Here is a 57,671-nt window from a genome sequence, read left to right as displayed (position 1 = left end):
CGTTTCAGCAAATTGATGGCCGCCACTACTGGCGCTGCCAACACTGTCAGGCGACATGGCTCGATAGCCAGCATCATCTCTGTGCGCAGGCAGAGTTAGCCGAATATCAGCTGCATGAAAATAATCTGCACGACAGTGGGTATCGCGACTTTCTCACCCGCATCAGCGAGCCGTTACAAAATCGCCTGCAACCGGGCGCTGAAGGATTGGATTTTGGCTGTGGGCCGGGGCCGTTATTGGCGCAAATGCTGGAAGAAGCCGGTTTTCGCATGCATAAGTATGACCCTTATTTTCACCCCGAACGGGCAACGCTGGCCCGTGAGTATGATTTTGTCACCTGCACCGAAGTGGCAGAGCATTTTTATGCCCCCGCGCAAGAATTCGCGCTTTTGCGCTCACTGGTTCGCCCCGGTGGTTGGCTCGCACTAATGACCTGTTTTCAGACCGATGACAGCCGTTTTGCGAATTGGAGTTATCGCCGTGACCCCACCCATGTGGTGTTCTACAAAGCAGAAACCTTCATGACGCTGGCACAGATGTGGGGATGGCAGTGTGAGATTCCTCGTAAGGATGTGGTGTTGCTACAAAAACCGCGGACGGAATAGCCCTCCTGAACCGTCGTATACCCGTATACCATCGGTAAAAAATGCGAGGTAAAAAACACGAAAAAAATGCCGCGCAATGCGGCATTTTGATAACGGATATTGCTCACTGATAGCAACGGGTAAACTCGATTCTTAATCAGTCTTATTCCGTCCAGTACACATCCACTGGCGTTTGGGTCTGGCCCAACACGGCGCGCACTGGCATCTCGTTAACATCATCGCCTTGTAACGCACGCTCGTAAACCACCCGCTTCGACGCGCCCACCAGATGCAGGTAAATCTGCCGACTGGCCAGCAGCGCTGGCAAGGTCAAGGTGATGCGATCCAGTGGCGCGGTCAGCGGCGTCATGCCCATGCATAGCTGACCGGAATACATGTTCAGCGCCGCGGGCAGATTTTCCGCTCCAGGGAACAGTGACGCGGTGTGACCGTCTTCGCCCATCCCCAAAATCACCACATCAAACGGACGCGGCAGATGTGCCAGACGCTCCGCAGTCAGCGCCGCACCGGCAAACGGGGTCAAATAAGCATTCTTCAGACCGCAAAAATGTGCGGACGCCGCAAAACCTTGCAGCAGATGGGCACGCACCAATTTTTCATTGCTGGACTCATCCTGCACATCCACCCAACGCTCATCAGCCAGCGTGATATACACGCGGCTCCAATCAATGCGTTGCTGGCTCAGCTCGCTAAACAGCGCAATCGGGGTACGTCCGCCGGACACCACCAAACTGGCAGCACCACGCTCATCCACACCCTGTTGCAGCGCTTGAGCGATACGCTCAGCCAACTGGCTATTAAGCGCCTGCGCATCCGCGAACTCTTTAAATACCGGTACCGATATAGCCATCATGTTCTCCTTGCTAGGGGTCAGCGTTGGCTGACCGATAGGCACAGTGTCGTACATCACTGTGCCCACGCTCATTCAAATCAGGCGAATTCGCTCCACGAGCGGTTGTCACGGGTGATCATGGCGATGGATGCCACTGGGCCCCATGTGCCAGCCTGATACGGTTTTGGCGGCTCATTATCGGCAGCCCAAGCTTCGATAATGGAGTCAGCCCACTTCCACGCCTCTTCCACCTCATCACGGCGTACAAACAGTGCTTGAATGCCGCGCATTGCTTCGAGCAGCAGACGCTCGTAAGCATCGGCAATGTGCTCGCCACTGAAGGTATCGGAGAAACTCAGATCCAGTTTAGTCGTCTGCAAACGGTGCTTGTGATCCAGACCCGGCACTTTATTGAGGATCTGAACTTCAATGCCCTCGTCCGGCTGCAAACGGATGGTCAGCTTGTTCGGTGGAAGATCTTTGTAAGAGTCACTGAACAGGTTCAGTGGTGGGTTTTTGAAGTACACCACAATCTCAGAGCACTTCGCTGGCATCCGCTTACCGGTACGCAAGTAGAACGGTACGCCTGCCCAACGCCAGTTATCGATGTCCACGCGGATAGAGACGAAGGTTTCCGTGTTGCTGCTCTTGTTCGCGCCCTCTTCTTCCAGATAGCCAGGCACCTTTTGTCCTTGCACAAAACCGGCCGTGTACTGGCCACGTACGGTTTTCTCATTGACGTTGGTGTGGTCAATTCGGCGCAGTGCACGCAAGACTTTCACCTTCTCATCGCGGATACGATCAGAGGTCAGGTCAACCGGTGGCGACATGGCAATCATTGTCAGGATTTGCAACAGGTGGTTTTGCACCATGTCACGCATCTGACCGGCTTTGTCAAAGTAACCCCAACGGCCTTCAATCCCCACTTCTTCGGCGATGGTAATTTGCACCTGATCAATGGTGCGGTTATCCCATTTTGAGGCAAAAATGGAGTTAGCAAAGCGCAGAGCCAACAGGTTCAATACCGTTTCTTTGCCCAAATAGTGGTCAATACGGTAGACCTGCGACTCATCAAAATATTCCGCTACGCCATCATTGATCTGGCGCGAGGTCTCTAAACTGGTACCAATCGGCTTTTCCATCACCACGCGGTGAGGTTGCTTGTTCAGACCAACGGCGGCCAAACCACGGCAAATCGCCGGATAGGTCATTGGCGGCATGGCGAAATAGTTCACCATCACTTGCTCTTTGCTCTCCGCCAGCGCAGCCAGCTGGGCAAAATCGGCCTCGTTATTCACATCCAGATTGCAAAAATGCAGACGCTGACAGAGCACTTCCCAAACGGCAGGTGCAATTTCTTCTTTTACAAAGGTTTCCAGCGCATTGCGAACAAAGTCGTGATACTCGTCCTGACTCCACTCCGCACGACCGACCCCGATAATGCGGGTATCCTGATGCAGTAAGCCTGCTTTTTCCAATTGATATAAGGAAGGCAGCAGCTTGCGGCGCGCCAGATCACCTTTGGTGCCGAACAGAACCAAATCACAGGCCTGTGCTTTTGATACCATCTGTCTAGTCCTTAAGCCGTGTTTACCGGCTATGTAATTTTTTTACCACAGCCATGCTAGCCAACTTATTTCGCGCAGTAAACCGCTAGCCGGCAAATCGGATCTGCTGCATCGCGCCGAACTTGCCGCTCAATAAATCGCTGTCAGCCATAAAAACAACCACTCTCACTGTGCTTTCCATACACGCTATTTTTAGACATCAGTCATATTCTGACGAAAAAATACGATCATTCGGATTTTGCAACGCTGTGCACCCACTACCTCTGGTAGTATATTTTCAGCATATTCCCACGAATCTCGGGGATTACGGATTTCAGTTACATTCCAAACAGCGCGTGGTATCCGCATGAACACACTGGAAAAAATCCAGAAAAGCTTGGAGCATTTTAGCAAATCGGAACGCAAGGTTGCCGAAGTCATCATTGCCTCTCCCCAAACTGCCATTCATTCCAGTATTGCCACATTGGCCAAAATGGCGGATGTCAGTGAGCCGACCGTAAACCGCTTTTGCCGTCGTCTGGATACCAAAGGTTTTCCTGATTTTAAACTGCATCTGGCTCAGAGTCTTGCCAACGGTACCCCGTACGTAAACCGTAACGTGGAAGAAGATGATGCCGCCGAGGCCTACACCGCCAAGATTTTCGAATCCACCATGGCGAGTCTGGAAGTGGCCAAAAACAGTTTAGACACCAGCGCCGTCAATCGCGCCGTGGATCTGCTGACTCAAGCCAAGAAAATTTCCTTTTTCGGCTTAGGCTCTTCTGCTGCGGTGGCGCACGACGCCATGAATAAATTCTTCCGCTTCAATGTGCCGGTGTTGTGGTTCGATGATGTGGTGATGCAGCGCATGAGCTGCATGAATGTCAGCGAAAATGATGTCATCGTACTGATCTCACACACCGGCCGAACCAAAAGTCTGGTGGAAGTGGCGCAACTGGCGCGCGAAAATGATGCCACCGTCATCGCCATTACCTCGGAAGGCTCTCCGCTGGCGCGTGAAGCATCATTGGCTCTGACGTTGGATGTCCCTGAAGATACCGACGTTTATATGCCAATGGCCTCGCGTATCGCACAGTTGACACTGATTGATGTTCTGGCCACCGGCTTTACACTGCGCCGAGGCGCCAAATTCCGCGATAATCTCAAGCGAGTTAAAGATGCACTGCGCGATTCCCGCTTTGAAAAAGGTCCTACCGCCTGATATAAGGGTGCGTGCATGAATGCTTATGCATAATCACTGCACATTTTGCGGTACTTCGCCTTGATGTACCGCAACGGAATCCGCATGAAAGCACTAACGCAAGTTTCATGCAAAGTGCGATAATAAACGGAGTCATCATGCCATCAGGCTATCGTGGATAACCTCCGATTGGCATGCCGGATTATCGCATTCCGCTGACTACGACGAATCTGCTGTCCTTGCCTGGCAGCATCGTATAGCGACTATATAACGGAGTTATCCATGTCAAGAAGGCTCAGAAGAACCAAAATCGTTACCACACTCGGCCCAGCAACTGACCGCGACAATAATCTTGAAAAAATCATTGCCGCCGGTGCTAACGTTGTTCGTCTAAACTTCTCCCACGGCAGCGCTGAAGACCATCTGATGCGTGCCAACAAAGTGCGTGAAATCGCCGCTAAACTGGGTAAACACGTTGCAATTCTGGGCGACCTGCAAGGTCCTAAGATTCGAGTCTCTACCTTCAAAGAAGGTAAAATCTTCCTGAATGTGGGCGACAAATTCCTGCTGGATGCTGATCTGCCAAAAGGCGAAGGCGATAAAGAACAAGTCGGTATTGACTACAAAGGTCTGCCAAACGATGTAGTACCTGGCGATATCCTGCTGCTGGACGACGGCCGCGTTCAACTGAAAGTGCTGGAAGTGCAAGGCGTTAAAGTCTTCACTGAAGTCACCGTAGGTGGCCCACTGTCGAACAACAAAGGCATCAACAAGCTGGGTGGCGGTCTGTCCGCAGAAGCGCTGACCGAGAAAGACAAAGCTGACATCATCACCGCAGCGAAAATCAATGTTGATTTCCTGGCGGTGTCTTTCCCACGTACCGGTGAAGACCTGAACTATGCTCGCCGTTTGGCGCGTGATGCAGGCTGCAACGCCAAGATCGTTGCTAAAGTTGAACGTGCAGAAGCCGTTGCCACCGATGAAGCGATGGATGACGTGATCCTGGCTTCTGATGTCGTGATGGTTGCCCGTGGTGACCTAGGCGTTGAAATCGGCGATCCAGAGCTGGTAGGCGTGCAGAAGAAACTGATCCGCCGTGCCCGTAGCCTGAACCGCGCGGTGATCACTGCGACTCAAATGATGGAGTCCATGATCACTAACCCAATGCCAACCCGTGCTGAAGTTATGGACGTGGCTAACGCTGTGCTGGATGGTACCGATGCCGTGATGCTGTCCGCAGAGACCGCAGCAGGCCAGTACCCAGCAGAAACCGTAGCAGCAATGGCGCGCGTATGTCTGGGTGCGGAGAAGATGCCAAGCATCAACGTCTCCAACCACCGTATGGATCGCACCTTCGACAACGTCGAAGAGACCATTGCGATGTCCACCATGTACGCCGCTAACCACCTGCAAGGGGTTACCGCTATCATCGCTATGACCGAGTCAGGTCGTACTGCGCTGATGATGTCCCGTATCAGCTCCGGCAAGCCAATTTTCGCCATGTCTCGTCACGAGTCTACGCTGAATCTGGCGGCGCTGTACCGCGGTGTGACTCCGGTCTTCTTTGATACCCATACTTCTGGCCACGAAGCGGCGCAAGAAGCGGTTTCCGTGCTGAAGGACAAAGGTTTCCTGATGGCTGGCGATCTGGTGATGGTAACGCAAGGTGACGAAATGGGCGCTATCGGTAGCACCAACACCTGCCGGATCCTGCGCGTAGAATAAGACGGTCTCCGTCCATCCACAGCGCTAACTGAGAAGCGCTGTAAAAAAGCCCGCTATTGCGGGCTTTTTATTGCGTGATATTTGCCAATCCGTGTAGTGAGTCGCCTTTAACCGCGGTTTCGTCTCCACACTCCACCGATATCCACTATCCACAAAATCAGTTACGAATTTTCTCGGCAAAGACTTGTACCGGATCGGTTCGCAGCACATACACCCGCTTTAAGGTGTACGGATTATCGTGTACCTGCACTTTCCCCTGCTCGGTGGTCACCGCCAGACGGTAACCGGCCTCTTTCGCCGCTTTAATCGCGCGGCTGTTATAGCCACCAAACGGATACGACAGGTAATCGGCGTTATGGTTAAACTTGGCCAACGCCTTTTTCGAGCGCACAAAATCGCGATAGATATTGTGATAAGACTTAGACAGCAAAATCGGATGGCGAGTCGCCGCGCGTTTATGCAAGAAGTGGGTATGGGATTCAATCTCAAACACATCCGACATCGCATCAATCTCCTGAATACTCAAAAATTGCAGCGTATTCGGGTCCCACTTTTGGGGAAAATACTTGATACGAGACGAAATGATAAACGCCACCGCGTTCAAGTCATACTTTTTCAGAATCGGATAAGCATACTTGTACACAGATTTCAGACCATCATCAAAGGTCAGCACCACCGCCCGCGCCGGCAGATTATTGGTGGCATGCACATAGCCATCTAACTGCTCCATGGTCAGGGTTTGGTAACCGGCTTGCTTGAGATAAGCCATCTGGTTGTTAAAGGCTGCATCCGACGTTGTGGTGGAGGTATGGCGGAAATACTTATTCTCCGCATTCGTCAGCAGATGGTGATAGGTCAAGACGGGGATCCCGTGATCCAATTCGACATCCGAGCTTTTCAGGTACTTGAGCTGATCGGCTAAATTAACCAGATACCAGCTGACATTATTGCTGTCCTGAATCTTACCCAGCACCGGATAACGCAAGTTGCTGTTCAGATAGGCAAACACCTTTGGCTGATACGAGATACTGTCATACACCGGCACCCGCGTTTTAGTCAGGATATTTTTCTGGTGTACTTCCATCTCATCACTGGCCTGATCAATGAGGCCATCGAGCAAATGGTCAATCTTGTCTTTTTGCAAAATCCGCACATCAGCAGGTGTAATATCCCCTTGTGCGTTACCAAAGCGTACTTGATATAACCCTGGCTGCTGCACATCCACATCTATGGATTGTCCTTTGTTCAAGGTGGCCACCGGCATGCGTACACCCGCGATATCCGTTTGGATCACCGTATCACGCAGGGTAACCGCTTTAACAAACTGATGGCCCTCCGGCTCTGCCAGTGACCTAATTTTCGGCTCATTGCTTTCTGCCGCACGGCAGGTAAAAGCCAACATCAATAACACCAGAGCGCCGCTCCGGCTCACCACATTCAACAGCGTTTTCATCGCATCAACAGCCAATTTTGCGCTAAATTATCCCCAGAAAGCATTATCTTGGTTTTGCTATAAAGACTCACTTTCATAAGGGCTGATCTCGCCTTCTTTCCGTGTTTTTAGTAACTTTAAGAACCAAATATACTGCTCAGGATTCGGCCTCACTAAAATTTCAATCTCTTCATTCATTCGACGAGCCGCTGTTACCGGATCGGCATCTTGCAAATCATCCATCGGTGGACGGATATGCATTTCAAACACGCCTTCTTGGCTGTTGTACACCGGGAACAACGGGATCACCGCGGCATTACACACCTTCATCATTTTACCCAAGCCTGGCAACGTCGCTTTGTAGGTGGCAAAAAAGTCCACAAACTCACTTTTTTCCGCACCGTGGTCTTGATCCGGTAAATAGTAACCACAATAGCCTTGGCGCACCGAACTCAAAAATGCCTTGATACCGTCTTGGCGCGTATGCAAACGACCACCAAAACGCAGCCGAACACGGTTCCAAATCCAATCGACCAATAAGTTATCATGGGGATTAAACATCGCTGCGATCGGCATACCTTTCGATGCCATAATGATACCGGGAAAATCAATGGCCCAAGCATGTGGCACCATAAAAATGATGTTTCGGCCAGAAGCTTTGACCTGTTCAACATGCTCAAAGCCGATAAAACGGGTGCGACTATCCAAAAATGATTTGCTGCGTAGAGCCAACTCGGTCATTGCCAGCATCACTTGTGCTGCGGTCGCGAAAGTCTTATCGACTAACTTTGCGCGTTCTGATGCTGTCATCTCCGGGAAACAGCAGTCCAGATTAATTTCTGCTCGACGCCTTTGCCGCTTGGCCTTACGCCCAGCAAAATGGCCTAACTTCGCAGCCAATGCATCACGCATGCGGTGGGGTAAAAAAGCTACTAATGCCACCAGCAACAAGCCCAGCCAGACTGGCCAGTAGCGCGGATGCAACATTGCAAGCGTAAACTTCGGTATATGCCCTTCGGCTTTTCGTGTCTGTGTCATGCGGATTCCGGCATTAATAAAAACCGACTTATGATAGGTTGGATCTGTAATTTTGCAATTCTTGTCCGTACTTTTCGGCCTTTTTCTGGGCGCACATTTCGTTCACCCTCGCTGTGCCGTTGACGTTATGATCCCTTTACCTTTTATACAAAACAGAGTGACGTCAATTTAGCCTCTCTCGGTAACTGTCTCACTTTTCTGCATTATTACAGTAAAACTTCAACCAATTCGTTACCGCTTTAGAGTAACTATCTTGTGAATTGGACTTTTTCAGCATAAGTCGCCTAGTATGGCGCAGTAAATTTCAGTAACGTTTGGATAAAATTTTTAGGGAGTGGCCTGATGCATTTACGTTCTCTTTCGCTGATCACCGCAGTAGCCCTGCTGGCCGGATGTAATACCATGCAAAATCACATCGAGAATATTGACGGACGTTGGCAACAGACCAACAACTCCGCCGACAGCAAACCTGCCACTCTGGATATCCAGCAAGGTCATCTGGCAGCATTTGCCGGCTGTAACCGCATGATGGGCGCCGCCAGTGTCGAAAATAATCAACTGGTGGTAAAACAACTGGCCGCCAGCATGATGATGTGTGAGCCACAAGCCATGGAGCGTGAGCAAGCGTTCTCAACCTTCTTGGCCAGCCGCCCGACGATTTCCCTAAAGGACAATCAGCTGACCTTGACCCAAGGTGATACCCGTTACCAATTTAGCGCTCAACCCGCATTCGCTGAGGGCGTAACCAAATTTATCTATGTTGCCGCCGAACGCAAACCGTGCATGGGCGTAGCGCCACAATCTTGCCTGCAGATTCGTGAAGACAGCAACGCACCGTGGCAAAACTATTACGGCACCATCGAAGGCTTTGAGCCAGAGCCTGGGATCAGCTACCGCCTGCGTATCAAAGAGTTCGAGGTAGCAAACCCTCCAGCCGACGGCTCCTCTAAGCGTTGGGTGCTGGATATGATTGTCGAATCTGCGGTAGTCGACGCCCAGTAATCCTAGTCATCCTCTACGGGCGGCATAGCTTAAGCTCTATATCAGCGGCTTCAACACCAGCCGCCTTAGCAAATCACGCCATACCGGACTCTTCTGTCGGTATGGCCGTTTTACCAGCAATATGAGCAATCATGCAGCCTTGCCAGCCTAATTCTGCTCGCCATCTAGCCACACCGTTTTAACGTACACCGCCTCACTCGCTATCAACGGCACCAAGCATACCAAACAGAAATAGCAAAACTCTAAATTCCGAAAATAGCCGCAAAAAAATAAATGGTTTACGTGCTATAATAGTTTACTGCAATATAATCTCATCAATGCGACTTCGTACTGAATACATGTATTAATTATGTCCTTGTCTGCAAAGCTGTCCGGCCGCTTATCATTAAAACTTGTTGTCACCATTTTATTTCTGACAGCGATCAGTGCGATTTTTGGTGTATCGATGATCATCCAATATCGTAATGAAACCGCGATGATCGAAGATTTAAGCGAGCGTATTGCGTCAACGTGGGCACAATTAGTACGAAATGATCTGAATAATTACCTGAGCGCACCGCCACAAGCCAATGCGGTTATTGCCATCAGCTTAAAATCAGCACCGCATATCAATACACAAAACCTGACCGAAATAACGCCACACCTTTACGACACAATTAGTCGCGTATTTACCAATGTTCCACAGTTAAGTTTTGTCGCCATCGGCACCACTGACGGTAACTATGCCGGGGTCAGCCGTGAAATCGTTAAAAATAAATATACCCTGACCTTAAAAGACAGCACCACCGGCGGGGCATTAATGTTCTACACCGATATGGAGCCAACCTCTGCGATCTTGAACAAATTTGATGTTTACGATCCACGCGTTCGCCCTTGGTATCGCGATTCGGATACCCGCAAAATCTCGCTGTGGACGAAAGCCTATCAAGATTATGATGCCAATCGCGGAGTGACTATCTCCTATTCCACACCCGCCTACGATAAAGATAATCGTTATATCGGTATTATCACGTCTGATATTAAATTGAATGGATTTAACCGTTTCTTGCGCAACGTGGCCGGACTTGGTAATTCAGTGATCCTGATTTTAAATGAAGAAAATCAGATTATTTCCCATTCCACCGATGAGCTCACCGAGCATAAAAGCAACATTATTGATTTTAGTTCGATGGAAGATCCGAAACTATTACGCCCTGAACAAAGTCAAAATCCCTTAGTGCGTGTCGCTGCACCACTCATGTCCGTGTCCGACAATCAATCCCACTCATTCACACTTAACGGTGAAACGTATTTCATCCGCATGATGAGTGTCGGTAATGAACTGAATCTGAAAAATTGGAAAGTTGCCGTTATCGTCGCGGAAAAAGATTTGATTGGTAGCCTGCATGAAGATCGCCGTACTACGATTATTTGGATCCTGTGCATCTTTGCTAGCGGCGTGATTTTAACTTGGTTTGCATTATCAAAAGTCACCACTCCAATCTTGAGTGTGGCCCACGCTGCGCGTCTGTTAACGCGCCAACAGTGGTTACCGGTCAAACAAGATCAGTTTGAGCTGAAAGAAATTCGCCTGCTCAATACAGCCTTTAATGACATGTCGCGCTCGCTGTCCGATGCATTCCATGAGTTGGAATACAGCATCGAGTATGACGCCAATACCGCGTTGATGAATCGTACCGGCTTTAAAAAATGGCTGAATAACCAATACACCGACGATAGCCACACTGCGCCATCACTATCCGGACTGGTGCTGGTCAACATCAACAACACCGATGTGATCAAAAACAGTCTTGGCGATGACAGCCTCAATGAGCTGTATCGTCTGATCAGCGCGCGCTTACAGCAATACATCATAGAACTGGATCTGAGTGTAATTGCCGTTAAAAGTGCTGATCATGAATTTATGCTGGCGTATCTCACGCCGCATGAATATGACTACCACAAACTGATCCACGTGTTTTACGAATCGTTCAAACTGCACAACGATGATGTCTTAATCACGGTGAATCTGGGTTATCTCAATCGCCCCTTTGCTGCAGCGAAATTGCAAGAGGCCTACACCCAGGCCAGCATTGCCCTGTCAGCGGCGCGCAAGCAAGGGGAAAACACCGGCGTTGCCTACGACAAAACGCTGGATGCCAATGTCGGGCTCTCAACCCAAATTCTGACCCACCTCAATTATGCACTCGAGCAAGATGAGCTCTACCTGCATTATCAGCCGATTATTGCCCTTGATAGTGAGCACATTATTGGCGCTGAAGTGCTGATCCGCTGGCAATCGCCGATCTTGGGCTTTGTCAGTCCGGCACAGTTTATCCCGATTGCGGAAAAATCCGGCTTGATCCTGCCGCTCGGCTCATGGGTGTTGCAGCAAGCTTGCCACGCCGTGGCGCATAAGATCCGTGAGCAACACTGGCCAGCCAATTTCGAGTTGCACGTTAATCTGTCGGTACGGCAACTCATGCAAGCGGACTTCGTCCAGCTGGTGACTCAATGTCTGCACGATGCCGGCCTACCCGCGACAAACTTGACGCTGGAAATCACCGAGTCCATGTTGATTGAAAACTTGAGCTTTATCGATGAGCGGTTACGTGAACTGCGCCAACACGGGATCCGCATCGCCATCGATGACTTCGGTACCGGCTACTCGAGTCTGTCACACCTGTACAAACTGAGTTTTGATTGCCTGAAAGTTGACCGCATTTTTGTCAGTGGCCTACTTGATAGCCAAAACTGCGCCGCAGTGCTTAATTCGGTGGTGCAGCTGGCGCACGGTTTTAGTGTCCCGATGGTGGCCGAAGGGGTAGAAAAGCGCGAAGAAGCTGAGTTACTGCGTAAAATGGGCGCACAAAAAGCGCAGGGCTACTATTTCAGTCGCCCAGTTCCTCTGGAACAATGGGCTATCGATGATACGACAGGACAACACCGGCTATACATCCTGCCTAATAGCTAACCGCCGGTCTATCAGGGAATAGGAATGACGATGAGTACTGATGCCACTTTCCAACTGCATCCACAACTGGCGGCAGATACCACTTGCCTTGGGCATTATCCACTCAGTGACGTGCTGCTGTGCCGCGAAGGACAACTGCCATGGATCATCTTGGTTCCGCGCCAGATGGGCATTCGCGAAATTTATGAACTCAGCGACGCCGACCAAATCCAGTTACTGCGCGAATCAAGCGCTGTTTCGCGCGTCATCAACGCGCTTTATCAGCCAGATAAGCTCAATATCGCCGCCATCGGGAACATGGTGCCACAGTTGCACCTGCATCATGTCGGGCGCTTTAGTCGCGATCCCGTCTGGCCAGCACCGATATGGGGTCGTCTGACCGCCAGCTGGCGCAGTGAAGAGCAGCAACAAGCCGAAATGCGTAAGTTACAACAAGCGCTGGCGGATACCGCAGACTTTATCGCGGCCTAATATTCTGGGTTAATCCAGTTACGCTGTTACGGTTATTCCGTTAAAGCTATTAGATATAGCGCAGAGCAGTGCATAAAAAAACCGGCCAATCAGCCGGTTTTTTATTCGCGTAATCCACTCAAGTGGCCACAAGCTTCAGTGACGCACCACTAGCGCAATGCCCTGTGCATCGAGCCAACGGTAGTACACCTCTTGCGCCGCGCCGCAGCAAGAACCGCCGCACACTTTTTGCTCGTCCTTACTGACCCGCCCTTTACGCATCCATACCTGCAGCATCGCATCAACACCATCTTCGCTGCTGTTCAATTGACGAGCCAGATCCTTACGGGTCATACGGCCATGTTTTTGTAAAAGATCGCGCAGGTCTTGTAAGATCATGCCAATTTCACCTGTTGAGATTGTTGACGGCTTCCCTTAACCCGCATGACTGCAATGGTGATGAGGAATATGCCACCGGTAATGGCCAACCACATCACACTTTGTGTCGGATGCTGGCTAAAGTGCATGATTTGGTAGAACCACGTGCCCACCACATATGCCAGCAGCATGGTCCAGCCCGCCACAAACAGCGCCCAGTTACGGCCGACTTCGCGCACAAAAGCGCCCATCGCCGCCACGCATGGGGTATACAGCAGCACAAACAGCAAGTAACTAAAGGCTGCCGCAGGGCCAGCAAAGTTCTGTGACAGTTTATCAAACGTCGAAGTATTCACTTCCTGTGCTTCTGCTGCCGCAGTGCGATCCGAGGTATCACCCACACTGATATCGAGTGGATCGGCCAGATTAATGCTAAGCAGATTTTCTGGGATTGTCAGCAGCGCTTCTTTGAACGAGGCAAAGAAGTTGTACTCATCGCCAGCATCCGCCGGTTCACCGCTATACAACGCGTTGAGCGTACCCACGACCGCTTCTTTGGCGAAGATCCCGGTAATAATACCGACCGTGGCCGGCCAGTTATCTTTCTCAATACCGATTGGCGCCAAAACTGGCGTCACATCTTTCGCAACCTGCGCCAACACAGAATTTTCTGTATTTTGGTTACCAAACGAACCATCGGTACCCAGTGAGTTAAAGAAGCCCAAGGCGGCCACGACCAGCACAATGGTCTTACCAGCACCAAACACGAAGTTTTTCAGTTTTTGCCAAGTTTTCAGCCCGATATTACGCAGTGTCGGCCACTCATAATCCGGCATATCCATCACAAAGCTTTCACTGATCCCCGGCAGCAAGGTTTTACGCAGCAGCAAACCGGTAAAGACCGCCACCAAAATACCAATCAGGTATAACGCAAATACCACATTTTGTGCCGATGATGGGAAGAACGCCGTGGCAAACAACGCATATACCGGCAGACGCGCGCCACACGACATAAATGGCGTCATCATCACGGTAAGCAAGCGCTCACGTTCTTGTGTCAGGGTACGGGTTGCCATGATAGCCGGCACGTTACAGCCAAAGCCGATCACTAACGGTACAAACGAGCGCCCCGGTAACCCGATTTTCTGCATCAGCTTATCAAGCACAAACGCCGCGCGCGCCATGTAACCAGAGCCTTCCAGAATGGCCATGAACAGATACAAGCAGCCAATGACCGGAATAAAGGTCGCCACGGTCTGAATACCGGCACCAAAACCATCTGCCAGTAACGTCACCAGCCACACTGGCAATACACCATCCAGCAGATGATGCGTGCCGTCGACCAACAACGCGCCCACTGAGATATCGAAAAAGTCGATAAATGAGCTACCAATCTTGATGGAGAACACAAACATCAAGTACATCACCAATAAGAAAATCGGCAGCCCCAAATAGCGGTTCAGTACTACCTTATCGATGCGCTCACTGGTTTTGTGACTCACCATTCCCACGTGTTTGCGGGTTTTCTGGCACAGATGATGGATAAAGCTGTAACGCACGTCAGCAATTTGCAAATCGGTATCTACCGCTTGCTCCAAATGCCGTAAATGCTGCGCCACCAAGGTCTGGTTTTCCGCACTCAGACGGCCTTCAACCAAACGGTCATGTTCTAACAAGCGCAGCGCAAGTGAGCGACTACTCGCTTGCTCATTCTGCGGGCAATAAGGCACCAGCAGTTGCAGAGTGTTTTCTACCGCCTCACCATAATCGAGTTGCAGTTTGGTTGGTGCCACACCATTCGCCAGCATATCCACCAGCTCACGACGAAACTGCATCACCTGCTGATGGTTATGCGCTGAAATGGCAAACACCGGACAGCCCAACATCTGCGACAGCAATGGCACATTGATCTGCTGGCGATTACGCTCCAGCGCATCCGTTTTGTTGATCACCACAATCACCGGACGTCCGGTTTCCAACAGCTGCAATGTCAAATACAGGCTACGCTCCAGCGCAGAGGCATCAACAATGTTTAAAATCACATCCGCCGGCATCGACTCGACCACAATGGTGGCCAACTGCTCGTCTTTACCGCTATCAACGTTATCACCTGACAGCGAGTACACCCCCGGCAAGTCAGTGATCTGAAGTTGGTGCTCACCGACTTTGCAGTGACCGGTTTTTTTCTCAACCGTCACACCGCTCCAGTTGCCCACTTGCTGGCGCGCACCGGTTAACCCGTTAAAAAGGGAAGTCTTACCGCTGTTCGGATTACCAACGGTTAACAACGAAAAATTCATGCCAAAACCTCAACATCGATGCCTGCGGCAATGGTACGGCGCAGAGCGATATTGACTCCGCAAATCTCAATCTGTAACGGATCGCCCAACGGGGCAAAACGCACGACGTTGATCTCACTGGAAGGCAGCACTCCCAGTACCATCAATTTTTTACGCAATGGGCGATCCAGACGCTGCATATTGACTACGCGCGCCTTGTCTCCCACCTTCAACTCAGCCAACGTCACCATGTTCAAATCGCCAAAAAGATTAAATAAGATATATTATCATTATCATTATTGTACGGGTTTCATAGCAAGCATTTTTTGCCAAAGATCAAACTTTCCCTGCTCAATCGCTATCCATGTCACTCAGCTCTCCACCACGCTCGCTACGATTGTGCAACATGTCTCGCAGAAATTAGCTAAAGGTAGCTGAAACGATAAAACTCATGGTGCGCATGCTAATAAATTCGTTACAAAACTGGTATAAACGGTTAAGTCAGAACATTGAGTTACATAAATCTCTCTGTATTAGATATTTTTATGTCCGTTCATGATATCTACCGATTTATCAGAGAGTGTGGCCCCTAGGCCATGCTCCCGGCAGCAAGCGAAGGTGTCATTGGCACCCGTGGCACGTCATCTGGCCTGCCACGTCAATTTTTTTACCTCCTCTTTTTTACCGACTCACTCTCCGTGATAAGACCATTTTCTCTTTACCCACTTTTAGTTGAGCCTAACTACAGCAATTCACATTCTGATTCTAAGCATTTAAGGCTGGGCAGACTCTCCCCCTGGGATATTCCGACACTTATCCCCACTGAACATCTGTTATCCGCCGCAACTTGCTAATATTGGTCGAGTATTGGTCGCGCTATGCCGGTTTACGGCTCTCGCATAACCCGCTCGCCTAGCAAGCACAGATAAAACATGGGATATAGAACGCGCAGATAAAAAAAGCCCGCAGAGTCTGCGGGCTTTTTTCATGTAGAGAGATATGCGTAACGGATTGATTAATCCAGCGTCAGCTGTGGCAGGTACTCTTTGGTACGCGCCAAGAAGGCACGACGCTCTTGACCAGCCAAACCATCTGACATCGGCAGTTTCACCTTCATCGGATCCACCGGACGGGAGTTCAGCAAGAATTCATAGTGAATGTGTGGCCCGGTTGAACGCCCAGTGTTACCCGACAGCGCGACACGGTCGCCTTTTTTCACTTTCTGCCCTTGCTTGACCAAAATCTTGCTCAGGTGCAGGAAACGCGTCTGATACTGACGACCTAAACGGATCACCACATAGTTACCGGCATACGGGTGATAACCGGCTTTCACCACTTCACCATCACCGATAGACAGCACCGGTGTACCGATAGGTGCCGCAAAGTCAGTACCGTTATGCGGCGCGACACGACGCGTTACTGGATGCAGACGACGTGGGTTAAAATTCGATGAAATGCGATACTGCTTTAAGGTTGGCAGACGCAGGAAACCTTTGGCTAAGCCCGCACCTTCACGGTTATAGAAGCGGCCATCTTCAGCCTGAATCGCGTAATAGTCTTTGCCAGAGGAGTTCAAGCGTACTGCTTTGACTTCACCGGAGCCAGTCACTTTACCGTCCAAAAACTCACGTGACATCAGCACACTGAATTTATCGCCTTTTTTCAGCTTGCGAAAATCCACCTGCCACTGCAACGCTTTGGTAACCTGCTGAATTTCACGAGTCGACAAACCGGCTGCTTTCGCGCTGGATACGAAGCTACCATCGATAGTGCCTGCAACGCGATCGTTTTGCCACGTCCCTTGCATGGTTTCAACAGTGCGCTTATAAGCACCATTGTCTGCACGATCGTAAACGCGGGTTTCACGATTATTGACCGCCCAAGTCAATTGCTTGAGCAGACCATCATCATCCAGTTTCCAGCTCAGCTCTTGGCCAATCCCTAAACGCTGAACTTCGGGGTTACTTTTTGTCAGTGCATGCACATCCGACATATCAATGCCGTACTGTGTCAGAATGCTGCCGAGGGTCTCACCACTTTCTACGGTGTGCTCATGTACCGCCTCTTCGAGCTTTTTATCCAGATCATCTTTCTCTGGCTCCAGCTCGGGCGCATCATTTGGCATCACCTGATCCAATGGCTCACTTGCCTCCGGCTGCAAATCGCGCTGGGTTTCAATATCCAGCGCAATTTCGCGTTTAAGCGGAGTATGGTTCAACACCGGATTCCACGCGGCAACGGCCAACGTTAATGCGGTGAGCATACCCAGCAGCACTTTATGTAATCGTGGCAGGCCGTTAAGAGCTAGCGATACTGACCTGACAAATTCTTGCACTTTGTTACCCCAATTTTTTTATTTACTCAGGCAACTCGCGTATTGTTGGGAGAGTTGCTCTAAAAACTGCACATAGCTGTCCTTGCCGAGAGAAACTTTCTCACCGAGCGGATCAAGCGTACCTATATTGACTGAGGTGCCGCGCGCGACAGCGTCAATCACTGCTGGTCTGAACTGGGGTTCAGCAAACACGCACGAAACCTGATGTTGTTCTATCTTCTGCTTAATCTCGCTCAATGTTCTAGCTCCCGGCGTGATCACCGGATTGACGGTGAAATGCCCAACATTGTTTAAGCCAGCAAAAGATTCAAAATAACCGTACCCGTCATGAAACACAAAATAACCGTGCTGCTTGACTGGGTTCAGTATGCTACCAATTTTTTCAGGTAAATGGTTAATCTGCGTTTGAAAATATTGCAGATTTGCCTTCACTTTGTCTTTTTGTTCTGGGAAAAGTTCCTGCAAACGTTCAGAAATTGCGACTGCTGTATATAAAGCAATCTCAGGTGACATCCAGACATGTAAATCTGTGGAACCATGATCATGCGCATGACCGTGATCATCACCATGCTCTTCCGCATCTTCATCATTATCGTCAGCATGACGCAATAACGGCATGACCGAAGATAAGTTTTTTACTTTTATTTGCTGATTATTCGCCTTTTCTGTGAGTGGCTTCACTAAAAAAGGCTCCATCTCGTCACCCACCCATACCACTAAATCCGCATTATTTATCCGTTTAATATCGGACGGACGCAGCGCATAATCATGGGGAGACGCACCATTAGGCAGCAAAACTTCGGTATCCGTGACACCATCAGCAATCGCCGCGGCGATAAAACCTAACGGCCGCACTGATACCAACACCGAGGCAAAACTTTGTATCGGCAGTAACGCCAAAAAACTGAGTAGAAAAATGCGCTTAATCATACAAAAACCTTTCGAGTACCCAATGTAATTTTGTTATAATATAACATCACATTTTTTGATCATACTTATTTTATCGCCACACACCGTGCCGAATAGCGATCACTCAGGTCATACAGACACCATGTCAACACTCATTGAGCTTCATCACATTGATGTCGTTTTGGGTGAGCGAAAAGTGCTGAACAACATTTCGCTCAACATCAAGAAAAACCACATCGTTACCCTACTCGGCCCGAATGGCGCGGGAAAATCGACCTTGGTTCGGGTCGTCCTTGGCTTATTGGCGCCGAGCGCCGGACAAATCGTGCGCGCAGGTAATCTCAAAATCGGCTACGTACCTCAAAAGCTGCACCTCGATGCTACCCTTCCCCTGACCGTGCGGCGCTTTTTGGCGCTGAAAAAGACGGCAAATCCGGAAGAGATGCTAAGCGCAGTCAGTAAAGTGAATGTGTTGCACCTGCTCGAACAACCGATGCAAAAGCTCTCCGGTGGGGAAACCCAGCGCGTGCTGCTCGCACGAGCCCTGATGAACAAACCGGATCTGCTGGTACTGGACGAACCGATGCAAGGGGTGGATGTGAACGGCCAAGCGGCACTGTACGATTTGATCACTGTTCTGCGCGATGAGCTCGGCTGTGGGGTACTGATGGTGTCGCATGATTTGCATCTGGTGATGGCGAAAACCGATGAGGTGCTGTGTCTCAACCAGCATATTTGCTGCTCGGGCGCACCAGAGGATATCTCGCATCACCCTGAGTTTATCTCGATGTTTGGCCGTCAGTTGCCGGGCAAACTGGCGTTGTATCAACACCATCATGATCATCGCCATGCGTTAAATGGTCAGGTTATCCATACTCATCATCAAGGATGCCGCCATGATTGAGATTTTATTACCCGGCTGGCTGGCCGGTATGTTGCTCACCCTCGCCACCGGCCCGCTGGGCTCGTTCGTGGTATGGCGGCGCATGGCCTATTTTGGCGATACCTTGGCGCACGCCTCTTTGTTAGGGGTGGCACTTGGCTTGCTGCTGGATGTCAATCCATACATCACTATCTTGGGGTTAACCTTAACCTTAGCGGGCGTACTGGTATGGCTGGAGCATAAACCTCAACTGGCAGTCGATACCCTACTGGGAATATTGGCGCACAGCAGTTTGTCGCTCGGTTTGGTGACCGTGAGTTTGATGTCTGATGTGCGGGTTGATTTGATGGCCTACCTGTTTGGCGATCTGCTGGCTATCACATGGCAAGATATTGCGTGGATTGGTCTAGGCGCAGCGTTAGTGCTGGGCGTGTTGTGCTGGCAATGGAACGCACTGCTGTCTGTCACCATTAACCCAGAATTAGCCTTTGTGGATGGCATTAACCTCAACCGCATGCGCCTGCTATTGATGCTGACCACCGCGGTGACTATTGGTTTGGCGATGAAGTTTGTCGGTGCTTTGATCATCACCTCTTTACTGATTATTCCGGCAGCCACCGCACGCCGTTTTGCCAGCACGCCTGAGCAAATGGCCTTCACTGCATCACTGTTCGGGATGCTGTCGGTCACCGGTGGCTTGCTGTTATCGTGGTTTTATGACACGCCAGCCGGCCCTTCGGTGGTCATCTGCTCCGCTGCGCTTTTCATGCTCAGCCTGCTGAAAAAACAGCGTGCGTGAGATTCGGTCTTTGCGGTTTAACCGTTGTACTATCAAGCGACAGACAAACCATTCGTAAAACAACGCGCAAACAGCATATAAAAAAACCGGCATCACGCCGGTTTTTTTATATCACAATACAGCTTCTCGGCTCAGGGCATAACGCTTACCAGCCCGTGACCTGACGCAGTGCCTGACCAATATCAGCCAGTGAACGCACGGTTTTCACGCCCGCATCTTCCAGCGCAGCGAATTTTTCATCCGCCGTGCCTTTGCCGCCAGAGATAATCGCCCCCGCATGGCCCATACGTTTGCCTTTTGGCGCAGTAACACCCGCGATGTAAGACACCACCGGTTTAGTGACATTCGCTTTGATAAAAGCCGCCGCCTCTTCTTCCGCGCTGCCGCCAATCTCACCAATCATCACAATCGCTTCGGTTTGCGGATCGTCTTGGAACAAACGCAAAATATCGATAAAGGTCGAACCTGGGATCGGGTCGCCACCGATACCAACACAGCTAGACTGACCAAAACCTTCATCGGTGGTCTGCTTAACCGCTTCATACGTCAGCGTACCGGAGCGCGAAACAATCCCAACACGGCCCGGCAGGTGAATATGACCCGGCATGATACCAATCTTGCACTGACCCGGAGTGATCACGCCCGGACAGTTTGGCCCAATCATGCGCACGCCAGTTTGCTCCAGACGCACTTTCACCTGCAGCATATCCAGCGTCGGGATCCCTTCCGTGATACAGACGATCAACTGGATCCCAGCATCGATAGCTTCCAAGATGGCATCTTTACAAAACGGTGCCGGAACGTAAATCACCGAGGCGGTCGCCCCCGTCGTTTCGACCGCATCACGCACGGTATTAAATACCGGCAATCCCAGATGATAAGTCCCGCCTTTACCCGGTGATACCCCCCCAACCAGCTGAGTGCCGTATGCCAGCGCTTGCTCAGAGTGGAACGTGCCTTGTCCACCGGTAAAACCTTGGCAAATAACCTTGGTATTTTTATCAATCAGAATAGACATTATTTGCCCTCCGCTGCATGAACGACACGCTGTGCAGCATCGGTCAAACTGGTTGCTGCGATGATATTCAAACCACTGTCAGCCAATTTCTTGGCTCCCAGCTCGGCATTGTTGCCTTCCAAACGTACCACCACCGGAATGCTCACGCCCACTTCTTCTACGGCGCCAATAATACCGTCGGCAATCAAATCGCAACGGACAATACCGCCAAAGATATTCACCAGTACCGCTTTGACATTAGCGTCGGACAGAATAATTTTAAACGCTTCGGTAACACGCTCTTTGGTTGCGCCACCGCCCACATCAAGGAAGTTTGCTGGTGCGCCGCCGTGCAATTTCACGATATCCATGGTGCCCATGGCCAGACCGGCGCCATTGACCATGCAACCGATATTGCCTTCCAGCGCCACATAGTTGATTTCCCACTGTGCGGCATGCGCTTCCCGTGCATCTTCCTGAGATGGGTCTTGCATCTCACGCAGTTGCGGTTGGCGATAGAGCGCATTGGAGTCCACCACCACTTTGGCATCCAGACAGTGCAGATTGCCCTGCGCGGTGATCACCAATGGGTTGACTTCAATCAGAGCCAGATCTTTATCCAAAAACAGCTGACCGAGGCCCATGAAAATCTTGGTGAACTGACGGATTTGATCGCCGGTTAATCCCAGCTTAAATGCCAGCTCACGACCTTGGTAAGGCTGTGGACCACAGATAGGATCAAGCGCCGCTTTATGGATCAGCTCCGGCGTTTCAGCGGCCACTTTCTCAATTTCCACGCCGCCTTCCGTTGACGCCATGAACACCACACGACGACTCGCGCGATCGACCACAGCGCCTAGATACAGCTCTTTGGCGATATCGGTGCAGCTTTCGACCAAGATCTTGTTAACGGGTTGCCCCTTGGCATCAGTCTGGTACGTGACCAGATTTTTACCCAACCATTTCTGGGCAAACTCACGGATCTCGTCCTTAGAGCGCGCCAGCTTCACGCCGCCCGCTTTGCCACGTCCACCCGCATGAACCTGACATTTTACCACCCAGTGGTCACCGCCAATTTTATCAGCTGCCTCAACCGCTTCATGCTGGCTGCTACAGGCATAGCCTTCTGATACGGGCAGACCATACTGAGCAAACAGCTGCTTACCCTGATATTCGTGCAAATTCATGATGCTCTATCCATGTTAGTTATATTGTCCTAGGGGGTCACCACTGAAACTGGGCCCGGGCTCTTCTCGGGTTCCGGGCCCGATATCGCTTATACGTCCAGAAGTAAACGGGTTGGGTCTTCCAACAGATCCTTCACCGCCACCAAGAAGCTGACGGACTCACGACCATCAATCAAACGGTGATCATAAGACAGTGCCAGATACATCATCGGCAGGATCTCAACCTTACCGTCTACCGCCATAGGGCGATCTTTGATGGCATGCATACCCAGAATCGCACTTTGTGGCGGGTTAATGATTGGCGTTGACATCAGGGAGCCAAACACCCCGCCATTGGTAATGGTGAAATTACCACCGGTCAGGTCGTCCACGGTCAGCTTGCCGTCACGACCTTTCTCAGCCAACACTTTGATGCTCTTTTCGATATCCGCCAGACTCAATGTATCGCAGTCACGCAGTACCGGCGTTACCAGACCACGTGGCGTAGAGACCGCCATGCTGAGATCAAAATAGTTGTGATACACGATATCGTCGCCATCAATCGAGGCATTGATTTCTGGGAAGCGTTTTAACGCCTCAACCACCGCTTTCACATAAAACGACATAAAGCCCAAACGCACACCGTGGCGCTTCTCAAACACCTCACCATACTGCTTACGCAGCGTCATGATTGGCTTCATATTGACTTCATTGAAGGTCGTCAACATTGCGGTGGTGTTTTTGGCTTCCAGCAAGCGTTCAGCGATACGCTTACGCAAACGGGTCATTGGCACACGTTTTTCACTGCGACCGGCCAGCAATGCTGGCGCAGCGGCAACTGCGGTAGGCGCTTGCGCCGCCGCAGGCTGGGCTTTGCGCATCTCAGTGACATATTTTTCTACGTCTTCACGCGTAATGCGGCCACCAACACCAGAGCCTTTGATTTTGGCAGGGTCCAGATTGTGCTCCGCGACCATACGGCGCACCGCAGGACTTAACGCATCGGAGCTTTCTTCAGTCAGCGCGGCAGTATGGCGCTGCGCCGGAGTCGCCACCGGTTCCGACAGTTTGGCGGCGGTCGGTTCACCGGCCACAGCAACCGGACGCACACGACCAATCAGCTGACGACCGGTAACAGTCGCCCCTTCTTCTTCTAGCACCACGTCCAGCACGCCATCATCGGTTGCCGGGACTTCCAGTACCACTTTGTCGGTTTCGATTTCGACGATCACTTCGTCACGCGCGACGCTATCACCCGGTTTTTTATGCCAGGTTGCGATGGTGGCATCGGCAACGGATTCAGGCAGATCCGGAACTAAAATATCTATGCTGCTCATAAAAAATCCTTCGTTATTTGTTCTTATTCCGTGCGCAAGGCATCGTCAACCAGGTTCTTTTGTTGTTGGGTATGCAGTGACATGTAACCGACCGCCGGTGACGCGGATGCCGGACGACCAGCATAATTCAGTGTCGCCCCCGCCGGGATCACCTGACGCAGATTATGCTGACTGCAATACCAGGCACCTTGGTTCAACGGCTCTTCTTGGCACCAGACATAATCGGTCACGTGGGCGTAGGCACTGAGCAGTGCACGCACGCTCTCGTATGGGAACGGATACAGTTGTTCAATCCGGATAATCGCCACGTCAGTCTGTTCATTCTTACGGCGCTGTTCCAGCAAGTCGTAGTACACCTTACCGGAGCACAGCACCACGCGACGCACCTTGGCCGGATCCAACGCATCAATCTCGCCAATCGCAGGCAAGAATTGCCCGTTGGCCAACTCTTCGAGGCTAGAAACTGCCAGTGGATGGCGCAGCAAGGATTTCGGAGACATAACCACCAGCGGACGACGCATTGGACGAACCATCTGGCGACGCAGCATATGGTAAACCTGCGCTGGCGTTGACGGCACGCACACCTGCATATTTTGCTCGGCGCACAGCTGTAAATAACGCTCTAAACGGGCCGACGAGTGCTCTGGGCCTTGGCCTTCGTAGCCGTGTGGTAACAGCAGTGTCACACCACACATCCGACCCCATTTTTGCTCACCCGAGCTGATGAACTGATCAATCACCACTTGAGCGCCGTTGGCAAAATCACCAAACTGCGCTTCCCAAATGACCAGCGAGCGCGGCTCTGCCGTGGCATAACCGTATTCAAAAGCCAGCACCGCCGCTTCTGACAGCACGGAATCCCAGACTTCGAATTTGCCTTGGCCATTATGGATATGCGTCAGAGGCTGATAAATGCTGGCATCGTTTTGGTTGTGTAATACCGCGTGACGATGGAAGAAAGTACCGCGCCCAGCATCCTGCCCAGACAGGCGTACGTTCACAGACTCATCCAACAATGTGGCATACGCCAGTGTTTCGGCAAAGCCCCAATCCAGTGGACGCAGGCCTTCGCTCATTTCGCGGCGATCGGCATAAATTTTTTCTACGCGGGGATGCAGTACATGACTTTCTGGGTACTGACAAACGCGACGCCCCAAATCCTGCAAGCGGGATAATTCCACCCCTGCCGGATACGCCATATCCCACTCATGGTTCAAGTACGGCGCCCAGTCAACCGAGTGCATCTGCATCGGACGCCACTCTGGCACCACACAATCGCCTTTATCCAGCGCATCGCGATAGTTATTGACCATTTCGGTGGCATCTTCTTGCAAAATCAGGCCACTTTCGATGAGTCGATCGGCATAAATCTTACGTGGGGTCGGATGCTTTTTGATCTTCTGGTACATCAGCGGCTGCGTAGCATTCGGCTCATCCGCTTCGTTATGGCCATGACGGCGATAACAAACCAGATCAATCATCACATCACGCTTGAAGGTAAAGCGATAATCCAACGCCAAACGAGCCACAAACGCGACCGCTTCAGGATCATCGGCATTAACGTGGAAAATCGGTGCCTGCACCATTTTGGCAATGTCAGTGCAGTATTGTGTCGAGCGCGTATCTTTCGGGTTCGAGGTGGTAAAACCAATCTGGTTGTTAATCACAATCCGAATGGTGCCGCCCACTTTGTAACCTCGTGCCTGCGACATGTTAAAGGTTTCTTGCACCACCCCTTGACCGGCAATCGCCGAATCGCCATGAATGGTGATCGGTAATACCGTGCTGCCCTCATGATCGCCTAAGCGATCCTGGCGTGCACGCACTGAGCCCACGACCACTGGATTTACAATCTCAAGGTGCGATGGGTTAAACGCCAACGCCAAGTGCACGGTGCCATGCTCGGTGGCAAAGTCAGACGAGAAACCCTGGTGATATTTCACATCCCCAGTGCCCCAGCCTTCATCATGCTTACCGGCAAAAGCATCAAATAAGTCTGCCGGTTTTTTACCCAGCACGTTAACCAGCATGTTCAAGCGGCCACGGTGCGCCATTCCCAGCACCACTTCACGGGCACCATGCTGGGCCGAGCCACGGATCAGCTCTTTAACCAGCGGGATCATGGCATCGCCACCTTCCAGCGAGAAACGCTTCGCGCCCGGGAAACGCGCCCCAATATAACGCTCAAGACCTTCTGCGGCGGTCAATTCTGACAGGAAGGTACGCTGTTCCAGTGGCGTAAATTCAGGTTTACCTTGTACCGACTCCAGACGCTGCTGAATCCAACGTTTTTCTTCAGTACTGGTGATGTGCATGTACTCTGCGCCCACCGAGCCACAATAGGTTTCATTCAGCGCTTGGTAGAGTGCAGATAACGGCAGACTCTCTTGCCCACAAGCAAAAGAGCCGACATTGAAGACGGAGCCAAAATCATCGGCGGTCAGGTTATGGAATGCAGGGTCAAGATCAGCGACAGGGTCTTGCTTCCACAGCCCCAGCGGATCCAGTGTGGCCTGCTGATGACCGCGAAAACGGAATGCGTTAATCAGTTGCAGAACCCGCACCTGTTTAACGTCAGCCTCAGGATCGGCTTGGGTATGACGGTAACGCGCTGGCTCTTGGGCCAGTTTGCGGAAATAGTCGCGTACCCGAGAATGGGGCTGCTCAGCGGCCACACTCACGACAGGCAAGCTATCAAAAATAGCCCGCCAGTTCTCATCTACCGAGGCAGGATCTGTGAGGTAATCTTCATAGAGTTGTTCGATATAGGTTTGGTTGGCGCCCGCCAGCGGGGAAGAGTCCAACCAGTCCTGAATGACTCCGTTTTCCATCTTAATCCCTTTTATATATTTTGTTGTTTTGCCGTGGTGTTTTATACCGAAACTCGGTGAGCCGACCGGATGTGGATACCCTGACGTTCACCGAGAGCCGGTATGGTGCTCGGACGGGAAACCCGAGCTCTCTTCTTTTTGCTTTCACCGCAGATAGTTAACGTATTCGTTCAACAATTTCAATCAGCGCGCAACATATCACAATCTTTTGTGCGCTTAATCGGCTGAACCGTTCCGTCTATTTACCCTATCCGACTGATGGCTTACCGTACTTAAACCGCTTTTTGCAACAGCATAGACTTAATATGTCCAATTGCTTTGGTAGGATTTAATCCTTTAGGACATACATTAACGCAATTCATAATTCCATGGCAGCGGAATACACTGAAAGCATCATCTAAATCAGCCAAACGCTCTGCTGTGGCGGTGTCACGACTGTCAATCAGGAAACGGTATGCTGCCAGTAAACCGGCAGGACCGACAAATTTGTCCGGATTCCACCAGAACGACGGGCACGAGGTCGAGCAACAGGCACACAAGATGCACTCATACAAACCATCGAGATGCTCACGCTGTGCAGGCGTCTGAATAAACTCACGTTCAGGCTGCTGCTTACCATCGTTAATCAGGTACGGTTTAATTTTCTCGTACTGGGTATAAAACTGGCCCATGTCGACAATCAAATCACGGATCACGGGTAAGCCCGGCAATGGCCGGATCACAATGGTCTGTTGACCACTGCCCGTCAACGCCGATAACGGCGTAATACAGGCCAGCCCATTTTTGCCGTTCATGTTAATGCCGTCGGATCCACACACCCCTTCACGGCACGAACGGCGAAAGGCTAAGGTCGGGTCCTGTTCTTTTAACTTGATAAGCGCGTCCAGCACCATCATGTCTCGCCCATCTTCCGTTTCCAGGCGCAACGTTTGCATATAAGGCGCCTTATCGGTTTCCGGGTTATAGCGGTAAATCGAAAACTGCACTTGCATACCCTGACTCCTTATTCCCTTAGTAGGTACGTGCTTTCGGAGGGAAGGCCGGACGCAATGTCGGCTCCATGTTAACCTGACGACGACTCATACTGTCGGTGACCGGATTGTACAGAGAGTGGCACAGCCACTGCTGATCATCACGATCTGGGTAGTCAAAGCGGCAATGCGCGCCACGACTTTCGGTACGGAAGTTAGCCGCCAGCGCGGTGGCATAAGCCGTATCCATCAGGTTATCCAACTCCAGACACTCTACCCGCTGGGTATTAAAGTCAGAGGATGTATCATCCAAACGTGCGGTCTTCAGGCGCTCACGAATGGTTTTGAGCTCTTCGAGCCCCTCAGCCATCGCCGCACCTTCACGGAATACCGAGAAATTTCGCTGCATGCAGCTTTGCAGATCTTTACGGATTTGCACTGGATCTTCGCCGTTACGGGTACTGTTCCAGCGATTCACGCGCGCCAACGATGCCTCGATATCTGACTCACTGGCCGCACGCGCTTCACTTTGCGCCGCCAGCGTTTCACCAAGGTGCAAACCGGTTGCTCGGCCAAAGACCACCAGATCCAGCAGCGAGTTCCCTCCCAGACGGTTCGCCCCGTGTACTGATACACAGGCAATCTCACCGACCGCAAACAATCCTTGGATATCGACATCACGCCCATCCGCGGTTTGTCCCACCGCTTGCCCACTAACCTGAGTCGGGATCCCGCCCATCATATAGTGACAAGTTGGGATCACCGGAATCGGCTCATTGACCGGATCGACATGGGCAAAGGTGCGTGACAATTCACAGATCCCAGGCAGGCGAGATTCCAGAACCTCTTTACCCAAATGATCGAGTTTGAGCTTGATATGCGGCCCCCACGGACCGTCACAGCCACGCCCTTCACGAATTTCAATCATCATAGAGCGCGCGACCACATCACGACCGGCCAAGTCTTTGGCATTCGGCGCATAACGCTCCATAAAGCGTTCACCGTGCTTATTCAGCAGGTAGCCGCCTTCACCGCGACAACCTTCAGTAACCAGCACGCCCGCACCGGCAATCCCAGTTGGGTGGAATTGCCACATTTCCATATCTTGTAACGGCACCCCAGCGCGTACCGCCATCCCGACGCCATCACCGGTATTAATGTGGGCGTTGGTGGTCGAGGCGAAAATCCGCCCAGCCCCACCCGTGGCCAGCACTGTCGCTTTGGCTTTGAAATAGACGGTTTCACCGGTTTCCAAACAAATTGCCGTACAGCCTTGGATCACGCCATCTTGGTTTTTCACCAGATCCAATGCATACCATTCAGAGAAAATGGTGGTTTTATTTTTGATATTCTGTTGATACAGGGTATGCAATAACGCATGTCCAGTACGGTCAGCGGCCGCTGCCGTACGCGCCGCCTGCTCACCACCGAAATTTTTTGATTGGCCACCAAAAGGACGCTGATAGACGCGGCCATTATCAAAACGGGAGAAGGGCAAGCCCATGTTCTCCAGCTCTAAAATCGCCTCTGGGCCGGTTTTACACATATATTCGATGGCATTTTGGTCCCCGATGTAATCAGAGCCTTTTACCGTATCGTACATGTGCCATTCCCAGTTATCTTCATGGGCATTGCCCAGCGCCACGGTGATCCCACCTTGTGCCGATACGGTATGGGAGCGGGTTGGGAAAACTTTTGAGATTAGCGCACAGCTCAAACCTGACTGGGAAATCTGCAGCGCTGCGCGCATGCCAGCACCACCTGCACCAATCACGACTGCATCAAATTCTTTTGTTGTTATATTCACCTTAAGCCCCCCACACAATAACGACTGTGGAAATCAGGTACACCATCAGTACCAACACCACCACAAACTGCAAAACCAGTCGTAAAGCGACCGGTTTGATGTAATCGGTTAACACCTGCCAAAGTCCAATCCAGGCATGAACCAGCACACACACGGCAGCCAAAATGGTGAACACTTGCGTGATGCCAAAGGTAAAGAAGTTCTTCCAGATCCCGTATGTCATTTCCGGGGCGGAAACGATGAAACCTAATAAATAGAGGATGTACAACGTCATGATGATGGCGGTGGCTCGCAGCAAGATCCAATCTTGCACGCCGCTTCGGCCAAACGCAGTGGCATTCGTTACCATACCAGCACCCCCGCAAGCAGTGATAAAACGATGGTAATGGCAAAAGCAATCCGCGCACTGCGGCTGGCAACCGCCAAGTTTTCTTCACCAAAACCTAAATCCATTAATAGGTGACGTACCCCGCCAACCACATGGTAGGCCAGCGCTGTCAAAATGCCCCACAAAATGAATTTAACAAGGAAGGTATCGGTAATGGCTTGCGCCTGTGCGAACCCTTGCTCAGAGGAGAGCGACAGGGACAACAGCCATAACAAGATCCCCAATGCGATGAAGGTAATGACACCGCTCACCCGATGGAGAATCGAGGCGATTGCGGTTATCGGGAAGCTGATCGTTTTCAGATCAAGATTAACAGGTCTTTGCTTATTCACGGTTCTGCCCACGCCGCTCCATTGAGCTCTGTTTGTTTTCCTTATCTAACCTTCAGGTTATTGAAAGTTACCGGGTAAACAGGAGTCATTTTTGCGTTTCAGCATACCGCCGGGCGAGGTGTGTTGGGTGGTGATACGCCTGCAACGCCAAATCCATTTACATTTAGGCAATACTTTCATTAACCTGAAGACCCGAGCCAAGTATACTTTTCACCATCATTCATTACAATTCAGGAAAGAGTTGTTAATAATTTTTAAACAAACTATGAGACATAGACCGTGTTTTGCTCTTTTTATAAATACAGCAAAGCAAATTGACATGTATGCTAAGCGTCGGTTACAAAATACTCACCCGAATTCGACTGGTGTGCAAAGTTTATCCAGATACCTCTTTTCCTCCCTGTTAAGTTGTGCAACATTGGAAAGAGGAAAATTCGGACTAGCTTGGTGACGTAACGTGCATTGGCTCAACACACCACTGGTAACTCAACCACAAAGCTAGATCTGCATCAGGACAAAAAATAAGAGCAAAGGAGAATGTTATGGCAGAACAAAAAGTCACTCTGCGATTGAGCGACAGTGAGTCCATCGAGTTACCTGTGTATAAAGGCTCATTAGGAAACGATGTGGTCGATGTACGTCCGCTGGGCGCTCACGGCCTGTTCACGTTCGATCCCGGCTTTATGTCCACCGCTGCCTGCGAATCAAAAATCACCTATATCGATGGCGATATTGGTGTGCTGCTGCACCGTGGTTTCCCGATTGACCAACTGGCGAACAAATCTGACTACCTGGAAGTGTGTTACATCCTGCTGTACGGCGAAGTACCAACCAAAGCGCAGTATGAACGCTTCATCCATACCGTCAAACGCCACACCATGGTGCACGAACAGATCTCCAGCTTCTTCCACGGTTTCCGTCGCGACGCCCACCCAATGGCGGTTATGTGCGGGGTGAGCGGTGCGTTAGCCGCGTTCTACCATGACTCTTTGGATATCAATAACGACGATCACCGCGCCATTGCGGCGTTCCGTCTGCTATCTAAGATGCCTACTCTTGCGGCCATGTGTTACAAGTATTCTATCGGTCAGCCTTTCATTTACCCACGCAACGATCTCTCCTACGCCGCCAACTTCCTGTACATGATGTTCGCTACACCATGTGAAGAATATGAAGTCAATCCAGTATTGGCGCGCGCAATGGATAAGATCCTGATCCTGCACGCTGACCACGAACAAAATGCGTCAACCTCAACGGTGCGTACCGCGGGTTCTTCCGGTGCCAATCCATTTGCCTGTATTGCGGCGGGGATTGCCTCGTTGTGGGGACCGGCTCACGGTGGTGCTAACGAAGCCTGTCTGAATATGCTGATGCAAATCGGCTCGGTAGAGCGTATTCCTGAGTTTATCGCCCGCGCCAAAGACAAGAATGACCCATTCCGTCTGATGGGCTTTGGTCACCGCGTTTACAAAAACTATGACCCACGCGCCACCGTAATGCGCGATACCTGCCATGAAGTATTGAAGACGCTGAATATCCAAGATCCATTGTTAGATGTGGCGATGGAATTGGAGCGCATTGCGCTGTCTGATCCGTACTTTATCGAGAAGAAACTCTACCCGAACGTCGATTTCTATTCCGGTATTATCCTGAAAGCGATGGGTATCCCAACCTCAATGTTTACGGTTATCTTCGCGATTGCCCGTACCGTTGGTTGGATTGCGCACTGGAATGAAATGCACAGTGAAGGCAGTGCACTGCGTATCGCACGTCCACGTCAGCTGTACACCGGTGAAACCCAGCGTGAATTTCACGCCATGCATGAGCGCGAATAACCCTTTCGCTGATGCGTAATGAGACTGGTTATTGGCCGTACTGAGCCAGTAAATAGCCAGCAAATGTAAACCCATTCTTTCCAAGGCAGCATTTCGCTGCCTTGTTCTTTTTTAAAACGCCCGACTCAAAGATAGAAAAAGAAAACCCCGCATCAGCGGGGTTCGGATGTTCGTAACGCATGGGTTAATAACGCGCATTAATCCATGTACTGGCCGCCGTTCATGGCCAGATTAGAGCCGGTGATAAACCCCGCCTCCGGTGCGGCCAAGAAGGCAACAGAGCGCGCTACTTCCGATGGCTGACCAAAGCGCTGCACTGGAATTTGCTTGCGGATGCTGTCACGGATGGTTTCATCAATCGCGAGGATCATGTCAGTTTCAATGTACCCTGGAGAGATACAGTTCACGGTGATCCCTTTGGCTGCCGTTTCTTGCGCCAATGATTTGCTAAAACCGTACATCGCCGCTTTGGCCGCCGCGTAGTTACACTGACCGAACTGCCCTTTTTGCCCATTAATGGACGAAATGTTAATGATCCGACCGTACTGACGCTCCAACATCGGATTGATCACGGCGCGGGATAAGTTAAATACGCTATCCAAATTCACGGATAACACCTCGTCCCACTGTGCACGGTTCATTTTGCGCAAGGTACCATCACGCGTGATCCCGGCGTTATTCACCAGCACGGCGATAGGCCCGACCGACTCTTCGATATCCATAATCGTACGCTGACAAGCATCAAAATCACTGACATCAAATGCCTGCAAACGGATATTCAAGCGATCTTGTTCTATTTCTGCGGCAAATGCCTTGGCATTAGCGCCATCCAGACTGGTACAACCGGCAACGACAGTGTAGCCATCCGCTGCCATCCGGCGGCAGATTTCACGTCCAATCCCACCTGCACCACCGGTCACTAAACATACTTGCACTTTATCCATCAGCAAGCCCTCTTCCATGTATCTATTTGAAATAAAAAGAATAAATTTCTTATATGCAATCAACGATTGCCAATGAAATTGCAGGCAGCCTGCAAGGAATCACAGACTACCTTCTGAATATTTCACCATAGTGACCGTATGCACAATGCTTTATATAAAAAGAGACTAGCCAACAGGGTTATCTAGATTAAATCGATACTCTGCTAGCTAATCTATTGATTTGGTTATTATTAAACTGGATTAGGGATATCGATGAAAGTGACATGCAAGCCATAGGCACTGTGCAGCCATTCACCCAGCGCTTTTACCCCGAAACGTTCTGTCGCATGATGACCAGCCGCAAAGAAATGCATGCCCATCTCACGCGCAATATGTACGGTTTGCTCTGAGGCTTCGCCACTGATGAAGGCATCGACACCGGCTTCAGCGGCCAGTTCGATATAACTTTGGCCGCCACCGGTACACCAGGCCACGGTGCGGATCAGATCTGGAGCTTGTTCACTGGCACAGTGCAGTGGGGTGCGATTGAGCACATCGGTTAAGCGCTCGCTTAGCTGCTGCGCGGTCACCGGTGCGGCAAAACTGCCATGCAAGGCAACCGAGTAGCGGTTATCCGGCTCTAATCCCCCCGCCACTTCGATGCCTAGATGCTGGGCTAATTGGGCGTTGTTCCCCAATACAGGGTGCACATCGAGCGGCAAGTGGTATGCCAGCAGATTGATATCATTGGCCAGCAAGGTCTTCAAACGTTCACGCTTCATGCCTTTGATGACTGGCGACTCGTTTTTCCAGAAATAACCATGGTGAACCAACACGGCATCTGCGTTCAGATCCAATGCTGCATCCAGTAACGCCTGACTGGCGGTGACACCGGTGACAATCGAGTGAATTTCCGAGCGCCCAGCAACTTGTAACCCATTTGGGCAATAGTCGCGGATGGCACTGACATTCAATTCGCTGTTAAGTATCTGTTCCAGTTCTGTATTTTGCATAGTTTTCTGTCTGTTCTCTCACGTAATGGCATCATAGCATGAAGATTCACTGCGCTGAGGCCGAAAAGAGGTTACGTGCCATTTCATAGGCGGCCAGCGTTTGCTTTCTAGCGTTGGCATGCTCCACCAGCGGCGACGGATAATCTAAGCTCACCCCTTGCTTGGCAGCCCACGCATGCGGGTTATGTACCCAACGATCTGGCACTGCGGCCAACTCAGGCACCCACTGACGAATAAATTGCCCCTCGGGGTCAAAGCGCTCCCCTTGGGTGGTGGGATTAAAGATGCGGAAATAGGGGGCGGCATCGGTACCGGTAGACGCTGACCACTGCCAGCCGCCGTTATTGGCCGCCAACGAGCCATCCACCAGCTGAGACATAAAATAACGTTCGCCCCAACGCCAATTCAGCAGCAGATCCTTGACCAAAAAGCCCGCGCTGATCATACGTAGCCGATTGTGCATCCAGCCGGTCTGATTAAGCTGGCGCATCGCCGCATCCACAATCGGATAGCCGGTTTGACCGCGTTGCCATGCTTGCAGATGCTCTAGATCGGTAGACCACTGGACATGATCGGTCCACGGGATAAATGGGCGCCCACGGCACAAATCAGGAAATGCCGCAAACAAATGATGATAAAACTCACGCCAGATAAGCTCATTAAGCCAACTAAAAGTGCCGCTCTCTGGCTGTAGGTAAGTATGTGGATGCTCTAATCGCAATCGGTTCAGGCATTGGCGCGCCGAAAGCATGCCACACGTCAAATAGGCCGAAAGCAAGCTGGTCGCTGGCAGTGCCGGACAATCGCGCTGTTCGTGGTAATGCACCACTTGCTGCTGGCAAAAGGTTCGCAGGCGCTGCAACGCGGCCGCTTCTCCGGCCACAAACAATGGGTTGTCCTGACACGGATAGCTAAACGGCGTAATGGGGTCAGCTGGACGGGTGGTCATCCACGGAGCCCGACATGCAGGGGCTGGTAAGCTTGCGGTATCCAGCTGCGCTAATAACCCCAGCAGCGCACGCCGAAATGGCGTATACACCTTATACATCTCGCCCTGCCCAGTACGCACCGTGCCAGGTGCGGCCAATAGTGCATCATCGCACCACGTCATCGGCAAACTAGCACCAAGTAACGCACTGACCTGACTATCTCTACGCTGCTCATTGAGCTCATACTGGCGGTTCGCATACAGGTGCGTAATCCCCAGCTCGTCGACCAGCTGTTGCAGGGTTGCGGGTATAGCCGCGAAATCTGGCACTTCACGGTAGAGAAAACCGAGGTTGCGCTGCGCTGCTTCCTGCGCCAACAGGCACAGGTTTTGCCGGATAAATTCGGCTTGGCGCGGCGCCATATCATGCTGCTGCCACTGCGTGGGCGTTGCGATAAACAGCAGCGAGACACGGGCATGCGGATCGGCGCACGCTGCGTGTAACGCACGGTTGTCGGTCAAGCGCAGATCGGTGCGTAGCCACACCAGATGGTGTGGCGTTGAGTGACTGAGCGTCTGATTAACTGCCATAGCGTAGCAACAACGCCTCCGGATAGGGTTCGAAATAGACTTGCTGCGTCAGATAAGGATCGGGATGCTCTTCCAGATAGTGGCGTAATAAGGTTAAAGGCGCCAATAACGGCTGAGTACCACGGCGATAGCGATCGATCAGATGTGACAGCTCTTTACGCTGCCGTGATGAGAGCTGACGGCTGAAATAGCCTTGAATATGTTGCAGCACATTGGAGTGATTTTTCCGCGTGGGTCGCTTGCTGAGGGCCTGCATGAGATGATCCCGATAGGCAATCAACAACGCGTCAAACGGCATTGCGTCCAGATCGGCCACACGGCGGCCCAAAGCGCGATAATCGGCCTGCGAGTGGGCCATAATCAACAACTTATAACGGCTATGAAATGCCACCAACTTACCGCGCGTCATCCCCGCCTCACACTGACGATAAAAGTCGTGCAGCGCAAAAATGCGCGTCACGAAATTTTCACGCAGCACCGGATCGTTGAGTCTGCCATCTTCTTCTACCGGCAACCACGGCATCTGGCGCATCAACTCTTGCGTATACAAACCCACGCCGACTTTTTCCGCTCCTTTACCGGCTGCATCGTACACTTTGACCCGCTCCATACCGCAGGTCGGTGATTTAGCGCACACGATATAGCCGCATAAATGACTGAGCGATGCCACTTTCTCACGGGAAAACGCCTGCATTGCCTCGGTCACATTCAGATCTTGGCTGCTGCCGACGAGTTGCACTCCCTCTTCGCCGCGGATCAAGCGGATCGCCGGACGCGGACTGGGCATCCCGATCGCCATCTCAGGGCATACCGGATAAAAACGGACATACGGTTTTAGATGATCGGTAGCAAATGGCAAGCGTTTGTGGCCGCCATCAAAGCGAACCGACTCCCCTAGCACACAGGCACTTATGCCTACAGGTATCAGCGTACTCATCAGTTCCCTCTCCATGTGGTTCAGATAGTCACAGTGTATCGCGCAAAATGCGGTTCAACCGCAGAATGTTGACATCAGCTTAACATTTATCGCCGAGCAGCAGAAATGACCATAAAAAAAGCCTCTCATCGCTGAGAGGCTTTTTTGTATCAAATTCGGTGGTCGCTACGCGACAATGCGGTGTGTTAACGCGTGTTGTAAATCACGAAGTTAGTAAAGTTAGTAAAAATCGCGCACGCTACGTTCTGAGCTCGCTAACCAAACTGGCTTGCTGCTGGTTTTGCTCCACACCCGGTGCAGGTAGCTGTAAAAGCGTGCCCGGTTCGGGTGGAAGACCATGACCGGCAACGCCAGAGAACCTGCAATAAGCACCCCAGTGCGGCGCAGAAGAATCTGAGCTAACGAATACTTCTGGTACATCATACTCCTCCCGATAGTTGAACCGTTTCGACTGCGTCTTTGCAGTGTAATCAGGAAAAAGTAAGTTTACTACACATTTTTTAATCAATTGGTGTTTAAAAGCACGAGCATCTGCATCATTCTGTAATTATTTTACATATTTTAGCATTGTTGCTACATATGAAAAACAAAAGGCGCAGAGGGAAGTCTGCGCCTTGGGCAACAACAGGGATTATCTAGCCCGCTTACTGTGCGTCCGCCAACACCTTATCGATGATTTGCACGGCTTGTTGCTCAATCAGCGCCAGATGCTCTGGGCCGACAAAGCTTTCACAATAAATCTTGTAGATATCCTCTGTACCGGATGGCCGCGCAGCAAACCACCCATTTTGCGTCACGATCTTCAATCCACCAATCGGTGCATTGTTACCCGGAGCACGGGTTAGACGCGCAATGATAGGATCGCCTGCCAGCGTTTCCGCGCTCACCATCTCTGGTGACAAACGGCTGAGGATTGCTTTTTGCTGACTATTGGCGACCGCCTGAATCCGCGAATAGCATGGCGAGCCAAATTGTTCGGCCAGTTTCTCGTAATGCTGCTGCGGGTTCATACCAGTAACGGCCGTAATTTCCGCCGCCAATAGGCACAAGATGATGCCATCTTTATCGGTTGACCACGCGGTGCCGTCAAAGCGCAAGAAGGAGGCTCCGGCACTTTCTTCGCCACCAAAGCCTAACCAGCCTTCATGCAGACCATCAACAAACCACTTGAAGCCCACCGGCACTTCCACCAAACGGCGACCCAGTGCCGCAACCACGCGATCGATCATCGCACTGGAAACCAGCGTTTTACCAACGCCCACCTCTTCGCCCCATTGTGGACGATGGCTGAACAGGTAATTGATGGCCACTGCCAGATAATGGTTCGGGTTCATCAGGCCGGTTGGTGTCACGATGCCGTGGCGGTCATAGTCAGGATCGTTACCAAAAGCCAGATCAAACTTGTCTTTCAGCGCCAACAGACCGGCCATCGCATACGGCGAAGAACAATCCATCCGGATCACGCCATCTTTATCCAATGACATAAAACGGAATGATGGATCGATCGCATCATTCACCAGAGTCAGATCCAGATTGTAGTGCTCGGCAATACGCTTCCAGTATTCAATACCCGAACCACCCAACGGATCGACACCCAGTTTCAGACCGGCGTTACGGATCGCGTCCATGTCCACGACATTGACCAGATCTTCCACGTACGGCTGTACCAAGTCTTGCTCCAGCAGCAGCTCATTTTGCTTCGCCTGCGCAAACGGAATGCGACGTACTTCAGCCAGATTGCCCGCAATCAGTTCATTGGCGCGCTGCTCAATGGCTTTGGTCAGGTTGGTATCGGCTGGGCCACCATTAGGCGGATTGTATTTGATCCCGCCATCTTCCGGTGGATTGTGAGACGGCGTGATCACGATGCCATCTGCCAGCACACCGTTGCTACGGTTGTGGCACAAAATGGTGTAGGAAACCGCTGGAGTCGGGGTAAAGCCATTATTTTCTTGGACGATCACCTGAATGCCATTGGCAATCAGCACTTCCAAAACCGAAATAAAGGCCGGCTCAGACAAGGCATGGGTATCTTTACCCACGATGCACGGGCCTAAGATCCCCTGCTTCATGCGCACTTCAGCAATAGCTTGCGCAATAGCCAGAATATGGGCTTCGTTGAAGCTATGGCGGGCCGAGCTGCCCCGATGACCAGAAGTGCCGAACTGTACCGCATGAGCGGCATTTTTCGGATCCGGCTGCAGAACATAGTATTCAGAAACCAGCTGACCGATATTGATCAGATCGTCTTGCTGGGCCGGTTGACCGGCCCGCGGATGAATTGCCATACGGCGTTACTCCCTAACGCTCAGATGGTGCCGCAAACTTTATCCGTCAGTTCCGCAGGGAACTGCATCGCCGTCATGATCTGCTCGACCATGGCGCGTTTACGACCCGAGTTGGTGTTGGTAATGACCCAATAAGGGGTACCCGGAATAGCTTTTGGCTTGGTGTGGGTGCCGTGCAGCAACAAGGTTGCCTCATCTTCGGCAAAATAAACCCGGGTACGACCGCGCAGCTCTTCTGTAGCGGCAGTAAATCCGCTTGGATCCAGCGAATACAAAGAAGAGAGGATCTGCATGAAACGACCGATCGCTTTAGTCTGGGCGGCATATTCATCTGACAACAGCAGCTCGCGCACGGCCCGTACACGATCGACTGAACACTCTTTTCCAGCATCACGGCTGACCACGATCCCGGCAGGACGTGGCTCGCTGCTCGGGGATAAATTCAGCATGCGACGCAAAATGTCGGAGGCACTTTCTCCGATATGCTGTGTATGACCCGCAATAATACGGTACAGCTCTTCGTCTACTTCAATGATTTTCATGTCGATCCAATGTCGTTCTCTTGCATGAATAACTCGGCGATTATACCTTCTCAGGCCATGATTCTCTATACACCAACTTGGTTTAGCTCATGATCAACTACAAACAACAGGGAGAAGGTCCGGTACTGGTGCTGATCCACGGTCTGTTCGGCACGCTGGATAACCTCGGCTTACTGGCTCGCGATCTGGTTGATGACTACCGGATCATTCAGGTCGATCTGCGTAATCACGGCCAGAGTTTTCATAGCGCAGAGATGAATTATGAGGCCATGGCCGCGGATGTGCTGCAACTGCTGGATCAGTTGCAGATCCCGCAAGCAAGCTTCATCGGTCACTCGATGGGGGGCAAAGTCGCCATGAAGATTGCCCAGCTCGCACCAACGCGCGTTGAGCAATTAATAGTGCTGGATATGTCACCGGTGGATTACCAAACTCGCCGCCACGATCAGGTGTTCAGCGCCCTGCATGCCGTCGACCAAGCACGTCCAGCGCGCCGTACACAAGCAGCCGAACTGATGCGCCACCACCTCAAAGAAGAGGGCGTGATCCAGTTTTTGCTTAAATCTTTTGCGCCCAGCGATGAGAGCAGCTGGCGCTTTGCCGTGCGTGAGCTAGAAAACAACTATCCGCAGATTGTCGGCTGGAATGAAGGTACGCCGTTTAATAAACCGGTGCTGTTCATCAAAGGCGAACATTCCCCCTACATTCAAGACAAATTCCGCCCCGATATTTTGCGCCAGTTTCCACAAGCGAAAGCCCATGTGATTCAGGGAACCGGACATTGGCTGCACGCGGAAAAACCAGACGCGGTATTACGCGCAATCCGGCGCTTCCTCAATGCGGATTCCCGTTAACAGGGAACAAGGGCTATGGTATAGTTCCGGCTTAAACTGACGGGCTAAATGGAATTGCCACATGCTTTATAAGCACATGGAAACTATTGAGGCGATTGGCCTTGATTTATTCTTTATTGTCCTCTTCTTTTTTATAGGGATGGCAATTCAGGACGTGCTAAAACGTGGCAATGTTCCCCCGTTTGGCCGCCGCATTGTCTGGCTGGTTTTGTTTCTTGGATGTGCAGGCTTCGTTGCCAAAGGTCTGATCCAGCTCTACTGGGAAGGCGCTGGTATCGGTTGATTCTTAGCAAGAGCAGCACTTGTAGTTCAAATGGCAAAAGAAAATACAGACCGTACCACTCTTGATTTGTTTGCTGACGAACGTCGTCCCGGTCGTCCAAAAACAAACCCGCTTCCCCGGCATGAACAGTTACGGATTAATAAGCGTAATCAGCTCAAGCGCGATAAATCCAAAGGATTACGCCGAATTGAACTGAAAGTCGATAGCCGGGTGGTGGAAGCATTAAACGTGCTGGCTCACGAGCAACAAATGAGCCGCAGTGAACTGATCGAACAAATTTTGCTGGAAAAGTTGGGCTTGGATGCGGAAGAATTCGCGCTAAACCTGACTGACAGCCCGAAATGAACGCTAAGGTATAAGAGAATGGCAAGTGTAGGAATTTTCTTTGGCAGCGATACCGGCAATACCGAAAACATTGCCAAGATGATCCAAAAACAGCTGGGCAAACACCTGGTGGACGTACGTGACATCGCCAAAAGCAGCAAAGAAGACATCGACAACTTCGATCTGCTGCTGCTGGGTATCCCAACTTGGTACTACGGTGAAGCGCAGTGTGATTGGGATGATTTCTTCCCTACTCTGGAAGAAATTGATTTCAACAACAAGCTGGTTGCCATTTTCGGCTGCGGCGATCAAGAAGACTATGCTGAGTACTTCTGTGACGCAATGGGCTCTCTGCGTGACATCGTAGAAGCGCGTGGTGGTGTGATCGTCGGTCACTGGCCAACTGCCGGTTACCACTTTGAAGCGTCTAAGGCGCTGGTCGATGACCAAAACTTCGTCGGTCTGTGCATCGATGAAGACCGCCAGCCAGAGCTGACTGCCGAGCGTGTCGAGAAGTGGGTGAAGCAAGTATACGAAGAGATGTGTCTGGCCGAGCTGGATAACTAAATCTAGCTAGCGAATGTCTCGCTAACGTCAATCTTGCTGCCCTGCCTCATCATGGGGCAACAGGCATCCGCAATAAAGCCGGCACTTAGCCGGCTTTATTCTTTTCATGCGGCTTATCACCTGTTGCGAAATTCGGCCGATGCGCATCTAACGGCGCTACCACCTCTTCGATTTTGCGCTTACGGCGCACATACAGGGTGCGGTTCACCCGTGCAACTATCTCGCCCTGCGCATCTTTAATTGCCACCGTAAACTGCGGCAAACATTTCTCGCCATTGGCGGTAGCTGCCAAAATCTCTTCATAGCGACCTTCACTGATTTCGAAACTGGCGGTGAGTTTACCCCAGCCTGGGCGAATGAAATCAATGTCTGCCGCTTTATCCCAGACCATGTAATCTGGCCCTAAGCGCCCAATGAGCATCAAGGCATAAATCGGATCGGTCATGGCAAACAAGCTGCCACCAAACTGACTGCGATTGATGTTTTTATTCCACCAGCGAAACGCCAAGGTCACTTCGCAACAGCGAAAATCACGGTCTAGACGACGAATACGAATACCGGCCCCGAAAAAGGGTGGCCAGAGATTCAACGCCCAACGGAAGATCCACGCACGAAACAAAAAGGCTGGCATGCAGTTTATCCTGTTATCCTTGTCGACAGAGCAAAAACTCTACCAAACAATAACATTTGCGCAACCATTTTGTTTTTATCTGGGATTTACGGTTTTAACTTGGTTACGCACCTCTTATAATGCTAGTCACTCTCATTTCTACTCCGGTCGCCATGTCCGGTGTAGATAACCGTCCGGCATAGAGATATCGATAGATAGACATACCCTCTGCCCAGACCAAAAAAATCAGGAACGCTGGATATATGACAGATAATAATACTGCGCTAAAAAAAGCCGGTCTGAAGGTCACGTTACCGCGGCTGAAAATCCTTGAACTGCTCCAGACTGGGGATTGTCAGCATATCAGTGCGGAAGATCTGTATAAAAAGCTGATCGATATGGGTGAAGAGATCGGTCTGGCTACGGTATACCGTGTACTGAACCAGTTTGATGATGCCGGCATCGTCAGCCGCCACAACTTTGAAGGCGGTAAATCAGTCTTCGAACTGACCCAGCAACATCACCATGATCACCTGATCTGCCTTGATTGCGGCAAAGTGATTGAATTTAGTGATGACTTTATCGAGCAGCGGCAAAAAGAGATTGCCCAGCGTTATGGGATCCGTCTGACCAACCACAGTCTGTACCTGTACGGTCACTGCGCCGATGGCGACTGCCGTCAGAACGAAAGCCTGCACGATCCGAAAAACTGATTCGGCGAGCTTATCCTCGGTCAGTCGCTAACTTGATCGCTCTGGTTATCTGGTTATCTGGTTATCTGGTTAAATAGTACTGACATAGGCATGACATCACCGCGTCACTCATGATGTTAAAAGACAAGTCACATAAAAAAAGCGCAGTCTAAACTGCGCTTTTTTATTCGCCATAATTGAGCATATTAACCGGCCAAGAGCTCAAGACCGGTTAACCCATACTCGCCTTACCGGCTTAGCTTGCGTGATTTAGCCTGCTTGATAAGTATCGCGCAGACCCACAGTACGGTTAAAGACCAGATGCTCCGCAGATGAGTCTTTGCTATCCACGCAGAAGTAACCTTCACGCTCGAACTGATAGGCTTTTTCTGCTGGGGCTTGCGCCAAGCTTGGCTCAACCACACCACGGCGGATCACTAAGCTCTCTGGGTTGATGGTCGACAGGAAATCATCCGCTGCCGCTGGGTTAGCCACGCTGAACAGACGGTCGTAGACACGAATTTCAGCCGGCACACCTTTATCCGCAGACACCCAGTGGATCACGCCCTTCACTTTACGGCCATCGGCTGGATCTTTACCCAGCGTATCGGCATCGTAAGTACAGAAGATGGTCTGGATGTTGCCTTCGGCATCTTTCTCAACGCGTTCTGCTTTGATCACGTACGCATTACGCAGACGCACTTCTTTACCCAGTACCAGACGCTTGTACTGCTTATTGGCTTCTTCACGGAAGTCAGCGCGATCGATAAAGATCTCGCGGGTAAATGGCAGCTCACGCGTGCCCATTTCCGCTTTGTTCGGATGCACTGGCGCTTGCAGCACTTCCAGATGACCTTCTGGCAAGTTCTCAATCACCACGCGAACCGGATCCAGAACCGCCATCGCACGCGGCGCGTTCTCGTTCAGATCTTCACGGATACAAGCTTCCAGCGCCGACATCTCCACCAGGTTATCCTGCTTGGTCACACCGATACGACGGCAGAACTCACGGATAGACTCTGGGGTATAGCCACGACGACGCAGACCAGAAATGGTCGGCATACGTGGATCGTCCCAACCGCTCACCACTTGCTCGGTCACCAACTGGTTCAGCTTACGCTTAGACATGATGGCGTATTCGAGATTCAGACGAGAGAACTCGTACTGACGTGGATGGCAAGGAATGGTGATGTTATCCAGTACCCAGTCGTACAGACGACGGTTATCTTGGAACTCCAGCGTACAGATGGAGTGCGTGATCCCTTCCAGCGCATCGGAAATGCAGTGGGTGAAGTCGTACATCGGGTAGATGCACCACTTGTTGCCGGTCTGATGGTGCTCGGCAAACTTGATACGGTAGATAACCGGATCGCGCATCACTATGAACGGAGAGGCCATGTCGATTTTGGCACGCAGACACGCGCTACCCTCGGCAAACTCACCGTTTTTCATCTTCTCGAACAGCGCCAAGTTCTCTTCTACGCTGCGATCACGATACGGGCTGTTTTTACCCGGCTCAGTCAGGGTGCCGCGGTATTCGCGCATTTGCTCAGCAGTCAGCTCATCCACATACGCCAGACCTTTTTGGATCAGCTCAATCGCATACTGATGCAGCTGATCAAAATAGTCGGATGAATAGCAGATATCCCCACTCCACTCAAAACCCAGCCATTTCACGTCGTTCTGGATAGATTCCACGAACTCCATGTCTTCTTTTGCCGGGTTGGTATCATCAAAGCGCAGGTTGCACTGGCCCTGATAATCCTTGGCAATGCCGAAGTTCAGGCAGATAGATTTGGCATGACCGATATGCAGATAGCCATTTGGCTCCGGCGGAAAACGGGTATGCACGCTGGTATGTTTACCGGACGCCAGATCTTCATCGATGATCTGACGGATAAAGTTAGTCGGGCGGGCTTCAGCCTCACTCATTTTTTTACCCTCACTCGCGGTGATGCAACAACATAACCTAGTATCATCCACAATACCTGTGCTGCAAACAACTGTTGCAGACACAATACTGCACAAAAACCGAAAAAAAACCCGCCATTAGGCGGGTTGAACCGAGCACAACATGCACAAAGTGTGTGAAGACGGCGTTCGCCGCCAAAATCCTCCCGTGGCATGCGTCGGGGAGGCAATCATGTCCCGTTTAGGAAGTTGGCCAATACCGCTTCCCTTACCGGCGGCCAACCGGTAAGGAAATTTACCGAGGGATAAACCTCAACGCTTATTTAACGCTCTCTACACGGCTAGCACGCTTGCCATCTGGGCTGACAGTACGAACTTGTACTTCACCAGTGACAGTCGGCTTCGCTGCGGCGTCGTAACGCTGCCACGTTTTACCGTTGTCGGCAGAGTATTCAACCGCCAGACCCGGCAACGCGGTGTTTACTTCCAACACGCCTGCTGTCACTACCGCACCCGGTACCGGCAGACGGTACTGCACACCGGCAGCATCCAGCTTCGCCAGCTCACGCTGACCCAACAGGTTGGCAAAACGCGCCCAATCACGGTTCAGCGCTTTGCTGTTCACGTAATGGGTTTCACCGCCTTTGAACTCACGACCCGCCACGTAATCCAGTTCCCAATCCGCTTGGTGCCAAGCACGCTCAGCCAGTGGCAGCATACGTGGGAAGATCATGTATTCCATGCCAGGGTCGGTACGGATACTTTCACTCCAGAACTGACCTTGTACGCCTGTCGCGCCGCCCCACTTCTTATCGCTCATCGCGTTAAAGTGGTTGCCGTCACGGTCTACTGAGGTTTCCGCGTTTTGTGGCAAGTTGTCTGGCGCGAAACCGAACACTTTACGCTCATCGCTGAAACGGGTTGCCCAGTAATAACCGCTCTCTTTCGGGTTCACTTCGTATGGCATATCGAAGTACACGTAATCTGGGTTAGAGACCACCAGCTCATAGCCTTTGTTCACCCAATCATTGGCTGAATCAAAGCCGCCCCAGTACAGGGTATCCCAGAAGTTCACACCGGTTTTCTTAGTTGCAAAGTCAGATGCGCCGCTGGCATCTTTCAGGCCATCTTGCCACGCCATCATGGTAGTGATGCCATGCTTGTTCACCAACTGGCTGACTTCTTTCGCAAACTGACTTGGCAGGTGTTCAAAATCAGAAACCTTGCCGCTTTCGACCATCTTCTGACATACCGGAGACTTGGCCCACGGCTTATCTTCTTTGCTCTGGTCGATCGTGCCACGCCAATCTACTTTCTCGGCCGCGTTCACATCTTGGAAGCCTCCGCCCAAGCGAATGTTCTTCGCTTCGTCACCACCAAAGTGCCAAGTTTGCAGCGGCATACCGGCTTCTTTGTGCATCGCCGCCACTTCACCGATCACCTTGTCGACGAACGCTTGAGACGATTCCAAGCACGGATTTAGGTAGCTGGTGCGGTTATAAAACTGTACAGACAGCGTGTTAGAGGTATCTTGCGGATCCAGCAGACGATACTGGTTCGCTTCGGCCTCTTTGCCTTCCGCCATCAGTTTCTTGTAACGCGCTTCCATCGATACGACCGCCGCACGCGCGTGCGCTGGCATATCCAGCTCTGGAATCACCTCGATGTTACGCGCCTTGGCGTACTTCAGGATATCCACATAATCTTGCTTGCTGTAGAAGCCACTACCTTGGTTGTTGCTGTCAGGACCGGAGCCCAACTGAGGCAGCAGACACTGAGTTTCGCTCAAGTCATGGCAACGCTGGCTACCCACGTCGGTCAGCTCAGGCAGACCAGGGATCTCCAAACGCCAGCCTTCATCATCACTCAGGTGGAAGTGGAATTTGTTCAGCTTGTACGCTGCCATTTGATCCAGCAGACGCAGAATACTTTCTTTGTTGTGGAAGTTACGACCTACATCGGCATGCATACCACGGTGTTCAAAGCGTGGCATATCCTTCACAGTCACGGTGGCGATGGTTTTGCTGCCATCCATCGGGATCAGTGAAATCAGAGACTGCAAGCCATAGAACGCACCCGCGGCGTCATTACCCACAATCTGCGCGCCTTGTGGTGTCACTTTCAGGGTATAGGCCCCTTCGGCCTGCCACTTACCTTTAAACGCCGCCTTGTTGATTTTCACGTCTACCGGATAAGCATCCGCTGCGCTAGAGGTTGTCACCCCTAACTGCGCCAAACGCTCGCTAACTGCGTCCAGTGTGGTTTTCGGCAGAGCCAATGTTTGGATATTGATACCGTTTGCCAAGCTGGCATCGGCTTTACCCACAGTCACTTCCACTGGAGTTGGCAGGATCTGACCACGCAGCTGCTGCGCTGGCAGAACCGGCACATCTTGGTTCTTAGCGTAACGGGTTTGCGCGTTCATCAGCACGTTTTTGTCACCGCTGGTACGCTTCCAGTTATCACCGGTGATTGGAGCCGAAAACTCGCTCACGTTTTCAGTGTCAGTATTGCTGATGACTTTTGGCTTAGCATCACCGGCGGTGACATACCAACGTGGCATGAAGTCAGTTTCAAACAGCTGCCAGTACTCGCCAATGATAGGAATTTCAACCACTTCACCGGATTGAAAACCATCGAACTTATCCGTTGGCTCCAGTTTATGCAGGTCACCGGTTACGTGAGAGATCTTGAATTGTTCATTTTCCACCGCCAGGATTTGGCGAATGCTGTGGAAATAGATGGTCCATGCTTTACCGCTGATTTCACCGCCATTGTTGGTCAGTGTAATCGTGGCCTTGTTACACGCCGCCCACTCGGCACCCAGCGCGCCACAGTTGACACCATTTTCGCCACCGTGGTTATCCAGTACTGCGTACTGCACATTCAACTGGCTACCCATACGGTTAACCAGAGTCTGGTTGCTGTCGCCGCTACCGGCACAACCGGTCAACGCCATCGTGGTCGCGATAGCAATGGCAGATAATCTCAACATAAAACCCCCTAAAACACTCCAAGAGCCTGAAAAAAGATGTGATCAGGCCGTCAAACCCGGCCCCAAAGGGACCGGGAAATCACAACTAAACAAAGATAGAGATAAAACGGATTACGCTTTTACGGTAGGAATGCTGATGTTGCTCAGATCTTCAGTCGCAGGGATGCGCTTCATTTCTGTCGCGATGATTTCAGCTTGTGGGCCCAGAATAATCTGCAGATTGTTCTCACCCAGCTTCACCACACCTTTCGCGCCCAGCGCTTTCAGTACACGCTCATCAGCGATGCTGCGGTCTTTCATGGTCAGGCGCAGACGAGTGATACAAGCATCGATAGTGGTCAGGTTGGCATGGCCGCCCAGCGCTTTCAGATACTTTTTCGCCAGCTCTTGGTTGTCAGTGCTGTGCACAGTTTCAACCAGCTCTTCGTCTTCGTCATCTTCACGGCCTGGAGTTTTCAGGTTGAACTTAACGATAGCGAAGCGGAACACGAAGTAGTACACCGCGGAGAAGGCAAAGCCTTGCAGAACCAGCATGTACCACTGAGTGGCCAGCGGGTTACGTGAAGACAGCACCATATCCACCAGACCCGCACTGAAGCCAAAGCCTGCAATCCAATGCATGGAAGCAGCGATGAATACAGAGATACCGGTCAACAGCGCGTGGATCACATACAGAACCGGCGCTACGAACATGAAGGAGAATTCCAGCGGCTCAGTTACACCGGTGAAGAACGCAGCGAACGCAGCAGCCAGCATGATGGACGCAACTTTCTCGCGGTTTTCACGCTTAGCCGTGTGGTAAATCGCCAATGCAGCGCCCGGCAGACCGAACATCATGATTGGGAAGAAACCAGCCTGGTACATACCAGTCACACCCAGCACCGCTTTACCGGCGTCGATAGATGCCTGACCGCCCAAGAAGTTAGGGATGTCGTTAATACCGGCAACGTCGAACCAGAACACGGAGTTCAGTGCGTGGTGCAGACCAACAGGGATCAGCAGACGGTTAAAGAATGCATAGATACCCGCGCCTACAGCGCCCATACCCTGAATACCTTCACCGAAGCTTACCAGACCGTTATAAATCACCGGCCATACGTACATCAGTACGAAGGCAACAGCAATCATCAGGAAAGAAGTCAGGATTGGAACCAGACGACGGCCGCTGAAGAACGCCAGCGCTTTGTGCAGTTCTACAGTGCTATAGCGGTTATACAGCTCAGCAGAGATGATACCGACCAGAATACCGATAAACTGGTTGTTGATCTTACCGAACGCAGCCGGTACCTGATCCATTGGGATACCCTGGATCTGGGACACTGCCCCCGGAGACAGCAGCGTGGTCAGGACTAAGTAGCCCACGAAACCGGTCAGTGCCGCAGCACCGTCTTTATCTTTTGACATACCGTAAGCAACACCGACCGCAAACAGTACGGACATGTTGTCGATAATTGCCGCGCCAGACTTGATAAAGAACGCCGCCAGTGCGCTGTTACCACCCCAAGCTACCGGGTCAATCCAGTAACCGACCCCCATCAAAATTGCAGCAGCAGGCAAAGTGGCAACTGGTACCATCAATGCACGGCCGACTCTCTGTAAGTATCCTAGAATATTCACGTTGGTATCCCCTATTTCGGTTTCCAAACCTAATTATTTCTGCCTTCCAGCTCTCTACCCGTCGCTACTCAGTTTTGGTTATGAAACGAGTCACACAAGCAAAACTGAATGTTTCCACACACCTTTTATTTGGTATGACCGAGTGTAAGAGTTTTATTTTGCCTCGCAAATTAAAACCACCTTGTTTGTGATCACAATCACCGCAATGGGGTAATAAACAGGCAATTTGCTAGCCAGATCATAAAACTTATTTTATCATCCAAAACATGCTCAGGTTTGCGATAAGCTCACTCACAACACGGTTTTACTCAATTCAGGTTAGTTTAAGAGGTGTACAATGCGCTTAATTCCGCTATCAACAGCCAAGGACGTTGGATTATGGTCAGCCCGTTACATTGCCGACCGCATTAATGCCTTTAAACCCACAGCTGAGCGTCCGTTCGTATTAGGTTTACCGACCGGTGGTACACCGCTGGCAACCTATAAGCGCTTGATCGAGCTGCATAAAGCCGGTGAAGTGAGCTTTGCTAATGTCGTAACCTTCAACATGGATGAGTACGTTGGTTTACCGGAAGATCATCCGGAAAGCTACCATTCTTTCATGCATCGCAATTTCTTCGACCACGTTGATATTAAACCAGAAAATATTAACCTGCTCGACGGTAATGCTGCAGATGTTCATGCTGAATGCCGCCGTTACGAAGAGAAAATTAAGTCCTACGGTAAAATCAATCTGTTTATGGGCGGTGTCGGCAACGATGGCCACATTGCCTTTAACGAACCGGCGTCTTCTCTGGCTTCACGTACACGGATCAAGACCCTGACCGAAGATACCCGTATCGCCAACTCCCGTTTCTTTAACGGCGACATGACTCAGGTACCTAAGTACTCCCTGACTGTCGGTGTCGGCACTTTGCTGGACTCCGAAGAGATCATGATCCTGGTTACCGGCCATGCCAAAGCACTGGCGCTGCAGGCTGCCGTTGAAGGCTGCGTCAACCACCTGTGGACGATTTCCGCTCTGCAACTGCATCCGAAGTCCATGATTGTCTGTGACGAGCCTTCAACCATGGAGCTGAAAGTCAAAACGGTTAAATACTTCCGTGAGCTTGAAGCGGCCAACATCAACAATATTTAAGAAGGTCATCTATGAAATATGCCCTGACAAATTGCCGTGTTTACTCCGGCTATGACATTCTGGATAACCATGCGGTTATCATTAACGGTGACGTCATCGAGTCAGTCTGCCCGTTGAGCGAACTGCCGGCGGGGATCGCAACCGTCGATCTGGATGGCGCCAACGTCAGCCCGGGTTTCATTGATGTCCAGCTGAACGGCTGTGGCGGCGTGATGCTGAACGATGCCGTGACCGAAGAAACCTTGCATATCATGCAGCGCGCCAACCTGAAATCCGGTTGCACCAGCTATCTGCCAACCTTGATCACTACCAGCGATAGCGAAATGAAAACCGCCATCGCCGTGATGGAAAGCTATCTGCAAGCGCACAAAAACCAAGCGCTGGGTCTGCACCTAGAAGGGCCATACCTGAATATCCTGAAAAAAGGGATTCACAGCCCAGACTTCATTCGCCCAGCGGATGAAGCAATGGTGGACTATATCTGCGAGCACGCCGATGCGGTGACCAAAGTCACCTTGGCGCCAGAACTGGCACCCGCTAGCCTGATTGGTAAGCTGGTCGACTCCGGTATTGTGGTTTCCGGTGGCCACACAAACGCCAGCTACGCCGAAGCCCGCGCAGGCTTTGCTGCCGGCGTGAGTTTCACCACCCACCTGTTCAACGCCATGCCGCCAATCACTGGCCGTGAGCCAGGTATGGTTGGCGCGATTTTGGACACTCCAGATGTGTACACCGGCATTATTGCTGACGGTTTCCACGTTTCTTGGTCCAACATCCGTCTGGCGCACAAAATGAAAGGCGAGAAACTGGTTCTCGTGACGGACGCCACAGCTCCAGCAGGCGCTAACATTGACCACTTCATTTTCGTCGGTAAAAAAGTATATTACCGTGATGGGAAGTGTGTAGATGAAAACGGCACTCTGGGCGGCTCCGCACTGACCATGATCGAAGCAGTACAAAACTGCGTCGAGCACATCGGCATCGCACTGGATGAAGCACTGCGTATGGCCACTTTGTATCCGGCACGCGCCATTAACGTGGCAGACCGTTTAGGTCAGATTAAAGCCGGCAAAGTTGCCAACATAACGGTGTTTGATCGTGACTTTACAGTCAAGGCGACCATCGTTAACGGACAGCTTGAGCGGCACTAAACTATGAGCACTGGCGGACAAATTGGTAACGTAGATCTGGTTAAACAACTCAATAGCGCAGCGGTATACCGCCTGATAGACCAGCAAGGGCCTATTTCGCGGATCCAAGTCGCTGATCACAGCCAACTTGCTCCGGCCAGTGTCACCAAGATTACCCGCCAGCTTCTTGAGCGCGGACTGATCAAAGAGGTTGAACAACAAGCGTCAACCGGCGGTCGCCGCGCTATTTCCATCGTCACCGAAACCCGGCCTTTCCACTCAATTGCCGTGCGTTTGGGTCGCCGCGATGCCACGATTTCGCTCTACGACCTCAGCAGTAAATCGCTGGCCGAAGAGCACTTTATCTTGCTCCAACACGATCAGGCGCAGCTGGAAAAAGAGCTGATTGAACTGATTGAGCAGTTTATTGCTACCCACCAGCGTAAAATTCGCCAACTGATTGCCATGTCCATCACCCTACCCGGCTTAGTCGACCCCGACACCGGTGTGGTGGAATACATGCCGCATGTTAGTGTGCAACACTGGCCGCTGGCCGATATCTTAAGTCGCCACTTTGAAGTCAGCTGTTTTGTCGGTAACGATGTGCGCAGTTTGGCTCTAGCTGAGCACTACTTTGGCGCCAGTCGCGATTGCGAAGACTCCATTTTGATTCGTCTGCATCGGGGTACCGGTGCCGGTATTATTGTGCATGGCCAGATTTTCCTCGGCTATAACCGTAACGTTGGCGAAATTGGCCACATCCAAATTGATCCGCTCGGCCCTCGCTGTCACTGCGGTAACTTTGGTTGCTTAGAAACCATCGCTGCCAACAGCGCCATCGAACAGCGCGCGCGTGAATTGCTGCAAGCCGGTTATCCAAGTAAATTGCTCAATGCTGACGATCTGAATATCTACAGCATTTGTCACGCGGCCAATAAGGGCGATTTGCTGGCGGTGGAGCTGATTGAACAAGTGGGCCGCAAACTCGGTCAGGCGATTGCCATTACAGTGAACCTGTTCAACCCGCAAAAAGTGATCATCGCTGGGGAAATTACCGAAGCGCAAAAAGTGCTGTTCCCTGCCATTGAAGCCTGTATTCAGACTCAATCACTCAAAGAATTCCGGCAAAAACTGTCGGTGGTCGCCTCCGAGCTGTATGACAAGCCGACCATCGGTGCGTTTGCCCTCATCAAGCGCTCAATGCTTAATGGTATTTTGCTACAACGTTTGCTGGAACAATAAGCTAACGGCGCAATAATTCACCACTTTTATCCGGTTGTCATTTTCTCCGTGGTATACTCGTGGGCTGCGCATAATGCAGCCCTACACCTACCTGTGCTAATTCGGAGATGGCATGAAAAAAAGCGTGATCTGTGATATTGACGGTGTGTTACTGCACGACAATACCGCCGTACCCGGAGCAAAAGAATTCCTACATCGCCTGCTCGAGCAAGAAACCCCGCTGGTGATCCTAACCAACTATCCCGTACAAACCGCGCAGGATCTGGCTAACCGCTTTCATTCCGCTGGCCTTGATGTCCCTGAAAGTGTGTTCTATACCGCCGGTATGGCGACCGCCGATTTTCTGCGCCGTCAGGAAGGGAAAAAAGCGTTTGTCATCGGTGAAGGCGCCTTAATTCACGAACTGTATAAGGCCGGTTTTACCATCACCGATATCAACCCCGATTTCGTGATTGTGGGCGAAACCCGCTCCTACAACTGGGATATGATCCATAAAGCCGCGCGCTTTGTAGCTAATGGTGCGCGTTTTATTGCCACCAACCCCGATACCCACGGCCCAAGTTACGCCCCAGCCTGTGGTGCGCTGTGCGCCCCAATTGAAAAAATCACCGGCCGTAAACCGTTTTTCGTCGGCAAACCAAGCCCGTGGATTATCCGCGCCGCGCTGAACAAAATGCAGGCGCACTCCGAAAACACCCTGATCATCGGCGATAACTTGCGTACCGATATTCTGGCAGGCTTTCAGGCCGGTCTGGAGACCGTTTTGGTGCTCTCTGGGGTATCTAAGCATGCCGATATCGAGACCATGCCGTTTAGGCCGAATCATGTTTTTGATTCAGTGGCTGACATCGATATTTTATAATCACAAACACCGCGCTAACGCGGTGTTTTGTTAAGGGCCTTATCGCCATGCACTAACACTCAATGCAACGGCTTGATTAATCTCTAATGGACAGGTCAGTGTCTCTGACCCTGCAAAGGAACGCATGATAGATTCTCAACTCCTGCTACTCATCAGTATTGCTTTTTTTGCCGGCTTTGCGGTGCAACGTGTCGGTTTACCTCCGCTCATTGGTTTTTTAGTGGCCGGTTTTGGCCTGAATGTCGCAGGTTTCAGTGCCGGTAGTCCTCTGAGCGCTCTAGCTGATCTCGGGGTAACGTTGCTGCTGTTTACCATCGGCCTCAAGCTGGATATCCGGCTGTTGATGCGCCGCGAAGTGCTGGTCGGCGCCAGTGGCTACACCCTGCTGTCATCCTTAAGTGTGGCGCTGGTTTTGACCTTGTTGAAGGTCACCACCTTGCTGCTGGTGATGCAGTTGGATTTTTCTAACGCTCTGCTACTCGGCTTTGCGTTAAGTTTTTCCTCCACGGTGCTGGCCGTCAAAGCCATGCAAGAGCGTGGGGAGCTGCTCAGTACCTACGGCCGACTGGCCCTTGGGATCTTAGTTATTCAAGATCTGTTCGCCGTCATCTTCTTAAGTGCCTCTACCGGTAAATTGCCGCATCCGTGGGCGGCATTACTGCTGCTGTTGCCACTGTGCCGTCCTGTGCTATATCGGCTGCTGGATAAACTCGGCCACGATGAGATTTTGGTTCTGGGTGGCATTTTCCTCGCCCTGATCCCAGGGGCGGCGCTGTTTAGCTGGTGCGGCTTGAAACCGGATCTGGGCGCGCTGATTATCGGAATGCTGTTTGCCGGTCATGCACGCGCATCGGAGCTGTCTAAATCGCTGTTCAATCTGCGCGAACTGTTCTTAATCTGCTTTTTCCTGCAAATCGGTCTTGAGGAGATCCCAAGCTGGCAAGGCTTGGGTATGGCGGTGTTACTGCTGTTTTTATTGCCGGTCAAAGCGGCGCTCTACTATCTGGCCGCCCGTCTATTTCGGTTTCGGATCCGTACCAGTTTGCAGCTGGCGATGACCTTGTGTAACTACAGTGAATTTGGCCTGATTGTCGGCGGTATTGCCGTACGCCAAGGGTTACTCAGCAGCAGCTGGTTGGTAGTGCTGGCGCTGACGACCGCGCTGTCATTTCTGATATCCGTGCCACTGAACAAGATGACCGATCGCTTGTATGCCATTTTACGCAAGCGGGCGAAACCAGATGAAAACCGCAATCTTCACCCTGATGACCGCCTGATTGACCCGGGCGATGCGCAAATTCTGGTACTCGGCATGGGGCGCATTGGCTCTGGGGCTTATGATGAGCTGCGCGAGCGTTATGGCGATATTTTGCTCGGCATCGAGTCCAACCCTGAAAGTGTGCTCGCACATCGGCAAAGTGGGCGTAACGTGATTCAAGGCGATGCCACTGACCCTGATTTTTGGGAGCGCGTACGACCACGCGGCAATGTGAAGTTAATCTTACTGGCGATGCCACACTGGCAAGTGAACCATTTTGCGCTGGATCACCTGCACCATCGTCAATTTACCGGCCGTATTGCCGCCATTGCCGAATACCAAGATGAAGTGGAAAAGCTGACCGGTGACGGTGTCCACGCCGCATTCAATATCTATAACGAAGCCGGTAGTGGTTTTGCTCGCCACGTGATCAGCCATTTATCCACCGATCAACTTTTTGGCCGTTTTGATGAGGATACAATAAAAACGCCAGCAGTAAGGATAACCAATATCTAACCAAACTCATTTATGGATGAAGATTCATCAATCAAGGTCAGAAAAAATGCTTGCAAAAATTCTGCGCCTTGGCACATTGAATGAACAAAACCTGTACGGCTCAGCCCCGATAGGTGAGCCGGTTTAAAAGATCGCAACTGCAAGGAAAGAAAGTATGTGTTCGATTTTTGGTATTTTAGAGCTGAAGTCTGATCCCAGTGAGCTGCGCAAAAAAGCCCTGGAGATGTCCAAATTACTGCGTCACCGTGGGCCGGACTGGTCCGGGATCTATGCCACTGACAAAGCCATCTTGGCGCATGAGCGCTTGGCGATTGTCGATGTGAATAACGGAGCTCAGCCGCTGTTTAATGCCGAAAAGACCCACATCCTTGCGGTAAACGGTGAGATCTACAATCACAAAGCACTGCGTGCTGCGCAACCAGACTACGCGTTCCAAACTGATTCGGATTGCGAAGTGATTTTGTCACTATATCAGCAGCATGGCCCTGACTTCCTTGACCAGCTGTACGGCATGTTTGCGTTTGTGCTGTATGACGCCGAGCAAGATGCCTACCTGATTGGGCGCGATCATATCGGTATCATCCCGCTGTATATGGGTTATGACGAGCACGGTAACCTGTATGTGGCCTCGGAGATGAAAGCGCTGGTGCCGGTGTGCCGCACCATCAAAGAATTCCCCGCTGGCTCATATCTGTGGAGTAAAGACGGTGAGATCCGCCGTTACTATCAACGTGACTGGATGGAGTACGACGCAGTTAAAGATGCCGTCACCGATCCGAACCAGCTGCGTGAAGCCTTCGAAGATGCAGTGAAAAGCCATTTGATGTCTGATGTGCCGTATGGCGTATTGCTCTCTGGGGGTCTGGACTCGTCGGTGGTCTCCGCTATCACCAAAAAGTTTGCCGCCCGCCGTATTGAAGATAATGAGCAAAGCGAAGCTTGGTGGCCGCAGCTACACTCATTCGCGGTCGGACTCAAAGGCTCGCCGGATCTGGCCGCCGCCCAAGAGGTCGCGAACCACCTTGGCACCGTACACCACGAGATCCATTTTACCGTGCAAGAAGGGCTGGACGCGATCCGCGATGTGATTTATCACATTGAAACCTATGATGTGACCACCATCCGCGCTTCAACTCCGATGTACCTGATGGCGCGTAAAATCAAAGCAATGGGCATTAAGATGGTGCTCTCCGGTGAAGGCTCCGATGAAGTGTTTGGTGGCTATCTCTACTTCCACAAAGCGCCTAACGCCAAAGAGTTGCACGAAGAGACCGTACGCAAATTGCTGGCCCTGCACATGTATGACTGCGCCCGCGCCAACAAAGCGATGGCCGCATGGGGCGTGGAAGCACGTGTACCATTCTTGGATAAACGCTTCTTAGATGTGGCCATGCGCATTAATCCGCAGGACAAAATGTGCGGCAACGGCAAAATCGAAAAACATATCCTGCGCGAATGTTTTGCCCACTATCTGCCCGCCAGCATTGCATGGCGTCAGAAAGAGCAGTTTTCTGATGGCGTCGGTTACAGCTGGATTGACTCGCTAAAAGCGCAAGCTGAGCAGCAAGTGACCGAGCAACAGATGGCGACGGCACGTTTCCGTTTCCCTTACAACACGCCAACCACCAAGGAAGCGTACGTATACCGGGAAATCTTTGAAGAGCTGTTCCCGCAACCTAGCGCAGCGGAGTGCGTGCCAGGCGGTCCATCAGTGGCCTGCTCGTCGGCTAAAGCCATTGAGTGGGATGAAGCTTTCAAAAATATGGCGGACCCATCCGGTCGCGCCGTCGCCGGTGTACACGTGGATGCCTACAAAGGCGCATAGGCCAAATAGCGCACTGACTTCACGCAATAGAACTCAGTCGCACTAAGTAACTCTCAGCAGTCCGGTCATGGTGTAATCACATCAGCCGGACTGCATCAACGCTCAAAAGCCAGCCCATCGATATACCAATTCACCCGCCACAACTTACTTAAATCAGCACAAAACAGATTTTCACCGTTCAAAATGCTGATTAACGCCTTTCTACATGATTCTTCGCGGCGAAAGTTGATTATCTATTGACCATTTACATTATCGCGCTAGCAGGTAAAGTGAGAAGAGTGGAAAACAGCGGTAAATTTGTCATGCCGAGCGCACACTTTTTCTGTGCTCTATCACACGCGTTTTGACAAACAACTGATTAATTTTTAAACTTTTCTTGTTTTTTTTTCACCAAACTGGTTGCAAGACAGGCAAACAGGGTAAAATTAGAAATCTTGGCATAAAAAAGGGTTGACGGTTTTCGCTGGGATACGCATAATGCGCCCCGCAACGCCGATGAGGTGACGCGATAAAAAAGATGGCTATGTAGCTCAGCTGGTTAGAGCACAGCACTCATAATGCTGGGGTCACAGGTTCGAATCCCGTCATAGCCA

47 protein-coding genes, 1 tRNA gene and 1 pseudogene (1 of these 49 running past the window's edge) are annotated in these 57,671 nt (G+C 51.3%); 21 read left to right on the top strand and 28 right to left on the bottom strand.

Annotation, left to right across the window (positions count from 1 at the left end):
• Window positions 1-605: the 3' portion of a class I SAM-dependent methyltransferase gene (locus L975_RS15650; protein WP_052181538.1), read on the top strand. 40 nt of this gene lie to the left of the window's left edge; the window shows 605 of its 645 coding nt (coding positions 41-645); the start codon falls outside the window, past its left edge; its stop codon occupies window positions 603-605.
• A gap of 142 nt (window positions 606-747) precedes the next feature.
• On the opposite strand, the gene pgl is transcribed toward L975_RS15650, so the two are convergent.
• Both pgl and zwf read right to left on the bottom strand, forming a co-directional pair.
• Window positions 748-1,455 (bottom strand): 6-phosphogluconolactonase, encoded by a 708-nt coding sequence (pgl, locus tag L975_RS15645; protein ID WP_047709259.1) that lies wholly within the window; start codon window positions 1,453-1,455, stop codon window positions 748-750.
• Window positions 1,456-1,535: 80 nt separating this feature from the next.
• A complete protein-coding gene (gene zwf / locus L975_RS15640; protein WP_010864212.1) occupies window positions 1,536-3,005 on the bottom strand; it encodes a glucose-6-phosphate dehydrogenase in 1,470 nt (489 codons plus the stop codon).
• A gap of 346 nt (window positions 3,006-3,351) precedes the next feature.
• Between zwf and L975_RS15635 the strand changes: the two genes are divergently transcribed.
• Complete coding sequence (locus L975_RS15635) at window positions 3,352-4,206, top strand: MurR/RpiR family transcriptional regulator (protein ID WP_010864213.1); 855 nt, start codon at window positions 3,352-3,354, stop codon at window positions 4,204-4,206.
• A 261-nt stretch (window positions 4,207-4,467) separates the two neighbouring features.
• Entirely contained in the window at window positions 4,468-5,910 is a 1,443-nt protein-coding gene (gene pyk, locus L975_RS15630; RefSeq protein ID WP_010864214.1) for a pyruvate kinase, read from the top strand.
• A gap of 157 nt (window positions 5,911-6,067) precedes the next feature.
• Here pyk and L975_RS15625 read toward each other — a convergent pair whose 3' ends face one another.
• Together L975_RS15625 and lpxM are read right to left on the bottom strand one after the other, a co-directional pair.
• Window positions 6,068-7,363 carry a polysaccharide deacetylase family protein gene (locus L975_RS15625; RefSeq protein ID WP_230400824.1) on the bottom strand — a complete coding sequence of 432 codons (1,296 nt, stop codon included), beginning with the start codon at window positions 7,361-7,363 and terminating at the stop codon, window positions 6,068-6,070.
• Between the two features lie 57 nt (window positions 7,364-7,420).
• A complete protein-coding gene (gene lpxM / locus L975_RS15620; RefSeq protein WP_039045549.1) occupies window positions 7,421-8,380 on the bottom strand; it encodes a lauroyl-Kdo(2)-lipid IV(A) myristoyltransferase in 960 nt (319 codons plus the stop codon).
• Between the two features lie 342 nt (window positions 8,381-8,722).
• Between lpxM and L975_RS15615 the strand changes: the two genes are divergently transcribed.
• From L975_RS15615 to L975_RS15605, 3 genes are all read left to right on the top strand, one after another.
• Window positions 8,723-9,382: an META and DUF4377 domain-containing protein gene (locus L975_RS15615; RefSeq protein ID WP_052181537.1), complete on the top strand. Its 660-nt coding sequence runs from the start codon at window positions 8,723-8,725 to the stop codon at window positions 9,380-9,382.
• Between the two features lie 349 nt (window positions 9,383-9,731).
• Complete coding sequence (locus tag L975_RS15610; protein ID WP_039045548.1) at window positions 9,732-12,335, top strand: EAL domain-containing protein; 2,604 nt, start codon at window positions 9,732-9,734, stop codon at window positions 12,333-12,335.
• Window positions 12,336-12,359: 24 nt separating this feature from the next.
• Window positions 12,360-12,806 carry an HIT family protein gene (locus L975_RS15605; RefSeq protein WP_047709258.1) on the top strand — a complete coding sequence of 149 codons (447 nt, stop codon included), beginning with the start codon at window positions 12,360-12,362 and terminating at the stop codon, window positions 12,804-12,806.
• Between the two features lie 135 nt (window positions 12,807-12,941).
• On the opposite strand, the gene L975_RS15600 is transcribed toward L975_RS15605, so the two are convergent.
• The 5 genes from L975_RS15600 to znuA all read right to left on the bottom strand — a co-directional run bounded on the left by L975_RS15600 (window position 12,942) and on the right by znuA (window position 18,707).
• Window positions 12,942-13,184 (bottom strand): FeoC-like transcriptional regulator, encoded by a 243-nt coding sequence (locus L975_RS15600; protein ID WP_010864220.1) that lies wholly within the window; start codon window positions 13,182-13,184, stop codon window positions 12,942-12,944.
• Window positions 13,181-15,463 carry a Fe(2+) transporter permease subunit FeoB gene (gene feoB / locus L975_RS15595; protein WP_047709257.1) on the bottom strand — a complete coding sequence of 761 codons (2,283 nt, stop codon included), beginning with the start codon at window positions 15,461-15,463 and terminating at the stop codon, window positions 13,181-13,183. Before feoB ends, L975_RS15600 begins: the two co-directional genes overlap by 4 nt.
• On the bottom strand, window positions 15,460-15,693 hold the full coding sequence (locus tag L975_RS15590; RefSeq protein ID WP_156121235.1) for a FeoA family protein: 234 nt from the start codon (window positions 15,691-15,693) through the stop codon (window positions 15,460-15,462). The genes feoB and L975_RS15590 overlap by 4 nt, the downstream gene beginning before the upstream one ends.
• Window positions 15,694-16,457: 764 nt before the next feature.
• Entirely contained in the window at window positions 16,458-17,777 is a 1,320-nt protein-coding gene (gene mepM / locus L975_RS15585) for a murein DD-endopeptidase MepM (RefSeq protein ID WP_039045546.1), read from the bottom strand.
• Between the two features lie 18 nt (window positions 17,778-17,795).
• Window positions 17,796-18,707 (bottom strand): zinc ABC transporter substrate-binding protein ZnuA, encoded by a 912-nt coding sequence (gene znuA / locus L975_RS15580; protein ID WP_039045545.1) that lies wholly within the window; start codon window positions 18,705-18,707, stop codon window positions 17,796-17,798.
• Window positions 18,708-18,828: 121 nt separating this feature from the next.
• On the opposite strand from znuA, the gene znuC reads away from it, so the two are divergent.
• Both znuC and znuB read left to right on the top strand, forming a co-directional pair.
• Window positions 18,829-19,590, top strand: coding sequence for a zinc ABC transporter ATP-binding protein ZnuC (gene znuC / locus L975_RS15575; RefSeq protein WP_039045544.1), 762 nt, complete (start codon window positions 18,829-18,831; stop codon window positions 19,588-19,590).
• Window positions 19,583-20,368, top strand: coding sequence for a zinc ABC transporter permease subunit ZnuB (gene znuB / locus L975_RS15570; protein ID WP_039045543.1), 786 nt, complete (start codon window positions 19,583-19,585; stop codon window positions 20,366-20,368). Before znuC ends, znuB begins: the two co-directional genes overlap by 8 nt.
• A gap of 145 nt (window positions 20,369-20,513) precedes the next feature.
• Here znuB and sucD read toward each other — a convergent pair whose 3' ends face one another.
• The 8 genes from sucD to sdhC form a co-directional block, all read right to left on the bottom strand.
• A complete protein-coding gene (gene sucD, locus L975_RS15565) occupies window positions 20,514-21,386 on the bottom strand; it encodes a succinate--CoA ligase subunit alpha (protein WP_010864227.1) in 873 nt (290 codons plus the stop codon).
• Window positions 21,386-22,552, bottom strand: a complete 1,167-nt coding sequence (gene sucC, locus L975_RS15560) for an ADP-forming succinate--CoA ligase subunit beta (protein WP_039045542.1) — start codon at window positions 22,550-22,552, stop codon at window positions 21,386-21,388. Before sucC ends, sucD begins: the two co-directional genes overlap by 1 nt.
• Window positions 22,553-22,641: 89 nt before the next feature.
• A complete protein-coding gene (gene odhB, locus L975_RS15555; RefSeq protein WP_010864229.1) occupies window positions 22,642-23,868 on the bottom strand; it encodes a 2-oxoglutarate dehydrogenase complex dihydrolipoyllysine-residue succinyltransferase in 1,227 nt (408 codons plus the stop codon).
• A gap of 23 nt (window positions 23,869-23,891) precedes the next feature.
• Window positions 23,892-26,699: a 2-oxoglutarate dehydrogenase E1 component gene (gene sucA, locus L975_RS15550; RefSeq protein WP_010864230.1), complete on the bottom strand. Its 2,808-nt coding sequence runs from the start codon at window positions 26,697-26,699 to the stop codon at window positions 23,892-23,894.
• A gap of 272 nt (window positions 26,700-26,971) precedes the next feature.
• Window positions 26,972-27,691, bottom strand: a complete 720-nt coding sequence (locus L975_RS15545) for a succinate dehydrogenase iron-sulfur subunit (protein WP_010864231.1) — start codon at window positions 27,689-27,691, stop codon at window positions 26,972-26,974.
• A 19-nt stretch (window positions 27,692-27,710) separates the two neighbouring features.
• A complete protein-coding gene (sdhA, locus tag L975_RS15540) occupies window positions 27,711-29,477 on the bottom strand; it encodes a succinate dehydrogenase flavoprotein subunit (protein ID WP_036769931.1) in 1,767 nt (588 codons plus the stop codon).
• A 1-nt stretch (window position 29,478) separates the two neighbouring features.
• Window positions 29,479-29,826 (bottom strand): succinate dehydrogenase, hydrophobic membrane anchor protein, encoded by a 348-nt coding sequence (gene sdhD, locus L975_RS15535; RefSeq protein WP_010864233.1) that lies wholly within the window; start codon window positions 29,824-29,826, stop codon window positions 29,479-29,481.
• Window positions 29,820-30,209, bottom strand: a complete 390-nt coding sequence (gene sdhC / locus L975_RS15530; RefSeq protein ID WP_010864234.1) for a succinate dehydrogenase cytochrome b556 subunit — start codon at window positions 30,207-30,209, stop codon at window positions 29,820-29,822. Before sdhC ends, sdhD begins: the two co-directional genes overlap by 7 nt.
• 530 nt (window positions 30,210-30,739) lie before the next feature.
• Between sdhC and L975_RS15525 the strand changes: the two genes are divergently transcribed.
• Window positions 30,740-32,032 (top strand): citrate synthase, encoded by a 1,293-nt coding sequence (locus L975_RS15525; protein WP_010864235.1) that lies wholly within the window; start codon window positions 30,740-30,742, stop codon window positions 32,030-32,032.
• Window positions 32,033-32,229: 197 nt separating this feature from the next.
• On the opposite strand, the gene phbB is transcribed toward L975_RS15525, so the two are convergent.
• The 7 genes from phbB to seqA form a co-directional block, all read right to left on the bottom strand.
• Window positions 32,230-32,976 (bottom strand): acetoacetyl-CoA reductase, encoded by a 747-nt coding sequence (gene phbB, locus L975_RS15520; RefSeq protein WP_039045541.1) that lies wholly within the window; start codon window positions 32,974-32,976, stop codon window positions 32,230-32,232.
• Window positions 32,977-33,206: 230 nt separating this feature from the next.
• Window positions 33,207-33,968, bottom strand: a complete 762-nt coding sequence (locus L975_RS15515) for a Nif3-like dinuclear metal center hexameric protein (RefSeq protein ID WP_010864237.1) — start codon at window positions 33,966-33,968, stop codon at window positions 33,207-33,209.
• Between the two features lie 46 nt (window positions 33,969-34,014).
• Entirely contained in the window at window positions 34,015-35,487 is a 1,473-nt protein-coding gene (phrB, locus tag L975_RS15510) for a deoxyribodipyrimidine photo-lyase (protein ID WP_052181535.1), read from the bottom strand.
• Entirely contained in the window at window positions 35,477-36,424 is a 948-nt protein-coding gene (locus L975_RS15505) for a 2-thiouracil desulfurase family protein (protein WP_047709256.1), read from the bottom strand. Before L975_RS15505 ends, phrB begins: the two co-directional genes overlap by 11 nt.
• Before the next feature lie 219 nt (window positions 36,425-36,643).
• Window positions 36,644-36,844, bottom strand: coding sequence for a YbfA family protein (locus tag L975_RS15500; RefSeq protein ID WP_010864240.1), 201 nt, complete (start codon window positions 36,842-36,844; stop codon window positions 36,644-36,646).
• A 224-nt stretch (window positions 36,845-37,068) separates the two neighbouring features.
• On the bottom strand, window positions 37,069-38,712 hold the full coding sequence (gene pgm, locus L975_RS15495; protein ID WP_010864241.1) for a phosphoglucomutase (alpha-D-glucose-1,6-bisphosphate-dependent): 1,644 nt from the start codon (window positions 38,710-38,712) through the stop codon (window positions 37,069-37,071).
• 20 nt (window positions 38,713-38,732) lie between these two features.
• Entirely contained in the window at window positions 38,733-39,254 is a 522-nt protein-coding gene (gene seqA, locus L975_RS15490) for a replication initiation negative regulator SeqA (protein WP_010864242.1), read from the bottom strand.
• Window positions 39,255-39,343: 89 nt separating this feature from the next.
• Here seqA and L975_RS15485 point away from each other — a divergent pair, with 89 nt between their 5' ends.
• The 4 genes from L975_RS15485 to fldA all read left to right on the top strand — a co-directional run bounded on the left by L975_RS15485 (window position 39,344) and on the right by fldA (window position 41,282).
• A complete protein-coding gene (locus L975_RS15485) occupies window positions 39,344-40,108 on the top strand; it encodes an alpha/beta fold hydrolase (RefSeq protein ID WP_047709255.1) in 765 nt (254 codons plus the stop codon).
• A gap of 61 nt (window positions 40,109-40,169) precedes the next feature.
• Window positions 40,170-40,391, top strand: coding sequence for a DUF2788 domain-containing protein (locus L975_RS15480; protein WP_010864244.1), 222 nt, complete (start codon window positions 40,170-40,172; stop codon window positions 40,389-40,391).
• Window positions 40,392-40,421: 30 nt separating this feature from the next.
• On the top strand, window positions 40,422-40,736 hold the full coding sequence (gene ybfE / locus L975_RS15475) for a LexA regulated protein (protein ID WP_010864245.1): 315 nt from the start codon (window positions 40,422-40,424) through the stop codon (window positions 40,734-40,736).
• A gap of 18 nt (window positions 40,737-40,754) precedes the next feature.
• Window positions 40,755-41,282, top strand: coding sequence for a flavodoxin FldA (gene fldA / locus L975_RS15470; protein ID WP_010864246.1), 528 nt, complete (start codon window positions 40,755-40,757; stop codon window positions 41,280-41,282).
• Window positions 41,283-41,367: 85 nt separating this feature from the next.
• On the opposite strand, the gene L975_RS15465 is transcribed toward fldA, so the two are convergent.
• Complete coding sequence (locus tag L975_RS15465; RefSeq protein WP_010864247.1) at window positions 41,368-41,913, bottom strand: DUF4442 domain-containing protein; 546 nt, start codon at window positions 41,911-41,913, stop codon at window positions 41,368-41,370.
• 242 nt (window positions 41,914-42,155) lie between these two features.
• Here L975_RS15465 and fur point away from each other — a divergent pair, with 242 nt between their 5' ends.
• Window positions 42,156-42,605 carry a ferric iron uptake transcriptional regulator gene (gene fur / locus L975_RS15460; RefSeq protein WP_010864248.1) on the top strand — a complete coding sequence of 150 codons (450 nt, stop codon included), beginning with the start codon at window positions 42,156-42,158 and terminating at the stop codon, window positions 42,603-42,605.
• Between the two features lie 249 nt (window positions 42,606-42,854).
• Here the strand turns inward: fur and glnS are convergent, their stop codons facing one another.
• The 3 genes and pseudogenes from glnS to nagE all read right to left on the bottom strand — a co-directional run.
• Complete coding sequence (gene glnS / locus L975_RS15455; protein WP_010864249.1) at window positions 42,855-44,516, bottom strand: glutamine--tRNA ligase; 1,662 nt, start codon at window positions 44,514-44,516, stop codon at window positions 42,855-42,857.
• A 298-nt stretch (window positions 44,517-44,814) separates the two neighbouring features.
• A complete protein-coding gene (locus L975_RS15450; protein WP_047709254.1) occupies window positions 44,815-47,490 on the bottom strand; it encodes a beta-N-acetylhexosaminidase in 2,676 nt (891 codons plus the stop codon).
• A 114-nt stretch (window positions 47,491-47,604) separates the two neighbouring features.
• Window positions 47,605-49,107 (bottom strand): annotated as a pseudogene (nagE, locus tag L975_RS15445) (N-acetylglucosamine-specific PTS transporter subunit IIBC); the annotation flags it as partial.
• A gap of 337 nt (window positions 49,108-49,444) precedes the next feature.
• Here nagE and nagB point away from each other — a divergent pair.
• The 7 genes from nagB (at window position 49,445) to L975_RS15410 (ending at window position 57,671) form a co-directional block, all read left to right on the top strand.
• Window positions 49,445-50,245: a glucosamine-6-phosphate deaminase gene (nagB, locus tag L975_RS15440; protein WP_010864252.1), complete on the top strand. Its 801-nt coding sequence runs from the start codon at window positions 49,445-49,447 to the stop codon at window positions 50,243-50,245.
• 11 nt (window positions 50,246-50,256) lie between these two features.
• Window positions 50,257-51,396 (top strand): N-acetylglucosamine-6-phosphate deacetylase, encoded by a 1,140-nt coding sequence (gene nagA / locus L975_RS15435; RefSeq protein WP_039045535.1) that lies wholly within the window; start codon window positions 50,257-50,259, stop codon window positions 51,394-51,396.
• A 3-nt stretch (window positions 51,397-51,399) separates the two neighbouring features.
• The gene (locus tag L975_RS15430) at window positions 51,400-52,617 is read left to right on the top strand and encodes an ROK family protein (RefSeq protein ID WP_010864254.1); all 1,218 of its coding nucleotides are present in this window, start codon (window positions 51,400-51,402) and stop codon (window positions 52,615-52,617) included.
• Between the two features lie 112 nt (window positions 52,618-52,729).
• Window positions 52,730-53,479: an HAD-IIA family hydrolase gene (locus L975_RS15425; protein ID WP_010864255.1), complete on the top strand. Its 750-nt coding sequence runs from the start codon at window positions 52,730-52,732 to the stop codon at window positions 53,477-53,479.
• A 124-nt stretch (window positions 53,480-53,603) separates the two neighbouring features.
• Window positions 53,604-55,253 (top strand): cation:proton antiporter family protein, encoded by a 1,650-nt coding sequence (locus L975_RS15420; RefSeq protein WP_047709253.1) that lies wholly within the window; start codon window positions 53,604-53,606, stop codon window positions 55,251-55,253.
• A gap of 154 nt (window positions 55,254-55,407) precedes the next feature.
• Window positions 55,408-57,078: an asparagine synthase B gene (gene asnB, locus L975_RS15415; RefSeq protein ID WP_039045533.1), complete on the top strand. Its 1,671-nt coding sequence runs from the start codon at window positions 55,408-55,410 to the stop codon at window positions 57,076-57,078.
• Window positions 57,079-57,597: 519 nt separating this feature from the next.
• Window positions 57,598-57,671: transfer RNA gene (locus L975_RS15410), tRNA-Met, on the top strand.

The sequence above is a fragment of the Plesiomonas sp. ZOR0011 genome (genome assembly GCF_000800945.1).
GTDB classification, from domain to species: Bacteria; Pseudomonadota; Gammaproteobacteria; order Enterobacterales; family CAMTGL01; genus Plesiomonas; species Plesiomonas shigelloides.
This window is presented reverse-complemented; position numbering and strand designations above follow the sequence as displayed.

Bases quoted from the DNA above. Each gene is read 5' to 3' on its own strand.
- asnB (WP_039045533.1), top strand. From the start codon at position 55,408: ATGTGTTCGATTTTTGGTATTTTAGAGCTGAAGTCTGATCCCAGTGAG.
- zwf (WP_010864212.1), bottom strand. From the start codon at position 3,005: ATGGTATCAAAAGCACAGGCCTGTGATTTGGTTCTGTTCGGCACCAAA.
- L975_RS15610 (WP_039045548.1), top strand. From the start codon at position 9,732: ATGTCCTTGTCTGCAAAGCTGTCCGGCCGCTTATCATTAAAACTTGTT.
- phbB (WP_039045541.1), bottom strand. From the start codon at position 32,976: ATGGATAAAGTGCAAGTATGTTTAGTGACCGGTGGTGCAGGTGGGATT.
- lpxM (WP_039045549.1), bottom strand. From the start codon at position 8,380: ATGACACAGACACGAAAAGCCGAAGGGCATATACCGAAGTTTACGCTT.
- pgm (WP_010864241.1), bottom strand. From the start codon at position 38,712: ATGGCAATTCATCCGCGGGCCGGTCAACCGGCCCAGCAAGACGATCTG.
- fur (WP_010864248.1), top strand. From the start codon at position 42,156: ATGACAGATAATAATACTGCGCTAAAAAAAGCCGGTCTGAAGGTCACG.
- pyk (WP_010864214.1), top strand. From the start codon at position 4,468: ATGTCAAGAAGGCTCAGAAGAACCAAAATCGTTACCACACTCGGCCCA.
- nagA (WP_039045535.1), top strand. From the start codon at position 50,257: ATGAAATATGCCCTGACAAATTGCCGTGTTTACTCCGGCTATGACATT.
- L975_RS15525 (WP_010864235.1), top strand. From the start codon at position 30,740: ATGGCAGAACAAAAAGTCACTCTGCGATTGAGCGACAGTGAGTCCATC.
- L975_RS15505 (WP_047709256.1), bottom strand. From the start codon at position 36,424: ATGAGTACGCTGATACCTGTAGGCATAAGTGCCTGTGTGCTAGGGGAG.
- phrB (WP_052181535.1), bottom strand. From the start codon at position 35,487: ATGGCAGTTAATCAGACGCTCAGTCACTCAACGCCACACCATCTGGTG.
- znuB (WP_039045543.1), top strand. From the start codon at position 19,583: ATGATTGAGATTTTATTACCCGGCTGGCTGGCCGGTATGTTGCTCACC.
- L975_RS15625 (WP_230400824.1), bottom strand. From the start codon at position 7,363: ATGAAAACGCTGTTGAATGTGGTGAGCCGGAGCGGCGCTCTGGTGTTA.
- odhB (WP_010864229.1), bottom strand. From the start codon at position 23,868: ATGAGCAGCATAGATATTTTAGTTCCGGATCTGCCTGAATCCGTTGCC.
- L975_RS15430 (WP_010864254.1), top strand. From the start codon at position 51,400: ATGAGCACTGGCGGACAAATTGGTAACGTAGATCTGGTTAAACAACTC.
- L975_RS15600 (WP_010864220.1), bottom strand. From the start codon at position 13,184: ATGATCTTACAAGACCTGCGCGATCTTTTACAAAAACATGGCCGTATG.
- znuC (WP_039045544.1), top strand. From the start codon at position 18,829: ATGTCAACACTCATTGAGCTTCATCACATTGATGTCGTTTTGGGTGAG.
- sdhD (WP_010864233.1), bottom strand. From the start codon at position 29,826: ATGGTAACGAATGCCACTGCGTTTGGCCGAAGCGGCGTGCAAGATTGG.
- L975_RS15465 (WP_010864247.1), bottom strand. From the start codon at position 41,913: ATGCCAGCCTTTTTGTTTCGTGCGTGGATCTTCCGTTGGGCGTTGAAT.
- L975_RS15485 (WP_047709255.1), top strand. From the start codon at position 39,344: ATGATCAACTACAAACAACAGGGAGAAGGTCCGGTACTGGTGCTGATC.
- feoB (WP_047709257.1), bottom strand. From the start codon at position 15,463: ATGAATTTTTCGTTGTTAACCGTTGGTAATCCGAACAGCGGTAAGACT.
- glnS (WP_010864249.1), bottom strand. From the start codon at position 44,516: ATGAGTGAGGCTGAAGCCCGCCCGACTAACTTTATCCGTCAGATCATC.
- L975_RS15635 (WP_010864213.1), top strand. From the start codon at position 3,352: ATGAACACACTGGAAAAAATCCAGAAAAGCTTGGAGCATTTTAGCAAA.
- L975_RS15420 (WP_047709253.1), top strand. From the start codon at position 53,604: ATGATAGATTCTCAACTCCTGCTACTCATCAGTATTGCTTTTTTTGCC.
- pgl (WP_047709259.1), bottom strand. From the start codon at position 1,455: ATGGCTATATCGGTACCGGTATTTAAAGAGTTCGCGGATGCGCAGGCG.
- ybfE (WP_010864245.1), top strand. From the start codon at position 40,422: ATGGCAAAAGAAAATACAGACCGTACCACTCTTGATTTGTTTGCTGAC.
- nagB (WP_010864252.1), top strand. From the start codon at position 49,445: ATGCGCTTAATTCCGCTATCAACAGCCAAGGACGTTGGATTATGGTCA.
- L975_RS15515 (WP_010864237.1), bottom strand. From the start codon at position 33,968: ATGCAAAATACAGAACTGGAACAGATACTTAACAGCGAATTGAATGTC.
- sucD (WP_010864227.1), bottom strand. From the start codon at position 21,386: ATGTCTATTCTGATTGATAAAAATACCAAGGTTATTTGCCAAGGTTTT.
- L975_RS15450 (WP_047709254.1), bottom strand. From the start codon at position 47,490: ATGTTGAGATTATCTGCCATTGCTATCGCGACCACGATGGCGTTGACC.
- L975_RS15615 (WP_052181537.1), top strand. From the start codon at position 8,723: ATGCATTTACGTTCTCTTTCGCTGATCACCGCAGTAGCCCTGCTGGCC.
- sucA (WP_010864230.1), bottom strand. From the start codon at position 26,699: ATGGAAAACGGAGTCATTCAGGACTGGTTGGACTCTTCCCCGCTGGCG.
- L975_RS15500 (WP_010864240.1), bottom strand. From the start codon at position 36,844: ATGTACCAGAAGTATTCGTTAGCTCAGATTCTTCTGCGCCGCACTGGG.
- L975_RS15480 (WP_010864244.1), top strand. From the start codon at position 40,170: ATGCTTTATAAGCACATGGAAACTATTGAGGCGATTGGCCTTGATTTA.
- L975_RS15545 (WP_010864231.1), bottom strand. From the start codon at position 27,691: ATGCAAGTGCAGTTTTCGATTTACCGCTATAACCCGGAAACCGATAAG.
- sucC (WP_039045542.1), bottom strand. From the start codon at position 22,552: ATGAATTTGCACGAATATCAGGGTAAGCAGCTGTTTGCTCAGTATGGT.
- L975_RS15425 (WP_010864255.1), top strand. From the start codon at position 52,730: ATGAAAAAAAGCGTGATCTGTGATATTGACGGTGTGTTACTGCACGAC.
- fldA (WP_010864246.1), top strand. From the start codon at position 40,755: ATGGCAAGTGTAGGAATTTTCTTTGGCAGCGATACCGGCAATACCGAA.
- znuA (WP_039045545.1), bottom strand. From the start codon at position 18,707: ATGATTAAGCGCATTTTTCTACTCAGTTTTTTGGCGTTACTGCCGATA.
- L975_RS15605 (WP_047709258.1), top strand. From the start codon at position 12,360: ATGACGATGAGTACTGATGCCACTTTCCAACTGCATCCACAACTGGCG.
- seqA (WP_010864242.1), bottom strand. From the start codon at position 39,254: ATGAAAATCATTGAAGTAGACGAAGAGCTGTACCGTATTATTGCGGGT.
- L975_RS15590 (WP_156121235.1), bottom strand. From the start codon at position 15,693: ATGGTGACGTTGGCTGAGTTGAAGGTGGGAGACAAGGCGCGCGTAGTC.